Raw genomic sequence first — 57,671 nt, forward strand, 5'->3', positions numbered from 1 at the left:
GATAGGCGTCCGTGTGGCTCGCCATGGCCTTGTAAGCGGCCGGCATGGTCTTGTTGGCCGTGAGCAGGGAAAAATTCTTGAGACCGAGTTTTGCCGCGCGTTTGACGGCGAGACACGAAATCGGCGTGGTCGTCTCAAAACCCACGGCGAGGAAGACGACTTCTTCCTCGGGATGCTCCGCCGCATATGTCACGGCATCGAGCGGCGTGTAGACGATTTGGACTTTGCCGCCTTGGCTGCGTGCATCGTAGAGATTGCCCTTCGTGCCCGGCACGCGCATGAGGTCGCCAAATGTGCAGATGACGGCTTTTTTCTCCAAAGCGAGAAAAATCGCCTCATCGATATAGGAAACCGGCGTCACGCAGACGGGGCAGCCCGGCCCTGAAATCAGCTCGATATTTTGGGGCAGCAGGCTGCGGATGCCGAGCCGGAATATTTCATGCGTATGCGTGCCGCAGACTTCCATGATGCGGATTTTCGGCCCCTGATAATTTTTTATGATGGCAAGCGCCCGCTGGGCAGCGTCTTTTTTCATCCGTCTATTTCCTCCTGCTCATCAAGACCCTGCAGCAGAGTATTCGTTTCTTCTTCATCATCGGCCGTGATTTTGGCGATGGCAAGACCGGCGTGGACCATGACGTAGTCGCCGGGGTCGATATCCGTGAGGAGTTCTGCCGAGACCTCGCGGCGCGCGCCCGAGGCATCGACGAGGGCCATGCCGTCTTTGAGACTCACGACTTTAGCTGGCAATCCGACACACATGATAAGACTTCCTTCCTAAAATATATAAAACAAAGTGATTTTACGATTTGGCCTGCTTCTGCAGCGCGTACATGGCATAGGCTGCCTGTCCGACACAGATGCCGCCGTCATTGGGCGGCAGCAGGCTGTGCTGCAGGACCGTAAAGCCCGCCTGCTGCAGACGCTCTTTGACAAGGCGCAGCAAGAGGAGATTCTGGAAGACGCCGCCGCTTAGGGCCGCCGCATGGCAGCCGGAAATTGCGCGCGCACGCTCGCAGCCAGAGAGAATCTCTTCAGCAAGAGCTGCATGAAAGAGATAGGCAAGCATTTTGGGGGCTTCTCCCTGCCGACGCAGCCGGTAGAGCTCCGCAAAAAGGGCGTCGTTCGGCAGCAGGAAGCGGCCGTCGGCGGCTTTTTTGAGCTTTTTAGCAGGGCTTTCCTCCGCATTTATGGGCTTTGCAAAATCCGCGAGACCATGAAGTTCTTCAAAAAGTTCTTCAATAGGAGATTTTCCGGCGTCAAACTGCTCTTTTTCCCAGCTTTCCGCGGCAAACTGCAGGGCCATCGAGGCTTCGCCCTCAAATGTCGACCGGCGGCGAAGGCCTAAAAGCGCGCTGACGCCGTCAAACAGGCGGCCGGCACTCGTCGATTCGATGCAGTTGACATTTTTTTCGAGCATGAAGGACTGGGCCTTAAATTCCTGCTCGCTGCAGAGGCCAAGTTCCTGCACAATTTTCTGCCATTCTGCATGGCTGCGGCCGTTTTTGAGCAGGGAGACGGCGATGCGCCAGCCCTCGCGCGAGGATTTGTCGCCGCCCGCCTGCATGAACGGCATGATGGAGCCGAGTCTTTTGAAGCCCTCGTAACCGGCAAGCAGAAATTCGCCTCCCCAGATTGTGCCCTCCGTGCCGTAGCCCGTGCCGTCAAACGAAACGCCGATGACGGGCTCCTGCCAGTCGTTTTCGGCCATACACGAGAGAATATGCGCGTAGTGATGCTGGATTTTGAGGAGCGGCACATTTGTTTTTTCGGCAAGTTCTGCGGCTACCGTCGTTGTATTGTAGCGCGGGTGCAGGTCGCAGGCGATGACTTCGGGCTGATTCTCGAGCAGCGACTCCATGAGCCCGACAGAATCTTTGAGAGCCAGCACCGTGCGCAGGTCGCTCATATCGCCGATGTAGGGCGAGGGATAAAATAGGTGATTGCTCGCGAGGCAGAACGTGTTCTTGAGTTCGCCGCCGATGCCAAGCACCTGACCTTTTAAGGGTGCACTGAGCAAAAAAGGCAGCGGGGCAAAGCCGCGGCTGCGGCGGATCATGTAAGGTTTCCCTTCGAACCAGTCCATGACGGAATCATCGGCGCGCAGCCGGATCCGGCGGTTGTGCGAGAGGATGCAGTCGCACATGGGCAGGAGCGTTTCTGCGGCCTCGCGGTCGTTATGGCAGATTGGCGCGCCCGAGGGATTGCCGCTCGTCATGACAAGCATGGCGGGCATCTCAACATCGTCCTGACCCGGAAAATCGAATAACAGCATTTGGACAGGGGCATAGGGCAGCATGACGCCGACTTTTGGATTATCGGGGGCGACACTGGGGGCCAGAGGACTGTCCTCTTTTCTTCGCAGCAGCAGAATGGGCTTCTGGTGGCCCGTCATCATTTCTTCTTCGCCGTCTTCCACCTCGCAGGCTGCACGCACGGCGTCCATATCGTGCATCATGACGGCAAAGGGCTTCTGCGGGCGGTGTTTGAGCGCGCGCAGGCGGCTGACGGCCTCTTCGTTCGTGGCGTCGCAGCAGAGATGGAAGCCGCCGATGCCCTTAATGGCCGCGATGCCGCCTCCCGCAATCGTGCGGCGCGTCTCCGTGATGGCCTCTTTGCCGCGCACGTCCTCACGTCCCAAAAGATAAACTTCAGGCCCGCAGCTGTTGCAGCAGACGGGCTGGGCATCGTAGCGGCGGCTCTCCGGCGTCACATATTCCTCATGACATTTTTCGCACATCGGGAATTCGCGCATACTCGTGCGTTCGCGGTCATACGGCATGGCCTCGAGGATGGTCAGGCGCGGACCGCAGGCCGTACAGTTGATGAAAGGATGCAGATAGCGGCGGTCGTGCGGGTCATAGAGCTCTTTGCGGCATTTATCGCAGGTCGCGATGTCGGGCGAGACAAAGATATCGCCGCGTTCCTTGGCACTTTCGATGATTTCAAAGGAAGAAAATGGCTCCGCAGCAGGAATTTTTTTCGCATCGATTTTCAAGATGGCCGCGCGTTCCGGTGCTTCTGTGCGCAGTCCCTGCTGAAAGGCCCGCAGATTTTCCTCTGTGCCCTCGGCAAAGACTTCGACATAAGGCCCCTTGTTGCAGACGCTGCCCAAAATTTCATGAGCGGCGGCCAGTCTGCTGACAAACGGCCGGAAGCCGACGCCCTGAACGATGCCGTAAATCTTGATTTGTAAGCGTGATAGACGTGACATAAGAATTTCCTCATATATATTTATGCTTTTAGGCTGATTTATTCGTAATGGCCCGAAAGGGCAAAATGCGGCAGTTTGATGAATGTTCCTGTAAATTCAGGCGGCAGCGCGCGCCGCAGAATTTTGTCGCCGAGCACGATAGCCTCGGGACGCGCCTGAAGATAAGCAAAAAAGTCGCGCTCCCCCTTAAAATGGCAGTCGCCATTTTCCTGCAGCTGTTTGTCCATGGCAAAGAAACTGCCGACATGGACGCAGGTGTCATCGTATCCCAGTTCCGCAAGTATCGCCCTGCGAAGATTATTGGCCAAAATCTGCTGCTGGACAATCAGGATGGAAATAGACTTTTGGGGCTGCGCTTTCACGGCATCCCTGACTTTCTGCAGGATATCATGGCAAAAATCCTGCAGAAAACGGCGGGGAAGTTCGGTTTCGATGGGAATATCGCATCTTCGCTGCAGGAAGCGGGCGGCTTTGAGGCCGCTCGGCGAAACAACCATGACTTTCTGCAGGCTGCCTGCCTGACAAAAATCAGCGAGCCGGTCGAAAAAGACGGCCTTGCTGCCTGTTTTTTCGGCTGCGGCCGTCACCGCAGCGCGCAGGGATTTTTCGGCAGCGGGCGAAAAGTCAAGCGGCGTCAGGCCGAGCACGCCGACTTTGTCCGGCTGACTTTTTTCATCATGCTGCTCTTCGCCGCCCTGCCTTTTGCCGGACTGCAGCGTATTTACTCTATTTACTTTGTCAGCAGACGGCGTGGCAAATTTTTTGAGCAGGGACAAATAGGCCTTGCCCGCGCCTTCATCGTAAAGATGTGTGCCGTCGGTCTCGGCCGCGATGGCCGGCAGCCCTGTTTTGTTCTCAATCATGCGGCAGAGCGCGCGAAAGTCCGTGGCGATGACGGCCGGCACCGGCGTACTGACAAGGCCGACGAATTTCGCAGGGATTTTTTCAGCGGCATCTGCGATTTTCTCAACAAGTTTATCGTCGCGGCCCATGATGGCATCCATATCGCGCAGGCCGGCACTGAAGACAGCAGGGACATTTTGCCGGTGCGGATATTTTGCTGCTGGATAACGCTTTTCTAAATCTTCCCTTTGCCAGCGTGGCTCATCAAAGCCGCAGATATTGCCGGCGCAGCCGCCCGCGTCGACGATGACGGTAAGGCCGCCGAGCGGGAAAAGCACCGAAGCGGCACCGGCAGTATCGGGAGCAAAGGGAGGCAGGGCAAGGGAAAGGCCGGCAGGCAGTTTCTCATTTTTTTCCGCTGCCTCTGTTTCTTTGGCGAGAATTTTTGCGAGAAACACGGCCTGTGAATATGAGGCAGTTTCAGCCGCTGCATCCTGTTTCTCTCGGCAGCCGTCCGTAACCGGACGCTTTGCGTCAGTCAGGCTGTCTTTGATTAGCAGCGGGACTGCAGCGTCATGGTCCATGGCTTTGGTCATGGCGTGGAAAAGACTTTCCACGGCCTGATAGCCAAAGGGCTGCACGAGCTCATTCCAAGGCAGTTTTTGGGCCTGCGGATGATATGTGCAGGCATCGGCGCCGAGTGCGAGCGTCACGGACGTATCTTCCTCATAATAAAGAATCGTGGGCTCGAGATTCGAGTAGATGCGCGTAGCGGGCGAGAGCTCTGCCAGTCTCTTGATATAGAAAGAATCGGCCGCGGACGGCAGGGCAAAGATTTCGCGGACCGTCAGACCACAGCGGACAAAAGCCAGCGCGAGTTCAAAGGGATTGGCATTTACGCGGCTGCCGATGGCGATAACGGCATCATCATGCTGCTGGCAAAAATCATGAACGGCAGCTTCTGCCCTTTGCCGGCAGTCAGCCAGAGCCGTCAGGGCAGGAGAAGCCCCGATAATCTTACTGAGGGCCTGATACTGCCGGCTAATCTTGTCGATTTCATAAAGGCGCTGCAGGCGGATGGAGGGGATACCGAGACGCTTTTCAAGCTGCAGGGCAGCAGAAGACGCTTCTTCTGACAGCACAAGGTTGAAATTGGCCGCGGCGAGCTCCTGAAAGTCTGCGTAAGCATGGCAGCTGGCAAGTTCCCCGATTTTCCGGATGCCGGCCTGCCGCAGGAAGGCGCGGAGCTCCGAGTTTTCCGCGACAGGCGAGAAAAAGCCCATGAGATTGGCCTGAGCAGGCCTTTTTTTGCGTGGCTCCAGGAGACCGTAAATCGTCTCGCGCACGGCAATCATCGGCGGCCGGATGCTCTCGCGCGTCAGGGCGTACATATAGCAGGGCCGCACGGGCAGCCCCGCAGTTTTTTCCGCCTTACGGCAGACGCGCTCCATATCCGTACCGAGAAGGGCATCGACGCAGGTCAGGCATATCAGGACGACGGAAGGCACTTCTTCGCGGCTTTCCGCAAAAGCCCTGACGGCTGCAGGAATTTTCGCGAGATGGCGGCCCGTGACGATGTCGTTTTCGTCGAGCTCGAGATAGGCGAAGCGTTCGCCGTAATGTCCTTCGCCCTGAAGAGCCGCCGTATTGCGGCCGCAGCAGGCAGGGGAGACGAGCAGCATGATGCTGCCGGGGATGGTGAGGCCCGCGCGCTTGACGCCAAAGCCCTGCGCGCCGGGCGAGTTGAAGTCAATCGCGGCCGGCGTGTTGCAGATGAGGTGCCTATCTGTGCGCAGCTCGTCCGGCAGGCCGGCACTGCCTTTTGCCGCCATGCGGGCGGCGAGTTCTTTTATGGGGATACTGTAGGCTTCTGGCATAAGCGCTCCTTTCTTCCCTTTCTGTCCTGTCTTTCTTGTCTTTCTTGTCTTTCCTGCTTGTCCTGCTCTGGCTGGCAGAATTTAAAACGTGATGCAGCGCCGTCTAAAATTTCAGCTGTTTTCGGGATCTGCAAGAATTTTTTTAGCCAGCGCGAAAAATTCCTGACTGACCGCGTCCTCAGGGTTATCTTCCACGACGGTTTTGCCGCGTTCCTCGGCGTTGCTGATGGCGTCGCTGCGCGGGATGTCCGCGAGGATGGGAATGCGGTGCTTTTCGGCAAAAGCCTGTACTTTTTCTTCTTCATGCGGGACATTGCGTCGGTTCAGGAGGATGCCGCGGACTTTGGCGTAGCCGCGGTCGGCAAAATTCTCAACGGCCGTGGCGATGTTATTGGCCGCGTAAAGCGCCATTTTTTCGCCGGACGTCACGATCAGGACATCTTCGGCATAGCCCTCGCGGATCGGCGCGGCAAAACCGCCGCAGACGACATCGCCGAGAACGTCGTAGAGCACGACATCGGGCTGTTCCTGCTCAAAGAGCTCGAGGTCTTCAAGCAGATTGAACGTCGCAATAATGCCGCGCCCCGCGCAGCCAAGCCCCGGCGTCGGTCCGCCCGTCTCAAGGCAGAGCACGCCGCCAAAACCGCGCGCCGAAATAGCCGCGAGGTCTGAAGGCTCTTCATCAAATTCGCGCATATAGCCCATGACCGACTGCAAGGATTTGCCGCCAAGCAGATTGATCGTTGAATCTGCCTTCGGGTCACAGCCAATCTGGATGACTTTTTTCCCCATGACAGCCAGCGCCGCCGCCAGATTGCTCGTCAGCGTCGACTTGCCGATGCCGCCCTTTCCATACACCGCAATTTTCCGCATAAAATCCCTCCTAAAAATACACTACCTTCTATTATAAAGGGGAAGGGAAGTTCTTTCAAACATGTGTACAGATTTTTAGTTTGCGGGATGAGGTGAGTGGAAGCGAGGCGCCAGCGGGGCCTGCCTGACGCTGCGCGTGGCCGGTGGCTAAATTTATTTTTTGTCTTTTATGGTATCCTTACGAAAGAGCTAAACGCTCTTCGTTTGGACGACGCTCTTTCGCAAGGGTTCTGGCGGACAAAAAATAAATTCTTCACGCCAGCGGTCAAAGCTCCGCTTACAGGCAGGCCCCACTGGCTTACGTCGTGTTGCTTCATTGTTCAGCCGTATCTTGACAGGTATTTTCGAGGAACGAGCTCTGCCCTCGCTGCGAAGCAGCTTAGGGCAGGGAGCGAAGTTCTACTCTGTTTTGGCAAAGAGCAATGATGTCAACAGATCAAAACAAAGAAGCGCACAGGGGAGAAAGTCCGCCTGCCCGCGAGCAAAAAGAAACTGGGGGCGGGGGAATGTTTTTCGCCTGCAGGCGCGCAGTGACTGCCCGCAGGGCTGAGCCCCAAGAAAATCCTGCTAAAACCCGCGATGTCAGAACGCCGCGGCAGGCGGCGAACTTTCTTCAAAGTCAATCTCCAAAGTGGGGCTCATTTAACGGAGCGGCGAAGCCGAAAAACATTTCCCCGCCCCACGCTACGATGTGCGTAAAAATGCATGTAACCCTGTAACATCTTTTTTGCTCACAAAAAAGGCTTTTCCCATATCATGACGAAATAAAAAATAGAAACAAGAATTTTACAGGAAGGGAGCCTTCTCTTATGAATATTGCTGTCGTCAATTCCTTTATGAATGATGCCCACCGCGAAAAAATCCGGCAGGCCGCGGCCGAGCATCAGATAAATGTGGCCTTCTACACCTCAAATGAAGAAGCCCTGCCGCATATGGCCGATGTCGACATCATCTACGCTGCCGCGACGGGCGGCGGCCATAAACTCGCTTTGGCCGCGCCTCATCTCAAATGGTTCTGCAGCGTTTCTGCGGGCGTCGACCCCGTGCTCAAGCCCGGCGTGCTGCCCGAAGGATGTCTCTTGTCGAATTCCTCGGGTGCCTACGGCGTGACGATTGCCGAGCATCTCGTCATGGTGACGCTGATGCTTCTGCGCCGTTATCCGGAATACGATGAAATGATTCGCCGCCATGAGTGGCGCAATGACCTGCCGCTGCGTTCCATCAAGGGCAGCCGCATCACGATTGTCGGCACAGGGGATCTCGGCACGCGCTACGCGGAGCGCATTCAGTCATTCCAGCCTGCCGCCATCATCGGCGTGAGCCGCACGGGCCGCAAGCGCAGCCCTGTTTACGATGAAGTCGTCAAACAGGATGAGCTTGAAACGTATCTGCCGAAGACCGACATCCTCGTGCTCTGCCTGCCGGGCACGAAGGAGACGAACAATATGATTTCGCGTGAACGTCTGGCCCTGCTGCCGAAGGATGCCTTTGTCATCAACGTGGGCCGCGGCAATTCGCTTGACCAGAACGCCCTTGTTGAAGCCCTTAATGCTGACAAACTTGCCGGCGCCGCCCTCGATGTTATGGTCAAGGAGCCAATTCCGGAAGGGGACCCGCTTTGGACAGCCAAAAACGTCATTCTGACGCCGCACTGCTCGGGCAAGATGACGCTTGCCTACACGCGCGACAAGACGGTGGCGATGTTCTGCGAGGACCTCGAGCATTTTGTCAAGCAGGAGCCGCTTGCCCACGAAGTCAAGCGCAGTCTCGGCTATTAATATGACGATATTGAGGCTCTTGGTTGTTTTCCTTCTATATTATTACCGCGTATTTTTTTAAAAGGACCGCGTCAGAAAAGGGGATGCGGTCCTTTTTCTTTGCATCCCCCTGATGAAAATGATATAATTGATATCGTATATCCAAATATCCAAATCCATTCTATAAATTTGGCCGTGCTTTTTCACGGCATCAAAGGGGTTGGCTTCATTGACGCAAACGCAGTTTGACAAACGCAACATCACGATGATGATGGACTTTTACGAATTGACCATGGCCAATGGTTATTTCGCGGATCATGATAAGGATGTTCAGGTAGCTTTTGATGTGTTCTACCGTCAGAATCCGGATGAAGGCGGTTTTGCCATTTTCGCCGGGCTCGAGCAGGTCATTGAATACGTTGAGAATATGGAATTCACGGATGAAGACGTGGAATATTTCCGCCAGCAGCATATGTTCTCGGAAGAATTCCTCACATATCTCCGGAACTTCCACTTCAAGGGCGATATCTACGCACTGCCGGAGGGCACGGTCATGTATCCGAATGAGCCAATCCTGACGGTTGTGGCGCCGCTCATCGATGCCCAGCTCGTCGAAACGGCCATTCTCGCGCAGATCAATCATCAGTCGCTGATTGCCACGAAGGCACGCCGCATCTGCAAGGCAGCGGCAGGCCGCGCAGTTTCGGACTTCGGCGCCCGCCGTGCGCACAACATGGATGCCGCGACGTACGGTGCCCGCGCTGCCTACATCGGCGGCGTCGTCGGCACGGCTACGTGCTCCGCTGGCCAGATGTTCGGCATTCCGATTTCGGGCACGATGGCACACAGCTGGGTCATGTTCTACGGCGATGAGTATGAAGCCTTCAAAAAATACGCCGTGACGTATCCGGATGCGACGATTCTGCTCGTCGACACATACGATGTCATCCATTCGGGTATCCCGAATGCCATCCGCGTGGCTCATGAAGTCCTCGAGCCGATGGGCAAACGCCTCCTTGGCATCCGCATCGACTCGGGCGACCTCGCGTACCTCTCGAAGCGCGTGCGCAAGATGCTTGATGATGCCGGCCTGCCGGACTGCAAGATTGTCGTTTCGAACAGCCTTGACGAATTCACGGTCAGCTCGCTCTTCAATCAGGGTGCCTGCATCGATTCGTTCGGCATCGGCGAACGCCTGATCACGGCGAAGTCGGAGCCGGTCTTCGGCGCCGTCTACAAGCTCGCAGCCGTCGGCGTGGACGACCACTTTGAGCCGCGCATCAAGGTTTCGGAGAACGTCGAGAAAATCACGAATCCGGGCCTCAAGGACCTCTACCGCGTTTACGATGAGAACGGCCATGCCGTGGCCGACCTCATCGCCAACTGCGGCGAGAGCATCGACGGCACGGAGCCGTTCCGTTACGTCGACCCACAGAAACCGTGGAAGAACCGCTCGTTTGAGAACTGCACATTCAAGAACCTGCGCAAATGCTATGTCCGTCAGGGCAAACGCACGGAAGAGCTGCCGAAGCTCGCCGACATCCGCGACTACGTCAAACAGCAGCTCGACCATGAGATTTGGGAAGAGGAACAGCGCTTTGAGAATCCGCACCGCCATTATCTCGATATGACGCCGGATTACTATGAGCTCAAGATGGACCTTCTGACAAAGACGCGCCGCGCTCACGGCTGATGAGCTGAGAGGAACACGTCATGATCAAAGGAACGACTAAAAATCTCGGCGTCATGGGCTGGCCCATCGCGCATTCCCTGTCGCCGGTGCTGCAGAATGCGGCCATCGAAAAGGCAGGGCTTGATTACGTCTACATCTCGCTTCCCGTGCCGCCGGAAAAACTCAAAGAGGCTGTAGCTGGCCTCAGGGCCATGAACTTTACGGGATGGAATGTTACAATTCCGCATAAGCAGGCCATCATGGCTGAACTCGACGAAGTGGCTGAGGATGCCCGCATCATCGGCGCCGTCAATACCGTCGTGAACCGCGAGGGCCATTTGATGGGCTGTAATACGGATTATATCGGTTTTATGCAGCCGCTTGAGGAGCAGGGCTTTGACCCGAAAGGCAAAGAAGTCACGCTTTTAGGCGCGGGCGGCGCGGCGCGTGCCGTAATCTTTGGCCTGCTGCGCGCCAAGGCCGGACGCATCACGCTCGGCGTGCGCAATCCGCAGAAGGCTGAAAAACTTGCCAAGGAATTTTCGGCGTACGGTGATATCCGCGTGCTGCATTGGGAAGATACAGCATTCCGGGAGCATTTAGCCGCAACGGATTTGCTCGTCAATACCACGCCGCTCGGCATGTACCCGAAGGTCGAGGGCATGGCACCGGTCGACTGGGAGAAACTCAAAAAGACGGCCCTTGTCTACGACATCATCTACACGCCGGCCGTGACGCGTTTTCTGCGCGAAGCAAAGGAGCATGGCCATATCGTCATCAATGGCGAAGGCATGCTCGCAGGGCAGGGGGCCGCGTCTTTCAAGCTCTGGACCGGCGTACAGCCTGACCTCGCGCTGATGAAACAGGCCCTGCGTGCGGAACTTGCCGAGCGCCAAAAATAAAAATAAAGATAAGAAAGTTGAGGATTTTATTTGACTGCAATCACCTATGAACTCGTGAAAAAAGACGAGCGCACGGGGGCGCGTGCCGGCATCATCCATACGCCGCACGGCAGCTTCCCCACGCCAATCTTCATGCCAGTCGGCACGCAGGCATCTGTCAAGGGTGTCTCGCCCGATGAGCTCAAGGACCTCGGGGCAGGCATCATCCTGTCGAATACGTATCACCTTTTCCTGCGTCCGGGCATGGACCTCATCCGCGAGGCCGGCGGCCTGCATAAATTCATGCACTGGGACCGCGCCATACTCACGGACAGCGGCGGCTTTCAGGTCTTCAGTCTCGGCGATTTGCGCAAAATCACCGAAGAGGGCGTGACCTTCCGCTCGCATATCGACGGCTCGAAGAAATTCCTTTCGCCGGAAGTCTCGATGGAAGTGCAGATGGCCCTGGGCTCGGACATCGTCATGGCCTTTGACGAATGCGTGCCGTATCCGGCCGATTACGACTATGCAAAAAAATCGACGGAGCGCACGATCCGCTGGCTGGAGCGCTGCAAGAAGACCATGACGGCCCCCAATCAGGGCCTGTTTGGCATCGTGCAGGGCGGCATGCACAAGAACCTGCGCGAGTGGAGCGCCAGGGAAACCGTCGCCATGGACCTGCCGGGCTATGCCGTCGGCGGCCTGTCGGTCGGTGAACCGAAGGAGCTCATGTATGAGATGCTCGAATATTCGACTTCGCTTCTGCCGGAAAACAAGCCGCGCTACCTCATGGGCGTGGGCACGCCGGACTGCCTTGTCGAAGGCGTGCAGCGCGGCATCGACATGTTCGACTGCGTCTACCCGACGCGCGTCGCGCGCAACGGCATGGCCATGACTTGGACGGGAAGACTCGTCATGAAGAACGCCCAGTTCACGCACGACCATCATGTGCTCGAAGAGGGCTGCGGCTGCTACGCCTGCCGCAACGGCTACACGCGCGCCTACATCCGCCATCTCGTCCGGGCTGGTGAGATTTTCGGCCTGCGCCTGCTGTCACTGCACAATCTTTACTTCCTGCAGGAATTCATGCGCCGCATGCGTCAGGCGATTCTCGAAGACCGCTTCACGGAGTTCCGTGCGGATTTCTTCAATAATTACCAGATGCACGGCAAGCAGTAAATTCGTTCATCGTTCATTCGTTTCCATATATTATGTAGATTTTAAATTTTAGAAGGAGTGTTTTTATGAGTCCGGAAGTACTCGGGACCTGGGGTCCTATCGTCGTCATGATCGCGATTTTCTATTTTCTGCTGTACCGTCCGCAGAAAAACCAGCAGAAACGCCGCAAGAGCATGCTGGACAGCCTCAAAAAAGGCGATCAGGTCATCACGATTGGCGGCATCTACGGCACGATTGAAGAGCTCGGTGAAAAATCGCTGAAACTCAAGATTGCCGATGGCGTCGTCATCGAAGTCGTGCGCTCGAGCGTCAACGCCAACGTCACAAAGCAGGAGGCTGCCTGATGGGCCAGGCTTCATACGAAGAGCAGGTTCATAAGGAAAAACTCGCTGCTAAAAAAGAACTGCGCAAAAAAATGGTGGCTTTCCGCCGCAGCCTGACAAAGGAGCAGCGCGCAGAAAAGAGCAGGGCCATTCTCCAGAGGCTTTACGAAGAGCCGGCTTTCCAAAAAGCGAAAACCATCTTTGCCTATGCCTCGATGCCGGATGAAGTTCAGCTTTACGACCTCCTGCGCGAAGCCCTGAAACAGGGCAAGCGCGTCGGCCTGCCGCTGATTACGGGCAGGGGTCTGATGGAAGTCGTCAATCTGCCCTCTTTAGATGCTCTCGTTGCAGGCGAGTTCGGCATCCTGACGGTAAAAAAGGAGCTGCAGGAAATCATCCCTGGCTCCGATATTGACCTCATCATTGTGCCGGGCGCGGCTTTTTCCGAGAGGGGAGACCGCCTGGGCCTTGGCGGCGGCTACTACGACCGCTACCTCAGTGATAAAGCACCGCAGGCTTTTCGTGCAGCCCTGACCTTTGACGGCCAGATCACGGCGCAGGTGCCCACGGAGGCACATGATGCCAAAGTCAATCTGATCCTGACGGAAACGCGTCGGATTGAACCATAAATAGACCACGTAGAAAGGGTTGTGAAACGTTGAGAAAGAATAGTCTCATCAAACTCATTGTCTGCATCGTGGCGATCGTCGCTATTTTCCTTGCTTTTGTCAAGCCGCTGGCCAATTCCATCCGCCAGGGCCTTGACCTGCAGGGCGGCACGCATGTCGTGCTCGAAGCCGTCGATACGGATGCAGCAAAAGTCAACGATGATGCGATGAACCGTGTCGTCACGATCATGGAGAAGCGTGTCAACGCACTCGGCCTCACCGAGCCGATCATCCAGCGTGAGGGCGAACGCCGCGTCATCATCGAGCTGCCGGGCGTCAAGGACCCGGATGCCGCCATCAAGACCATCGGCAAGACGGCCATGCTCGAATTCAAGGACGAGGATGGCAATACGGTGCTCACGGGTACCGACCTCAAGGACGCTCAGGCTGCGACGAATCAGCAGAACGGCCAGAACGTCGTCAACCTCGAATTCACCGATGAAGGCGCGAAGAAATTCGCCGACCTCACGACAAAGAATGTTGGCCGTACGATTGCCATCCTGCTCGATGGCGAAGTGCTGACGGCTCCGAACGTCCGCGAGCCGATTCTCGGCGGCAAGGCTGAAATTTCCGGCCAGAAGACGCTCGAAGAGGCCCAGAACCTCGCTGTCGTCCTCCGGAGCGGTGCATTGCCAGTAAAAGTCAACATCATCGAGACGCGCACGGTCGGCCCGACGCTCGGCCAGGATTCTAAGGATAAATCGGAATTCGCCTTTGCTGTCGGCCTCGGCGCCGTCCTGCTGTTCATGATTCTCTTTTACCGCATGTCGGGCTTCATCGCCGATATCGCGCTGATGGCTTACACCATTATGCTGCTTGGCCTGCTGTACCTCCTCGATGCTACGCTGACGCTGCCTGGCGTCGCCGGTATCATCCTGTCCATTGGTATGGCCGTCGATGCGAACGTCCTGATTTTCGAGCACTTCAAGGAAGAATATCAAATTCAGGGCAAGACACTGCGCCTTTCGATGGAATCGGGCTTCAAGCGTGCGTTCACGACAATTTTTGACTCGAACATCACGACCATCATCGCCGCCGCCGTCCTGTTCTTCCTCGGCACCGGCACGATCCGCGGTTTCGCCATCACGCTGGGCCTTGGTACTGTGCTCTCGATGTTCACGGCTATCACGCTGACGCATTACATGCTCAAGCTCATGGTTGACTCGAAGATCTTCGAGAATCCAAAAGCTTATGGTGTCACGGGCTTCATGCTCTGGAAAAAGGAGGATCTGAAGAAGAATGCCTAAATTTGATATTGCAGGCCATCGGAAAATCTGGTTCCTCATTTCCGCGCTGATCATCATCCCAGGAATCATCTGCATGTTCGTCCGCGGTTTTAACTTCGGCATCGATTTCACCGGCGGCACGATCATCGACCTCAAATTCGATCAGCCGGTCGCCATTTCGCAGGTTCGCACAAGCCTTGCCAAATACGACCTCGATGACGCGACGATTCAGCTTTCCGGCGCGCAGTCGGATGTCAAGGAATCCGAAGACGTTATGATCCGCACGAAGGACCTCGAAGAGGACCAGCGCAAGGAAGTCATGGCCACACTCAAGAGCGACCTCGGCGATTACAAAGTGCTGCGTGAAGAAAAAGTCGGCGCCACAATCGGCGGCGAGCTCATCACGAACGCGCTTCTTGCCCTTGTCGTTTCGTGGGCCCTCATCATCCTCTACGTTGCGTACCGCTTTGAGCTCCGCTTCGGCATCGCGGCCGTGCTCGCGCTGATTCACGATATCCTCATCGTGCTCGCGGTGTTCTCGCTGACGCAGCGCCAGATTGATTCCTCATTCATTGCGGCCCTTTTGACCATCGTCGGTTATTCCATCAACGATACCATCGTCATTTTCGACCGCATCCGCGAGAACCTCAAGCTGCATTTCCGTCGCGGCGGCGACGTCAACCAGCTCGTCAACCGCAGTATTTATCAGACGCTGACGCGTTCTCTCTACACGGTCTTCACGGTTCTCTTCACGACCGCTTCGCTTTATTTCTTCGGCGGCGACACGACAAAGGACTTTGCCTTTGCCCTGCTCGTCGGTTTCTCCGTCGGCTGCTATTCGTCTATTTTCATCGCCAGCCCGCTCTGGATCATCTTCCGCAACTGGGGTGAAAAGAAAAAACATCAGCCGAAGCCGGAAGCTGCGGCCTGAGACTGCCTGTTCACAAGATTTTTAAAAGCTGCTGCCCTATGGCGGCGGCTTTTTTGCTCTCTTTTTCATTTTGCCGTCCTGAAAAAGAGGAGAAGTCTGTCCTGCGAAAGAATCTTATTGCATCGAACGTCTATTTCTTGTATGATGGAAATAGGTATACAATAAAGAAGGAAAAACGATATTGATGTATAAAAAGTGGAATTTATATGAGCCCGTGCCGAAGCTTGGGACTTTTGCCGAAAGCATCGGCCGGGACAAGACGCTCGCGGCCCTGCTCTGGCACCGCGGCATCCGCACGCGCGAAGAAGCTGACGTGTTTCTGCATCCGGAAAAGCAGCCATACGTTGACCCGTTCCTGATGCGTGATATGGATAAAGCGGCGTCACGCATTGAAAAAGCGCTGCGTGACGGCGAAAAAATCACGGTCTACGGCGATTACGATGTCGACGGCATGACGGCGACGTCTCTTCTCGTGCGTGCCTTAAGGCGCTGGGGCGCGAGTGCTGACTTTTACATCCCGGACCGCATGACGGAAGGCTATGGCCTGAACCGCAAAGCCCTTGAAGAGCTCGCAGGGAAGACCGACCTTTTAATCACGGTCGACTGCGGCATTGCCTCGGTCGACGATGTCGCGGCCGTTACAGAGAACGGAAGTCTCGATATCATCATTACGGACCACCATCTGCCAGGGAAGACATTGCCGCCGGCTCTTGCCGTGCTGAACCCGCACCGCGCAGACTGTCCGTATCCCTTCAAGGACCTCTGCGGCGTCGGCGTGGCCTTCAAGCTCTGTCAGGCCGTCGGGAAAAAGCTGCATCCGAAGGCGGAGCTTTTTCATGAGGATTTGGAGCTTGTGGCCCTTGGCACGGTCGCGGACCTCGTGCCGCTGCGCGGCGAAAACCGCCGCATCGTCAAGGAAGGCATGGCGCGCATGGAGTCGTCTAACCTTGCCGGCGTGGCCGCTCTTATCGAAGTCGCAGGCCTTACGAACAAGAAAATCAATGCCGGCCATCTGGGCTTTCTGCTCGCGCCGAGGCTCAACGCGGCCGGACGCATCGAGTCGGCCCGTACGGGCGTGGCCCTCTTGACATCTACGGACCGCGAAAAGGCCGCGAAGCTTGCCGAAGAACTCGACATGCTGAACAGCGAACGCCGCGAAATCGAGCATGCCATCTGCGAGCAGGCAGAAAAAGAGCTCGAACCCCTCGACATGGCGGAAGAAAAGGCCATCGTCATCGCGGGCAGGGGCTGGAACCCCGGCGTCATCGGCATCGCGGCATCAAGGCTTGTCGATAAATTCTACAAGCCGACCATCGTGCTGTCGATTGGGGAAGACGGCAGCTGCCGCGGTTCGTGCCGCAGCATCGAGGGGCTCAATATGTACGAGGCTCTGACCGCCTGCCAAGACCACCTTACGCAGTTCGGCGGCCACGCGATGGCAGCAGGCCTATCGCTTCGCGAGAAGGATATTCCCGCATTCCGCGAGGCCTTTGCCGCTTATGCAGGGGCACACCTCACCGAAGAGGACTACGAGCCAAAAGTTTCTGTGGAATTTGAGATGATGCCTGAGGAACTGACCTTGGACCTTGTCGAAGAGCTTTCGCTCTTAGAGCCATACGGCATGGGCAACCCGAAGCCGTATCTCGGCTGCCGCAATGTGCGGGGCAGGGAAGCCGCCGCCATTGGCCGTGACCATAATCATCTGCGCTTCAAGCTCGGCACGCAGGAAAATCCGGTGACGGGGCTCATGTGGAATCACGCAGAGCTCTTGCCTTCTGTGAACAGCGAAGCCCTCGACATCGTCTACGCACCGGCCGTCAACGAGTGGAACGGGCAGAAGAGCCTGCAGTGCATGGTGGAAAGCCTGAGCCCCGCAAGCTCCGAGCGCATTTTCCCCGAAAGGGAGCTTCTGCGCGATGTCTACCGCTTCCTCTTTGCCTGCCAGAAGCAGCAGGGGAAAATTCCCTTCGATACAATGACGCTTGCAGATGGTTTCAGCAGGGCCTTTCATCATATTTCAGCGTATACGATGGGTGCAGCCTTGCGCATTTTTCAGGAATTGGGTATTCTAAGAGAGAATATTAGCGAAAGCAGCTATTATCTGCCGCCCGCGCACGGCAAAATGGAGCTGGAAGCTTCACCAACGTTCAGGCGGCATAAGGTCATCTGACTGCTGTATAAAAAGAGAGAAAGAAGCACAGGTGGCCGGCAGCTCTGCCATTGGCCGTGCTGCCGCATAAAGGAGTGGGTTGTATGAATGACAAAGACAAAGAACCGGTGACGATTGACACCATCATCGACGCCGTCAAAGAATATTCGCCGAAGGCCGACCTCGACCTCATCCGGCGTGCCTATGAACTGGCGAAAAAGGCACATGAAGGCCAGACACGCGTATCGGGGGAAGCGTACATCATCCATCCGCTGCACGTGGCCCAGATCCTCACGCAGCTGCATCTTGACGATGTGACCATCAGCGCGGCTCTTCTGCACGATGTCGTCGAGGATACGATTTACACGAATGAGCAGATGAAGGAAATGTTCGGCGATGAAGTCGCCATGCTCATCGACGGCGTGACCAAACTCGGCCGCCTGCAGTATAAATCGAAGGAAGAAGCCCAGCTCGAGAGCTACCGCAAGATGTTTTTGGCCATGGCCAAGGACATCCGCGTCATCATGATCAAACTCGCGGACCGACTGCACAATATGCGCACACTCAAATATATGCGCGAGGATAAGCAGAAACGCATTGCGCGCGAGACCATTGAAATCTATGCGCCGCTTGCCAACCGCCTCGGCATTTCGAGCATCAAGTGGGAGCTTGAAGACCTCTGCCTGCGCTATCTCGAGCCTGAAATCTACTACGACCTCGTCGAGAACGTCAAGCAGAAGCGCCGCGAGCGCCAGTCCTTCATCGATACGGCCATCAAGCAGATTCAGGAAAAACTCAAAGAGGCCAATATCAAAGCCGATATCAGCGGCCGCGCCAAGCACTTCTACAGCATTTATAAGAAGATGAAGCGCGACAACAAGGACCTCAGCGAAATCTACGACCTTTCCGCCGTGCGCGTGCTCGTCGATTCCGTCAAGGACTGCTACGGCGTCCTCGGTGTCATCCACGCCATGTGGAAGCCGATTCCGGGCCGTTTCAAGGATTACATCGCCATGCCGAAGTCGAACGGCTATCAGTCGCTGCACACGACCGTCATGACGCGCGGCTACCCGCTCGAAATCCAGATCCGTACGTTTGCGATGCATCAGGTCTCAGAATACGGTGTCGCGGCGCACTGGAAATATAAAGAGGCCGGCAAGGGCGCGAAGGCCACGGGTGCAGTCGACCAGAAAATGAGCTGGCTGCGCCAGATGGTCAGCCTGCAGCAGGAACTCAGCGACCCGAAGGAATACTTCGAAGCCCTCAAGGTCGATATCTTCTCCGACGAGGTCTTTGTCTTCACGCCGAAAGGCGACGTCATCGACCTGCCGAAGGGCTCCATCCCGATTGACTTTGCGTACCGCATCCATACGGAAGTCGGCCATCACTGCGTCGGCGCGAAGGTCAACGGCAAGCTCGTGCCGCTTGAATACAAGCTCAAGAACGGCGATATCGTCTCCGTCATCACGAATAAGGCCAACAACGGCCCGAGCCGCGACTGGCTCAACATCGTCGCATCGTCTGAGACGCGCAGCAAAATCCGTTCGTGGTTCAAGAAAGAAAAACGCGAAGAAAACATCGAACGCGGTCTGGAACTCATCAAGGATGAGGCCAAGCATCTCGGCTATGCGCCAAAATCGCTGCTGAAAGAGGGCAGACTGCAGCAGGTCGCGGAAAAACTCAATATCCAAAGTGAAAATGACTTGCTCGCAGCTCTTGGCTACGGCGGCCTGACCGTGCGCAGCGTCATGACGAAGCTCATCGAACTCTACAAGAAAGACCTCAAGGAAGCAACGCCACCCGACGTCTCGAAGATGCTTTCGGAGCTCAAGACGCCGCAGCACAGCGGCAAGCGCAGCCGTTCGAGCCACGGCGTGCTCGTCGAGGGCGAAAGCGGCCTTCTTGTGCGCCTGGCCCGCTGCTGCAACCCGATTCCGGGCGACCCGATCACGGGCTTTGTCACGAAGGGACGCGGCGTTTCCGTGCACCGTGCCGACTGCCCGAATGTCATGCGCGACACGGATTTTTCGCGCATGATCGAAGTCAGCTGGGATATCGGCCTCGACAAGGACTACACGGTCGAAATCGAGATTGTCTGCAATGATAAGAGCGGCGTGCTCGCCGAACTTCTCGCCGTGCCGTCGGAGATGAAGATCAACATCCGCAGCGTCAACGCGAACCCGAACCGCAGCAACAAGACCTCGACGGTCGTCATGGGCCTCGATGTCAAGAACGCCACGCAGGTCGCGCAGATCATGACAAAGATGCGCCGCCTCAAGAACGTCTACAGCGTCTCGCGTGCCCTCGGCAGCCATCCGGGCAAAGAATGAGGCTTCGTTTTTAAATTTTTCTTTAAGTTTTATAAAACCCTGTTATAGTGAATTGTATTTTTGTGACATTTCTGTTATAATGTATGCATTTAAATCGCATAGAAGCCTGTTGTTCAAATAAATCAAGTAAATTATGATAGAAAAGCAGGTATGGATAAAAGAAAAGGGGATTTTACTTATGTCACAGACGTTTACGATGGATGACCTCAAAAAAATGCTGCAGGAAAGACAGCATAAAATGACGCCGCAGCGCCAGATTGTCCTGCAGATTTTCCTTGACCATCCGGGCGAACACCTTTCCGCCGAGGATGTCCACGGCATCCTGCGCGACAATAAATCTGAAATCGGCCTTGCGACGGTCTACCGCAGTCTCGAACTGCTCTCTGAGCTCGGCATCCTGCAGAAAATGGAATTTGGCGACGGCTGCAGCCGCTACGAAGTCAACCGCACGGACCCGGCAAAGCACCACCATCATCATCTGATCTGCACGAACTGCGGCAAAGTTATCGAATTCCAGGATGACCTGTTGGAGCCTCTTGAGCAGGATATCGAAAACAAGATTGGCTTCAAGGTCAGCGACCATCAGGTCAAATTCTTCGGTCTCTGCAAGGAGTGCCAGGAGGCACAGGAACATGGCGCTCAGGATTAAGACCTTTACGCTCAATAATAAAAAGGAAATCATCTCGAAAATCGTGCGCGAGGTGCTCGTGCTCTTTAAGGTCGAAATCGTCGGCCGGCGCGGCGAGGCGGACTATCTGCAGCTGTCCGTCATCAATCACCGCCTGAAGGATACAAAAGACGGCCGCGTGGTCATCGAGTCAAAGCTCATGCTTTTTGACAGGGAAGGCCATGCACGCCTCTTTACGCAGCGCCGCACGGGGGCCCTTGACGAACGCGAGGGGGCGTCTGTCAACCGTCTCATCAAGCTCAATCTCTACCATATATTCCGCGAGGAACTCGGAATGCCCCAGGCGCCCTGGGGCATTCTGCATGGCGTGCGCCCGACGAAAATCGTGCACCGCTGGATTCGCGGCGGCATGGATGAGGCGGGCATTATCGAGCGCCTGCAGGAGGATTATGCCTGCAGCGAGGAAAAGGCCCGCGAAATCGTGCCGATGGCGTTTCGCCAGCTGCCGTTTCTGAAAACTTCCGACGAAAAGACTGTCAGCGTCTACATCGGCATCCCGTTCTGCCTGACGCGCTGCCTTTACTGCTCATTCCCATCGAACATTCTGCCGGGCGACAAGAAGCTGCATCAGTTTATGGATGTGCTCAAAAAGGACATGACGGCCGCAAAGGATGCCATCTCTCATTACGGCTTCCACGTGCAGAATATTTACGTGGGCGGGGGCACGCCGACGAGCCTGCCTGACGATTTTTTTGCCGAAATGCTCGAGATGGTATATAATGATTTTCATGAGCCTTCTACGGTGGAGTTTACCGTCGAGGCCGGACGGCCCGACAGCATCACGCAGGGCAAAATCGAGACGATGAAACGCCTTCATGTCACGCGCGTCAGCGTCAATCCGCAGACGATGCAGGCCAAGACGCTTCACCGCATCGGCCGGCAGCATACGCCGGAGGATGTCGTGAAGATGTTTCACGCACTGCGCGAGGCCGGCATCCCGCATATCAACATGGACCTCATCCTCGGACTTCCGGGCGAGACGGCCGAGGATGTGCGCGATACGATGGAGAAGGTCACGGCGCTCGGCCCTGACGACATTACGCTGCATGCCCTTGCCTTAAAGCGCGGCTCGCGCCTGAAGCTTTTGATGGAGGAGCAGCATGTAGAGCTGCCGTCGGACGAGGAGACGCGCCGCATGTCGGAAGTCGCGATGGCCTATGTCAGAAAGCTCGGCATGCGCCCGTACTATCTCTACCGTCAGGGTTATATGAGCGGCGACCTTGAGAATGTAGGCTGCTGCCGCGATGGTGCCGAAGGCATGTACAACATCCAGATTATGGAGGAACATCAGACCATCATCGGCATCGGCGGCGCGGCCTCCACGAAGGTCGTCGACTTCCGCCAGAAACGCATGAAGTCTTCGTTTAACGCCAAAGACCTCGTGACGTATCTGCGCGACATCGATATGTATATCGAAAAACGCCGCAGTCTTCTCGATGAAGTTTACGGCAAATCATGATAACAGGGGGAACGATTCATGCTCACCAATGCCCCTCGGGGAACAAAAGACATTCTGCCAGATACCGTTGGCGAATGGAATTACGTTGAAGGAAAGATCCGCGACATCTGCGGCCGCTACGGCTTTGAAGAAATCCGCACGCCGCTCTTTGAGCACACGGAGCTCTTCCATCGCGGCATCGGCGAAGGTACGGATGTCGTCGACAAGGAAATGTACACGTTCGAGGACCGCGGCGGACGCAGCATCACGCTGCGCCCGGAAAACACGGCCTCTGTCGTGCGCGCTTATCTGCAGAACAAGCTCTACGGCGATTCGTCGCTCGTCAAGCTCTTCTACATCGGCTCGATGTTCCGCTATGACCGTCCGCAGGCCGGCCGTATGCGCGAATTCCATCAGTTCGGCGTCGAATCGCTCGGTGAAGAGAATCCGATGGCCGATGCTGAAATCATCATGCTGGCCGTCGATTTCCTGCAGTCGCTTGGTCTTAAAGACCTCGAGCTCAGCCTGAACTCCGTCGGCTGCCCGAAGTGCCGTCCTGTTTACCGCAAGGTCCTGCAGGACTACTTCCGCGATAAACTCGATGACCTCTGCGATGACTGCAAGGACCGCTTTGAGAGAAGTCCTCTGCGCATCCTCGACTGCAAGGTCGATGCGGATAAGCCGTTCATGGCCGATGCCCCGAAAATCACGGACTGCCTTTGTGACGAATGCCGTGAGCATTTTGAGAAGGTCCAGAGCTATCTGACGGATGCCGGCGTTTCGTTTAAACTCGACCCGCGTCTCGTGCGCGGCCTCGATTACTACACGAAGACGGCCTTTGAGATCAAATACGCGCCGCTCGGCGCCCAGAGCGCGGTAGCCGGCGGCGGCCGCTACGACGGCCTCATCGAGGAAATCGGCGGCAAGCCGACTCCGGCTGTCGGCTTTGCGACGGGCCTCGAGCGCGTGCTGCTGGCCCTTGAGAAACAGAATCTCATCCCGGAGCAGCCAAAGAAGACGGATGCCTTTGTCGTCGCCCTTGGCGACGCGGCAAAAGCACCGGCGTTTACGCTTTTGACAAAGCTGCGCCGTGCCGGGCTCAAGGCTTCGATGGATTATGCGGGCCGCAGTATGAAGGCCCAGATGAAACAGGCAAACAAGGCTCATGCCCGCTTTGCGCTGATCATCGGTGAAGATGAAGTCAAAGAATCCTGCGTCATGCTCAAAGATATGGAAAAGAGCGAGCAGCAGAAGGTTTCTTTTGATGCAATTATAGAAAAGCTATGTGCTGAGGTGAAAGGTTAATGGAAACATTACAAGGTATGAAGCGCACCCATCATTGCGGCGTGCTTCGCAAGACGGATGTTGGCCAGGAAGTCGTACTCTGCGGCTGGGTCTCCCGTCGTCGTGACCATGGCGGACTGATTTTCGTCGACATGCGCGACCGTTCCGGTTTCGTGCAGATTGTCTTCGATGAAGCTGCCATGAACGAAGGAACGTTCCACAAGGCAGAGTCCCTGCGCAACGAGTTCTGCATTGCCGTACGCGGCAAGATCCGTGCGCGCAGCGAAGAGACGATCAACCCGAACATCGATACGGGCGAAGTTGAGGTCGTCTGCGCAGAGCTGCGCATCCTCAATACGTCGAAGACGCCGCCGTTCTACATTCAGGATGGCATTGATGTGGACGAGATGGTCCGCCTCAAGTACCGTTATCTCGACCTGCGCCGCCCGGAGATGCAGAAGAACATCATCCTGCGTCACCGCGTGACGAAGATCATGCGTGACTTCTTCGACCGCAACGGCTTCCTCGAAATCGAGACGCCGATGCTCTGCAAGAGCACGCCGGAAGGCGCCCGCGACTTCCTCGTCCCGAGCCGCGTCAATCCGGGCGAGTTCTACGCCCTGCCGCAGTCCCCGCAGATCTTCAAGCAGATTCTGCAGGTTGCCGGCTTTGAGAAGTACTTCCAGATTGTCCGCTGCTTCCGCGATGAAGACCTGCGCGCTGACCGCCAGCCGGAATTCACGCAGCTCGATATCGAGATGAGCTTCATGAGCCAGGACGATATCCTGACGCTCATGGAAGCCATGATTAAAGAGCTCTTCAAGAAAGCCATCGGCAAGGACATCCCGACGCCGTTCGAGCGCATGGAGTGGGATACGGCCATGGACAAGTACGGCTCCGATAAACCGGACCTGCGCTTTGACATGCCGCTCATGGACATCTCCGAGTACGTCAAGGGTTCGAGCTTCAAGGTCTTCAACTCCGTCATCGAAAATGGCGGCATGGTCAAGTGCATCAAGGTCGACGGCTACGCCGACATCCCGCGCCGCCGCCTCGACGACCTCGTCAAGTTCGTTCAAGTCTACGGTGCCAAAGGCCTTGCCTGGATTCAGTACACGGCAGACGGCATCAAGAGCCCGTTCAAGAAGTTCTACGATGATGAAACGTTTGCCAAGATCGCCGAAGCTACGGGCGCCAAGACGGGCGACCTGCTGCTCGTCGTCGCTGACAAGCGTCTCGTCGTCGATACGGCTCTCGGCCAGCTGCGCCTCGAGATGGGCAAAGAGCGCAATCTCATTGATCCGGATGCACTCCGTTTCCTCTGGGTCGTCGACTTCCCGATGTACGAGTGGAGCGAGGAAGAGCACCGCTTTAAGGCCATGCATCATCCGTTCACGGCTCCGCGCGATGAAGATATTCCTCTTCTCAACACGGACCGCATGGACGAAGTCAAGGCCAATGCTTACGATATGGTTCTCAACGGCGTTGAAATCGGCGGCGGCTCGCTGCGTATCTATAACGCAGAGCTGCAGGAAAAGGTCTTCGAGTCCCTCGGCCTCACGCCAGAACAGGCTCATACGAAGTTCGGCTTCATGATGGATGCGTTCCAGTACGGCACGCCGCCGCATGGCGGCCTCGCTTTCGGTCTCGACCGTCTTGTCATGCTCATGGCAAAACGCCCGTCGATCCGCGACGTCATCGCCTTCCCGAAGACGCAGAGTGCACGCGACGTTATGTCGAATGCTCCGTCGCCGGTTGACGAGAAGCAGCTCCGCGAGCTGTCGATCCGCACGGCCGTCAAGAAAAAAGAGAAGAAAGAAAACTAAGCCTTAAGTTTAAGAGGGTTAGTATGGAAAAGCCCCGAGCATCTAATGGTGCTCGGGGCTTTTTGTGTCAATAGGAGAGAAAAACTAAGGGAGGCAGCCGGCCCTGTCCATAAGCGAAGCTTCAGCCTGCTGCGCGGAGCGTTGGACAGGGCCGGCTGCCTCCCGCCTTATTATGATACGATGCGGCAGGGAAGACGGAAGGGGATGTCCAACGCTCCGCGGTGACAGCTGGCTAAACTTATTTTTTGCCTTTTATGGCATCCTTACGAAAGAGCTAAACGCACTTCGTTTGGACGGACGCTCTTTCGCAAGGGTTTTGGTTGGCAAAAAATAAGTTCTTTACGCCATCTGTCAAAGCTCCGCTTATGGACATCCCCTTCCTTACTTCCAGCAGTGTTGTTACTGGGGGGTTACATCTTGGCTGCTTAGGCGGAGTTTGCTTCGCTCCTCCTTATTTTTTCTTCCTTTATTTATTACCATCATGGAGAAGTTTGGTGAGTTTTGGCAGGGTGTTTTTCTCGTAGCAGCAGTAGTAGTGGATATTGACGGCTTCGTCTTCAATCGGGATGACGACACGGCCTTCGGGTGCGCCGATTCGCTGCAGGCTTAAATCGGTCACAAAAGTGGGCAGGACGGAGAAGCGGACGAGTTCATCGAAGGCATTTTCATCCTGTATCAAAAAGTTCGTATCCGGCATGGCCTTTTTGACAAGGTCAAACCAGAAGCCGAGATTTGGACGCAGCAGCATGGTCTCGCCGTTGAGGTCGGCAAGATGCAGGGATGTTTTATGCGCCAGCGGATGGGCCGGCGGCAGGGTAAAGCATAAGTGTTCTTCGCCGATTTCCTGACAGGAAAAGCCTGCTTCTTCTATAGGATAAGGAAGAACGATAAGCTGATAGGTCTTATCGAGCAGTTTTTCTTTTAATGTATCGAGGCCGCGGATTTCTGAGGTAATCGTCATATCGGGGTAAAGCGCCGAGAGATGGGGAAGGAGTGTCCATAAAGGCGCGGGGGCGCAGCTGCCGACAAAAATCGTATGGCGGGCTCTTTCCGCAGCGAGCAGATTCGTCTTCATTTCGCACGCTTCGCGGACAATCTGCTCGGCGTATTTGACGGCGAGTTCGCCGTTTTCATTGAAGGCAATCTTATTTTTGGCATGGGTGAAGAGCGGCACGGAGAGGTCTTCTTCAAGACGGCGCATGGAGCGGCTCAGGGCCGGCTGCGACAAATGGAGATGCTCGGCTGCGGCCGAAAGTGTGCCGTATCTCGCGAAGGCCAAGAGCTGCTCTAACTGACTGAGTTCAAACATATTTATCACCTCGCCATCAGTGTAGCACAGATATTCCTGTTTGAAAACAGGCCAGCATGCATGGTACGCATAGCAGCTTGCAAAAGCGGAACTGTACTTATTCGCGAAATCCTCGTATGATAAGAATCAAAGAAAGACACTAAGGAAATAACAAAAGAAATACTAAAATCTTGATGTATAACGAAAGGATGATTTTCATGGAATTTACAACGTTAAGCAATGGCGTAAAGGCACCTCTTCTCGGTGTCGGTACCTATCTTTTGAGCCTTGAAGATACGGAAAAATCCGTCTATGAGGCGATTCGCTGCGGTTATCGCCTGATTGACACGGCCAACGGCTATCTCAACGAAGCAGCTGTCGGCAGGGCCGTGGCCCGTGCAATTAATGAAGGTCTTGTCAAGCGCGAAGAGCTCTTCATTTCGACAAAGCTCTGGCCGACGGTGTACGAAAAGGAAACGGCCGTTGACGAAACGTTAAAACGCCTTGGCCTTGATTATGTGGATTTGCTATTCATCCATCAGCCGGCCGGCAATTTTATCGCGGGTTATGAGCAGCTTGAGAAAGCTTATAAAGAAGGCAAGGCAAAATCCATCGGCATTTCGAACTTCCACGGCAAAAAGCTGGAAAAGCTTCTCGCTGCTGCCGACATCAAGCCGCATGTCATCCAGCTTGAGACGCATCCTTATTTTGCCCATCATGAGCAGATGGACCGCCTGAAGGAATACGGCACAAAGCTCATGGGCTGGTATCCGCTCGGCCATGGCGATGCGGGACTGCTGCACGAAAAGATTTTTGAGGAACTCGCCGCGAAATATCATAAGAACACGGTGCAGATTCTTCTGCGCTGGGCCGTCCAGTACGGCGTCATGACGATTCCGGGTTCGAAGAATCCTGAGCATATCCGCTCTAATTTCGACATCTTCGATTTCTCACTGACCGATGAAGAGATGAAGGAAATCGCCAAACTCGACGGCACAAAGCGTTATTATCATCCCGATGACAAGGTGGAAGAAAGCTATGCCACGATGCATCTTTGCTTTGAAAAATAAGATTTGACCAGTTGCTTTTCAGTTTTGGAAGGAGATTTTTATCATGGAATATGTAACACTCAACAATGGCGTCAAAATGCCGCAGCTCGGCTACGGCGTGTTTCAGACAAAACCGGCTGAGACGGAAAAAGCCGTCAGCACGGCGCTTGAGGTCGGCTACCGCCTGATTGATACGGCAGCTTCCTATGGCAATGAAGAAGGTGTCGGCGCGGCCATCAAAAGCAGCGGCCTGCCGCGTGAGGAGCTCTTTGTAACGACGAAGCTCTGGGTGCAGGACCATGGCTATGACAATACGCTGCGCGCCTTTGATACTTCAATGAAAAAACTCGGTCTCGATTATCTCGACCTTTACCTCATCCATAAACCGTACAGCGATTATTATGGTTCATGGCGTGCGATGGAGCGTCTTTATAAGGAAGGACGCATCCGCGCCATCGGTGTGACGAGCTTCTGGAATGAACGCCTTGCAGACCTTTTCAACTGCAATGAAATAAAGCCGGCCGTCAATCAGATTGAGACGAATGTCTGGAATCAGAAATGGGCCGAAGAAGCCTTCATGAAAGAGCAGGGCATCCAGCAGGAGGCATGGGCACCGTTTGCTGAAGGCGCAAATCATGTATTCCAGAATCCGCTTCTGCAGGAGATTGCGAAGAAGCACGGCAAAACGACGGGGCAGGTCATGCTCCGCTGGCTGCTGCAGCGCGGCATCGTCGTCATCCCGAAATCCGTACACAAGGAACGCATGGAAGAAAATCTCAATGTCTTTGATTTTAAGCTCGATGAAAAAGACATGGCGGCAATTCGCACGCTCGATACGAAAAAGAGTCCGATTTACGATGAAATGGACCCACAGAGGGCTCTGTTCATCGGCAAAATGAAGATTCACGACTAAGCATTTCCGGAAAGATTTGTCATAAGGAGGACAGATAATTCATATGAATGAAAATGCAGATAATTTCTTAGAAGGACCTCTGGCCGGCAAGATCTTTCGTTTCGCACTGCCCGTAGCATTTACCATCATCTGTGAGCAGCTCGTCAGCGGCACGGACGTGCTCATTCTGGGCCGTTTTGTCGGCCCGTCCGCGATGGCGGCCGTCGGCAATGACACGCCTGTGCTGACTTTGCTGATTTCCCTGCTCGTCGGCCTGTCTTTGGGCGCCAATGTACTGCTGGCACAGGCCATCGGCGGCCGCAAGGAAAAAGAAGCAAACAAGATTCTCCATACTTCCGTGCTCTTTGCCCTGCTTTTGGGCCTTGCCTTTGCCGTCATCGGTGAAATCGTGACGACGCCGCTTCTGGCGCTTTTGAACGTGCCGCCCGAAGTGCAGAATGAGGCCGAAGTTTATCTGCGAATTTTCTTCTGCTCGATGCCGTTTCTTTCCCTTTACAATTTTGAGGCTGCGCTGTTCCGCGCCATGGGCGACAGCCGGACGCCGCTTTACGCCTTGATTTTAGCGGCTGTGCTCAATGCCGTGCTCGACCTTTTGACGGCCTCGCTCGGCTTTGGCCTTGCCGGCATTGTCTGGGTCACGGTGCTTGCCTATGTGCTCGATGCCGTCGTGCTCTTTATCCTGCTCGTGCGTCATCCAGGACTGCATCTCTCGCTGCGTCATATGACGTTTGCGTCCAGTGAACTGAAGGAAATTGTCCGCATCGGCCTGCCGGCCGGTGTGCAGGGCATGGTATTTTCGGTCTCCAACCTCGTCATCCAGTCGGCTATCAATAGCCTTGGTCCTGAGGCCATGGCGGCATCTTCGGCGGCCTTTGCCATCGAAATCAACATCTATGCCTTTGTCAATGGCTTTGGTCAGGCCGCTACGACCTTCGTCGGCCAGAATTTCGGCGCACTGAAGATCCGCCGCTGCTTCGATGTGACAAAAAAGACGCTGCAGGTCGAGACCATCTTTGTCTTTGCCGTGTCCATGGCGACCGTGCTGGCCGCGCATCCGCTCATAGCGCTGTTTGCTAAGGATCCTCTCGTCATTTCGTACGGTGTCATGCGCATCTACATGGTCACGGGCGTGCAGATCATCAATGGCGTCATCGAGATTTTGTCCGGCTCCCTGCGCGGCTACGGCTATTCCCTGCCGCCTGCTCTTGTCGTGCTCTTCACGGTCTGCGGCGTGCGCATCATCTGGGTGCTGACCATCTTTGCAGCGGCGCCGAGCTTTACGATGCTGCTGACCTGCTATCCGCTGAGCTGGCTCGCCACGGCCCTGCTGCTCGCCATCGTCTACCGCAGACTGCGTCAAAACATCATCAAGAATTACGCCACCCGCCTGCGTGAGGAAATGGACTTAGCACGTGCATAAAAAATAAAATATAAGATAAATCCCCTGCCTTTTGCAAAGGCAGCAGGTGAGAAGCGGACAGAGCCCATGAAGGCTTTGTCCGCTTCGTTTATTTTTTGATCTTTTCTGCCCGTCATTTTCGCATGGAATTCGCACTTGTAAAATACACAGGCCCTATGATAAAATTAACTTTATATCATAAGGGCTTGCAGGGACTTGCAGAATTTCCAGCTTAAGCCTAAGCCTAAGGGGGTAATGATTTGCCGAAGAAGATTGATATTCTGGGTGTCAAGGTGGATCCTGTCACGATGGAGGAAGCCGTCGCTCAGGTTGAACAATATATGGATGAGATGAGCGGCGTACTCATCGCGACGGCCAATGCCGAGATGATCATGCGGGCTACGCACGACCGCGAGCTTATGAAGATTTTAAATGACGCCGCGCTCGTCGTGCCGGACGGTGCCGGCACGGTCTGGGCCGCACATCATCTCGGCCATGATATGCCGGAACGCGTCGCAGGCTACGACCTCGCGCAGGAACTCATGAAACGCGCGCCAGAGAAAAAGCGCCGCATCTATTTCTTCGGCTCGGCACCGGGCGTCGCAGAGCTTGCCAAAAAGAAGGCTGAGAAGCTCTATCCGGGCATCGAGATTGTCGGCACGCGCAACGGCTTCTTCTCGGAGAAGGATGAACCGGAAATCATCGAGAATATCCGCAAAGCCAAACCGGACCTTTTGCTCGCGGCTCTTGGCGTGCCGAAACAGGAAAAATGGCTCTATAAGCATCGGAAGGAACTCGGCGTGCCGGTATCGATTGGCGTCGGCGGTACTTTAGATGTCATGGCGGGCGTCATGAAGCGCGCCCCGCGCTGGATGCAGAAAGCCAAGCTCGAGTGGCTGTTCCGCGGCATGCTGCAGCCGAAGCGCGCCGGCCGCCTCATGGCGCTGCCGAAGTTTGTCCTTAAGGTCCACAACGAGAAAAGCAGACAATAAATAATAAGAAGGTAAAACGCAAAAGTGATATTTTGCCTTGACTTTTAAAGAGAGGGGCTCTGAAGTGCCCTCTGCTTATGGACAAAGGCAGGGCAATCCGTTATAATGATAAATTAGCAGGGAGGCCAGTTTGAAGCTGGCCTTCTCAGTGTGCAGATGATTTTTGCCTGCACGTTCGGAATAAAGGGATCAGGAGGTGGAGTTTTGACTCCGATTATTTCAGAGGGCTATCCATTTATCGGGGGCTGTTTTTTGCTGACACTGCTTTTCGGCTGGTCGCTTCATCCTTTGGCAGCTGTCATCCCGGGAATCCTCATGCTCTATTTCTGTTATTTCTTCCGCAATCCGAAGCGTACGATCAAAAAAGATGCTTCGGTCATCCTGTCACCGGCGGACGGAACAGTAACGGATATCGTCGAGCTTGAGAAGGATGAAGATGCCTTTGTCAAGGGGCCGTGCACGAAAGTCGTCATCTTTATGTCGGTTTTCAATGTACATGTCAACCGCAGCCCGATGGCGGGGGAAATCAAGCTCCAGAAGTACTACTGCGGCCGTTTCCGTCCGGCTTATAAGGATACGGTCGGCTTCGAGAATGAGCATCATCTGCTCGGCATCGAAAATGGCAATCTGCGCATTACGGTCAAGCAGATTGCCGGCATTTTAGCCCGCCGCATCGTTTCTTATGTCACACTCGACGACAAGCTCGAGCAGGGCGAACTCTACGGCATGATCAAGTTCGGTTCGTGCCTTGAGGTCGTCGTGCCGAAAAATGTCGCCGTCAACGTCAAAAAAGGCGAAAAAGTCACCGGTGGCATGACCATTATTGGGAGGATTAAAGACTGATGGATTATCGCAGGTTAATACCGAATATGTGTACTTCGTCGAACCTCGTCTTCGGCATGTGTTCGATTCTTGCTACGTACAGCGGCAATCTCACGTGGGGCTCGATTTTCATCCTGCTCGCTCTTGTCGCAGATGGCCTCGATGGCCGCACGGCGCGTTTCTTTGGCGTGGCCAGTGAAATGGGCAAGGAGATGGATTCCCTTTGTGACCTTGGCTCGTTTGGCATCGCGCCGGCTTTTCTCGCATGGTCGTTCGTCCTGCACAATTACGATTTGCTGGGCGTCGTTGTCGTGATTTTCTTTGCCATCTGCGGCATGTGGAGACTCGCGCGCTTCAATGTCAATGCTGCGGTCGTGCACGGCTATTTCATGGGCCTTGCCATTCCGGCCGGCGGCAATATCGTTGCCATGACGACGCTGCTCTTTGTGAATCTCGGGGTTGACCCGATGAGCTTTGGCATCGCTTATCCCATCATCATGGCTTTTGTCGGCTGGCTCATGGTCAGTCACGTCCATTATCCGAACTTCAAGGGTGACGGCGGCGAGCCCATCTATATGATTTCGAAGGTTGTCGCGCTCGTCATGTTTATCGCGATCCTCTGGCTCGGCCACGCATCGCTTCCTGCAGCCCTCGCTGTGGCTGTCTTCTCGACGTATGCGGTGCTGGGCATCGTCAATTCTCTGCTGGCAAGTTTTGCAAAGAAAGGCTGATTGTTTTTGTTCACACATCCTTTTGACATCATCATGGTGCCAATGCAGATCCTGATTTTCCTCTTCACGCTGTACTTCTTCGTCATCGGCTTCTGTGGCATGTGGCGCAGGAAGGAAGTCAAGATCAAGACGCCGCGCAAGACCTTTGCGCTGATTGTCGCGGCGCATAACGAGCACGCCGTCATCGGACAGCTCGTCGAGAACCTCAAGCAGCTCAATTATCCGAAAGACATGTACGATATCTACGTCATCGCGGATAACTGCTCGGATAATACGGCTGAAATTGCAGAAAAGGCCGGTGCCATCGTCGAAGTGCGCACGCATCCGACGAAGAAGAGCAAGGGCTATGCCCTGCAGTGGATGTTTGACCGCCTGTTCAAGATGGATAAGCAGTACGATGCGGTCTGCGTCTTCGATGCCGACAACCTCGTGCATCCGCAGTTCCTCATGGAGATGAACAACCGCCTCTGCAAGGGCGACAAGGTCATTCAGGGCTATATGGACGCGAAGAACCCGTACGATACGTGGGTTTCGGGCACATTCGCCATCGCGTTCTGGGTCATCTGCTACATCTCGCATCTCGCCAAGTCGAACATCGGCCTCTCGGCCTGCCTCGGCGGCACGGGCATGTGCTTCGACTCGGAAATCCTCAAAAAACACGGCTGGCAGGCAACCTGCCTCACAGAGGATATGGAGTTCACGATGAAGTGCATGGCCGAAGGCATCAAGACGAGCTGGGCACATGACGCCATCATCTACGACGAGAAGCCGCTGACGTTCAAACAGTCGTGGAATCAGCGCCGCCGCTGGGCGCAGGGCCAGTTCGATGTCGGCAACCGCTTCATCCCGAAGATGCTCAAGGCCGGCTGGAAGCACAAGGACATCCGCATGTGGGATGAGTGCATCTACCTCATGCAGCCGCACTTCCTGATGATTTCGACCATCTTCATCATCATCAGCTACATCCAGCTCGCTTTCCCGCCGTTCTACACGAATATCTATAATTTCATGCCGTCGCAGCTCATGACGGCTATCATGCTCGGCCAGTATATCCTGCCGATGATCATCCTCATCAAGATCCGCGCCAAATGGAAATCCTGGCTCTACATGCTCTTGTATCCGGTCTTCATCTACTCATGGATTCCAATCATCTTCCTCGGTTTCATTCACCGCAATGAACACGAGTGGAGCCATACGCAGCACACGCGTGCCATGAGCATGAACGACATCGTCGGCAACGTCAAGAATACGAAGTCGATAAAAAAGACGGAACAGGACTGATTTTTTGCCTCCCTCATTTAATGCAGGGAGGTTTCGTTTTAGAAAATGTTAGATAAAAAATAGGAGAATATCATGTATACCTTAAAAGTAGAGGGTGCCTTTGAGGCTGCCCACCGCGTCGTCAATTACCCCGGCAAATGCGACCGCCTGCACGGTCACAACTGGAAGGTCGAGGCCCTCGTCAAGGGCACGGAGCTCGATGAACTCGGCATGCTCGTCGACTTCAAGGTCATTAAGAATGCCCTGAAAGATACACTCGACCGCTTTGACCACCGCTTCCTCAATGAACTCAAGCCGTTCAGCGAGGGCGTAAATCCAACGGCCGAGAATCTCGCGCGCATCATTTTTGAGGAACTTGCTTCGAGCAAAGCCTTTGTGCGTGACAGCCATCTCCATGCCATCACGGTCTACGAGACGCCGAACTCCTCCGTCACGTATACAAAGGACTGAGAGGGGGTTATTATGCAGGAGAACCTTATCGAGATTTTTTCCTCGATTCAGGGCGAGGGCAAGTATGTCGGCTGCCGTCAGGTCTTTGTGCGCCTTGAGGGCTGCAACCTTGACTGCAGCTACTGCGATACGGAAAACACGCCAAATACGCATCCTTGCTGCAATGTCGAGACGGCGGCCGGTTCGCGTCAGTTTGATAAAGTCGCCAATCCCCTGACCGCTGAAAAGACGGCAGCGTACATTCTGAAACTCTTAAAGGAAGTGCCGCATCAGGCCGTGAGCTTTACAGGCGGCGAGCCTCTACTGCACGCGGACTTTATCCGCGAGGTTGTAAAATATCTTCGGGAGCGGGGCAGCAAGGTCAAAATCTTCCTTGAGACCAACGGCACGCTCTATAAAAAGCTCGAGTCCATTCTCGATATTGCCGATATCATCAGCATGGACATCAAGCTGCCGAGCATCGTCACAAAGCCGCAGTGGGAAGCCCATGCCAAGTTCCTTGAGCTCGCGCGCCAAAAAGACCTCTACGTCAAGCTCGTCGTTTCGGATGAAACGACAAAAGAGGAATTTGAAAAGAGCGTAGCCCTGCTGAAAGAGTACGCTCCAAATGCGCTTTTTATTATTCAGCCCGTCACGCCGTACGGCGGCTGCAAGGCTGCGAGCCCTGAAAAAATCCTCGCGTGCCATGCGTATGCCCTCAGGAATCTCAGGGATGTCCGCGTCATCCCGCAGACGCATAAGATGATCGGCCAGCTCTAAAAAGCTGGCCTGCGGTCAGACTGAGATTTTGAGATAAATCCGCGTTACTTTTTCTGTTTTATTTGCTAAGGGAGAGTCAAAAGAATCATGAAACTGTTGGAAGAGAGAATCAAGCAGGATGGCATCGTACTGCCGGGCAATGTACTCAAGGTGGATTCGTTCCTCAATCATCAGATTGACCCGGAACTTTCGCAGGCCATGGGCGAGGAATTTGCACGCCTTTTTCAGGATGCACAGATTGACCGCGTGCTGACGGTCGAAGCCTCGGGCATTGCCATCGGCGTCATGACGGCTTTAGAGCTCCATGTGCCGCTCGTCTTTGCGCGCAAGAAAAAGTCGGCCCTGATTAACGAGCCTGTTTACACGCACCGCGTCTTTTCCTACACGAAGAAAGAGTACTCCGACATTCTCGTGCTGCAGAAATTCCTGCCGGCAGGAGAGCGCGTGCTGATTATCGATGATTTCCTCGCCAATGGCGAAGCCGCCCTCGGCCTTGCCAAGCTCGTCGAGGATGCGGGCTCTGAGGTTGCCGGCATCGGCATCGCGATTGAAAAAGCCTTCCAGCCGGGCCATCAGCGCCTGCTTGACAAGGGCTACCGCCTTGAGGCTCTCGCCAGTGTCGCATCGCTTGCAAACGGCCAGATCCGCTTCACGAATGATGCGGATAAAGACTGAGGGGGGCGGCTGACGTTGACCACTACTGCTGCTGTCCATCCCGTTGACCAGAAGCTGCCTTGGGGCAGGACGCTCGTCTATGCCTTTCAGCACGTGCTGGCCATGTATGCCGGTGCCGTCGCCGTACCTCTCGTGCTCGCCGGCGCCGTCCACCTGAGCACGGAACAGCTCATATACCTCATTAACGCAGACCTCTTCACCTGCGGCATCGCCACGCTCGTGCAGTCTTTGAGCATCAAGGGCTATATCGGTTCGAAGCTGCCAATCGTCCAGGGCTGTACGTTCACGGCTGTCACGCCGATGATTATCATCGCCAATACGCATGGCGGCGGGGCAGAAGGCCTGCAGGTCGTCTACGGCGCGGCCATTTTTGCCGGCATTGCCTGCTTTGTCATCAGTAATTTCTTCAGCAAGATGCTGCGGTTCTTCCCGCCGGTCGTCACGGGCTCTGTCATCACGGTCATCGGCCTTTCGCTGATGCCTGTGGCGGTCAACTGGATTGCCGGAGCCAATCCGACGGCCCCGGACTACTGCGACCCTTCGCATATCCTTATGGCTGCCGTTGTCCTCGCCATCATCCTCGTCATTTACCGCGTCTGCCGCGGCTTCCTGCGCCAGATTTCGGTCCTTTTAGGCCTCGTCATCGGCACGATCATCGCGGATTTCTGCGGTATGGCGGATTTTCACGCCGTAGGGGAGGCTGCTTCCCTTGGCATCACGACGCCGTTTGCCTTTGGCTATCCGATTTTTGAGCCGGTCTCGTGCCTTGCGATGACACTCGTCATGCTCGTTACGATGGCCGAGACGACGGGCGACATCGTCGCCATCAGTGAGATTGTCGATAAACCGATGACCGAGGACATGCTGACAAAGGCCCTGCGCGCCGATGGTTTCTCGACGGCACTCGGCGGCATCTTCAACACGTTCCCGTACACGGCCTTTGCGCAGAACATCGGCCTCATCGGCATGACGGGCGTGCGCAGCCGCTACATCGTCGCAACCTGCGGCGTCATGCTCATGATTCTCGGCCTCTTCCCGAAAATGGCGGCCGTCGTCGCCAGCGTGCCGACTATGGTCCTCGGCGGTGCGGGCCTTGCGATGTTCGGCATGGTCGCTGCCAGCGGCTTTCAGGCCCTTTCGAAGGCTGACCTGCACAAAAAGGGCAATATCATGGTTGTTGCCATCAGCGTTGCCGTCGCCCTGATCCCGATTGGTGTGCCGAGTTTTTACAGCAAATTCCCGACCTGGGTGCAGATTATCTGCAACAGCGGCATCACGATTGGCAGTATCACAGCCATCATCCTGAACCTCCTGCTGCGCGACGCACCGGAGCCGGACGAGGGCAAACTGCCGTTTAAGGAATAAGTAAGAAAGAAAAAAAGGGGGGCTTGCCCATGTTCCTGAAAAAATATCTCGACAGTCTGGAAAAGGAAAAGCGAGAAGTCCTGCTCGGCAGAGAGACGCAGGACCCGCTGCATGAAGCCTTTCACGCGAAACGCGTCGTCCACGCGGGCCTTCTCGGCGAGCCCGTCCCAAAGGGGCAGGAGCAGGAGACTTGGGCAAACGCCATGGATGAGCCCGCCGACGCCGGCCGCCAGCATGCCGTCTACATCCATATTCCGTTCTGCCAGACAAAATGCCTCTACTGCGGCTTTTTCCAGAATGCGAGCCGTCAGTCGGCAGAAGACGAATACATCGATGATTTGCTGACAGAAATGCAACGCGATGCCCGGAAGAAACAGCTGCAGACCGCCAAAATTGACAGCGTCTACATTGGCGGCGGCACGCCGACATCGCTTTCGCCGGAAAATGTCACCCGCCTTTTGCAGGGGATTCACGAATCCTTCCATCTGGCTGCCGGCTGCGAACTGACCCTTGAGGGCCGCATTCACGACCTCGTGCCCGAAAAAATCAATGCATGGCTCAAAGGCGGCGTCAACCGCATTTCACTCGGCGTGCAGTCATTTGATACGGCGCTTCGGCGCCGCGTCGGCCGCCTCGATACACGCGAAGAAGTCCTGCGCCGCCTGAAACTCCTGAAAGAGCATGATGTGACGGTCATTGTCGACCTCATATACGGCCTGCCGGGCCAGACAAAAGAACTCTGGCTTGACGATATCAAACGCTGCTGACGACGGATGCCGACGGCATGGACCTCTATCAGCTCAATATTTTCCCTGGCGGCGACCTCGAGAAGGCCCTGCAGTCAGGAAAAATCCCGGCCTGCGCCGATATCGCAGGGCAGGCCGATTTGTACATAGCGGCACGTGATTTCTTAATGGGCGAGGGCATCGAACGTCTGAGCCTCTGCCACTGGCGCCGCCACAAAAGAGAGCACAGCCGCTATAATACGATGGCCAAGACAGGTGCTGTCGTTTATCCATTCGGCTGCGGTGCCGGCGGCAACTTCGGCGGCCTGACATTCATGCAGCAGCGCAGACTGCAGGCCTACAGCCAGGCTGTCCGCGCAGGCCGCAAGCCCATCATGATGATGGCCCATCAGGTCGAACGAAAACTGCAGCAGACAAGCGACACCGTCATTGCGAACCTGGAGACAGGCTTCCTTGATTTTCGCCAGCTCTGTCTCGCGGATTCCCGCCTTGAAGAACTTGAAATTGTGCTGGACCTCTGGAAAAAGCGCGGGCTGATGCAGGAAGACCTCGGCATCTGCCGCCTGACAAAAACCGGTGAATTCTGGTACATCAGCCTGACGCAGAGTCTCGTTGAATGCATGCAGGTCATCTGCCAGCCGGAAGAAACGGCTTCCGCGCCGACAGAAGAAGGGCAGAGCGAAGACGCCCTCGACGCCTGCCTCGCCGAGATGATGCCGGGCTCGACTTTTGAGGAACGCAGCGCCATGGTCCGCAAAATTCCGCTGCCCGTGCGCATGATGCTCAAGCGTTCCTCTAAAGACGCCTTAAAAAACATGCTGGCCGGCCTGCCGCCCGCCATGCTCAAGCGCATGCTAAACAAAGCTTCCGACTGACGGCAGCCCCCAGCAAAAGAGCAAAGCGAATTTTGCGCGCAACGAAGAAAACAAAGATAAAGATAAGGAAAACGAAGTAAGGAAAGGGCTGCCACTAAGCGGAGCTTTGGCCGTCTGCGTCAAGAACTTATTTTTTGCCAACAAGGCCCCTTGCAGGGGAGCGTCGTCCAAACGAAGTGCGTTCAGCTCCCTGCAAGGCTGAGTTAAAAGGCAAAAAATAAGTTTAGCAGCCGGCCATGCGGAGCTTAGGGGCAGCCCTTTCCGTCTTCTATTGTACGCTTTTTCTCGCCGCCCCTAGACGCACGCACAAATATTGATTATAATGATACATAGACTGATTCGTATAAAAACGGGAACACCCGCTTTCATATTTAGGAGGAAATCAAATATGACGAAAAGCACGAAACCAATCTATGTCATTGGTCATCGCAATCCGGATACGGATTCCATCTGCTCGGCCATCGGCTATGCGCATCTGAAGCAGGCCCTTGGCTTCAACGCTGTGCCGGCGCGCGCAGGCAAGGTCAATGCCGAGACGAAATACGCCCTCGAGCATTTCCATGTCGAGCAGCCGCTGCTGCTGTCGGATCTCTATCCGCGTGTCAAGGACGTTACGCTTGACTGCAAGATTGTCGTCAAACAGCACGATACGCTGCGCCATCTCGGCGAAGTCATGCGCGGCCATGACCTCAAGTCGGTGCCGGTCACGGACAGCAAGGGCATCCTCGTCGGCATCGTCACGGTTTCGGACCTCGCAAAGCGCTATTTCCAGGAACTCAGCATGCAGGACCTTTCGGAAATGCGCGTGCGCTACCGCGACATTATCGCTGCCACGGACAGCGAAGTCCTCGTTTCGGGCGATGAAAGCGATTTCATCAAAGGCAAAGTCCGCATCGCTGCCGGCTCCATCAAGACGATTCAGGATACGATTGAAGAAAATGACATCGTCCTCGTTGGCGACCGCCATGATGAAACCCTCATCGACATCGTCAATCAGGGCATTTCCTGCCTGATTGTCACGGGCAACGGCCGCGTTTCGGCCGATGTGCTCGAGGCTGCGGAAGCAAAGCACATGTTCGTGCTCGTTTCCCCGTACGATACGTACACGGTCGCACGCCTCATCAATCAGTGCGTGCCAATCCGCCGCATCATGCATCCGGACCCAGTCTGCTTCAAGCCGCTTGACCTGCTTTCCGATATCAAGGGCACGATGGAAGAGACGAATTACCGCAACTATCCGGTCCTCGAAAACGGCCGCCTCGTCGGCCTTGTCAGCCGCGACAACCTCATGGTGCCGGAGCGCGACCGCGTCATCCTCGTTGACCACAACGAGCGCGGCCAGGCTGTCGAGGGCATCGAAGAAGCCAAGATTCTCGAGATCATCGACCATCACCGTCTTGGCGGCATCCAGACGAGCGAGCCGATTTTCACGCATGCAGAGCCTGTCGGCTGCACGGCAACGATTGTGGCCAATATGCATTGGCAGCATGATGTCGATATCCCGGCTTCGATTGCCGGCCTGCTGCTTTCGGCCATCCTCTCGGATACGGTCCTCTTCAAGAGCCCGACGTGCACGCCGTACGACAAGAAGACGGCAGAGCGCCTCGCCGAAATCGCCGGCGTCGACATCAACGAATACGGCATGGCTATGCTCAAGGCTGGTTCCGGCATCGGCGATATGACGCCGGCTGAAATTGCCAAGAACGACCTCAAGGAGTTCCAGATTGGCGATTACCGCGTCATCGTCAGCCAGATTTCTGTCATGGACCCGAAGGAAGTCCTGGACCTCGAGCCGCAGCTCATCGAAGCCATGCAGAACATCTGCGACAAGGAAGGCTTCGACCTCAGCCTCGTCATGGTCACGGATATCCTGCAGGAAGCAACGTATCTGCTCTTCACGGGTTCGCCGAAGACGCTCATTGGCGAGGCCTTCAAGAAGGACGCCAGCGGCACGCATATCTATCTGCCGGGCGTCATGAGCCGCAAGAAACAGGTCATTCCGCCGCTTTCCGAAGCCGTTAAGCGCATCGGCAAAAACTGATTGACTTAAGTTAAATTTCGCAGCAAAAAACAAAGCCTTCCCCGTCATTTCTTTTGGTGATGGGGGAGGCTTTGCTATCGCTGAAATACGTAAAATAAATTACTTAAATGGATAAGATTGGAGGATACATTTGGATATTTTCAGTGGCTTGAATCCGGCACAGAAGAAGGCCGTTGCTCATATTGACGGACCGCTGCTCATCATGGCGGGCGCGGGCTCGGGCAAGACAAAGGTTTTGACCTGCCGCATTGCGAATCTGCTTGCACAGGGCGTGGCACCGTATAATATTCTGGCCATCACGTTCACGAACAAGGCCGCGACGGAGATGCGCGAACGCGTGGACCGCATGATTGGCGACGCGGCGAAGGATGTCTGGCTCAGCACGTTCCATTCGTTCTGCGCGCGTTTCCTGCGCCGCGAGATTGAGGCGACGGACATTTACAAGCGCAATTTCGTCATCTACGACTCGTCGGACAGCCAGACCGTCATCAAGGAATGCCTGAAGGAACTGAATCTCGACGATAAGCAATACACGCCGGCCAGCGTCCAGAATGCCATCTCGAACGCCAAGAATCAGCTCATGGGGCCGAAGGCCATGGAGCGGGATGCCGACAATTTCCATCAGAAGAAGATTGCGGAGGTCTACAAGCTCTACGCGGCAAAGCTGCGCAACAACAATGCACTGGACTTTGACGACCTGCTGATGATTTCCGTGCTGTTGCTCGAGGAAAATGAGGACATCCGCACGAAGTATCAGGGCCGTTTCCGCTACATTCTCGTCGATGAGTATCAGGACACAAACGGCGCCCAGTACCAGCTCACGAAGATTCTCGCGGCCCGTCATCACAATCTCTGCGTCGTCGGCGATGCCGACCAGTCGATTTACGGCTGGCGCGGCGCTGATATCCGCAACATCATGGACTTTGAGCAGGATTACCCCGAGGCCACGGTCATCAAACTCGAGCAGAATTACCGTTCGACGAAAAATATTCTCGCTGCGGCCAACGCCGTCATCGAGCACAATGTCAACCGCAAGCCCAAAAAGCTCTGGACCGAGAACGCGACGGGCGAGAAGCTCACATCGTATCAGGCCATGGATGAACGCGACGAAGCCCAGTTCGTCACGACGACCATCATGAAGCAGCGCACGATTTTCAATGCCTCGTACGGGGATATCGCCGTGCTTTACCGCACGAATGCCCAGTCGCGCGTCATCGAGGAAACGTTCATGCGTTCGGGCATTCCGTACACGATGGTCGGCGGCCTGAAATTCTACGACCGCAAGGAAATCAAGGACATCCTCGCGTATCTGCGCGTCATCTACAACCCGCTCGACACGGTCAGCCTCATGCGCATCATCAACGTGCCGAAGCGCGGCCTCGGCGCGACGAGTATGGCGCGCCTGACGGCCTACGCCGAAGAAAACGGCCTTTCGCTTTTCGACGTCATCTCGAATCCCGAGGTACTCGAATCCATTCCGGGCATCACGGCACGCGTCAGGAAGCCTCTTGAACTCTTTACGACGTTCATCTTCAACTTTATGAACATGCATATGAATATGAAGCTCGATGACCTCATCGATAAAGTGCTCAAAGAATCCGGCTACATCGACGAGCTCAAGTCCGAGAAGAAAGTCGAAAACGAATCGCGCCTCGAAAACCTCAAAGAATTCATCGGCGTGGCCCGCGACTTTGAAAAGTCGGAGGAAAATCCAAACCTCGAGACGTTCCTCTCGCAGCTCTCGCTCGTCTCCGACATCGACAATGCCGATATCGAGGACGACCGCGTGACGCTCATGACCCTGCATTCGGCCAAGGGCCTTGAGTTTCCAATCGTCTTCATGATTGGCATGGAAGAGGGGCTTTTCCCGCACTCGCGCACACTCATGAACCCCGATGAAATCGAGGAAGAACGCCGCACCTGCTACGTCGGCATCACGCGCGCCCAAAGAAAGCTCTACCTCACGAATGCCCGTCAGCGCACGATTTACGGCAAGACGAATGCCTTCCCGCCCTCGCGCTTCCTCGCGGAAATTCCGGACGAATACGTCGAACGCCTCGTGCCGCGCGCCAATGCCTATGGCTTCGCCAATGCCAATCATTACGGCGCCCAGCAGCGCAGCGGCTTCATGAGCTTCCGCCCGAGCCCAAATCAGATGGGCAGCGGCACGCACTTTGCCGGCAAGCCGCAGTCGGCGCTCGAAGCCCTCGCGGCCCTGCAGGACCGCCAAAAGCAGCGTCCTGCCGCACAGGGCGTCATCCGTCCCGACACGAGCATCAAGTGGAAAGTCGGGGACAAGGCCCGCCATGGCAAATGGGGCGTCGGCACCGTCGTTTCGGTCAAGGGCTCCGGCGAAGAAGTCGAGCTCAAGATTGCGTTCCCGGGGCAGGGCGTCAAGGGCCTGATGCAGAAATACGCGCCGATCACCAAGGCTTAAATATTTACATACCTATATAGGAAGCAAAATAGGAAGCAAAGAAAAAGGAAGGTGTCATTATGGCAGAAAATCAGCAGGAAACAGCATATGCCGAAGACATCAAGAGCATCAAAAAGGAGCTGCAGGAACTCCGCAAGGTCATCCGCTACCATAACAACCGCTATTATAATGAAGACAATCCGGAAATCTCCGATTACGAATACGACCAGCTCATGCTGCGCCTGAAGACGATTGAAGCCAAATATCCGGAGCTCATCACGAAAAATTCGCCGACGCAGGTTGTCGGCGGCAAGGCCCTGCGCACGGCCGGCGTACTCGTCAAACACGACGTGCCGATGCTCTCGCTGCAGGATGTCTTCAGCAAGGAAGAGATTTTTGCCTTTGTGCATGATCTGCAGCAGGAGCTCAAAGACCCGGAATTTGTCGTCGAAGAGAAGATTGACGGCCTCTCGATGGCCCTGCGCTACGAAAACGGCGAGCTCGTGCGCGCCATCACGCGCGGCGACGGCATCGTACAGGGCGAGGACGTCACGGAAAACGCCAAGGTCATCAAGGACGTTAAGAAAAAACTCAAGGACAAACTGCCGTACTTCGAGATTCGCGGCGAGGTCTACATGGAGAAGAAAGCGTTTGACGAAGTCAATGCCCGTCAGGGACTATTAGGCCTCAAGCCCTTTGCCAATCCGCGCAACTGCGCGGCCGGCACCCTGCGCCAGCTCGACAGCCGCATCACGAAGGAACGCCATTTGTCGCTCTTCATCTTCAACATGCAGACGGCAAGAGGCCGCGAATTTAAGACGCATACCGAAGCCTATGAATTCATGAAGAAACAGGGCATCAAGGTCATTCACGGCTATAAGGTCTGCCATACGGCCGAAGAAGTCTGGCAGGCCATTGAGGCCATCGGCGAGAACCGCGGCAATCTCGCCTACGACATCGACGGCGCGGTCGTCAAGCTCAACAGCCTTGCCGACCGCGAAAAACTCGGTGCAACGGCCAAAGTGCCGCGCTGGGCCATCGCCTATAAGTATCCGCCGGAAGAAAAAGAAACCATCATCCGCAAAATCGAGCTTTCCGTCGGCCGCACGGGCCGCATCACTCCGACGGCCGTCTTTGACCCGATCAGGCTCTGCGGCACGACGGTCGAGCGCGCGACGTTGCACAATCAGGATTTCATCGACAATCTCGACGTACGCATCGGCGATACCGTGCGCGTCTACAAATCGGGCGAGATCATCCCGAAAATCAAGGAAGTCGTCAAGGAAAAGCGGCCGGAGGGCACGAAGCCCTTCGTCATCGGCACGACCTGCCCCGTCTGCGGCGCACCTGCCGTGCGTGAGCCCGACACTTCGGACATCAAATGCCAGAACCCGAGCTGTCCCGCACAGCTTGAAAGCCATATCCTGAACTTCGTCGGCCGCGGCGCGATGGACATCAAGGGACTTGGCGAAGCCGCGATTCACACCCTGATTGAAGAAGGCTATATCGAAAACATCGCGGACCTTTATACACTGAAGGACAAGCGCGATGAACTCATCGAGAAAGGCATCATCGGCAAGGAAAAGAACACCGATAAAGTGCTAAAAGCCATCGAGGACAGCAAGAAAAATGAACCGCAGCGCCTGCTCACAGGCTTCGGCATCCCCGGCATCGGCCGCACAGCCGCCCGCGAACTCATGCTGCACTTCGGCTCCATCGACAAGCTCAGCGAGGCCACAGAAAAAGACATCCTCGCCGTGCGCGACATGGGTGAAATCAGCGCCAAGGCCATCATCAGCTACTTCCGCGACCCGAAAAGTCAGGAAATCCTCAAGGCCTTCCGTCAGGCAGGCGTCAACTTTGAGCTGGCAGACACGGGGCTCATCGATACAAAATTCGACGGACTGACTTTCGTCATCACCGGCACCCTGCCGACCATGAGCCGCAAAGACGCAGCGGCCCTTATCGAAAGTCACGGCGGCCGCGTCGCAGGCTCCGTGTCGAAAAAGACAAATTACCTCGTCGCAGGAGAAGCGGCCGGCAGCAAACTTCAAAAAGCACAGGATTTAGGCGTGCCCGTGCTCGATGAAGAGGGGCTGCAGGCACTCATTGCCAAATAAACTGCACACGAAAAATACCTGCAAGGGAGCATATCAGAAGCTCCCTTGCAGGTATTTTTGAAGTTTGCGCTTTATTCCCCGAACAAGGGAGAGCGAAGCGAATCTCGCACAGCCTTCACGAAAAGCTGCTTCGAAGCCGGAACCCGAACCAACAGCGAAAAGAAAGAGACATGGAAGCGAACGCCGTGAGGGCAGGGGGCTGAGAAAAAGCGGAGCGTTCGTCTCGCTGCGTGAAGAACTTATTTTTTGCCAGCAAAAAACCTTGCAAAGGAGCGTTCGTCCAAACGAAGTGCGTTTAGCTCCTTTGCAAGGCTTCATTAAAAGGCAAAAAATAAGTTTAGCAGCAGACGCCGCGGAGCGCTTCTCAGCCCCCTGCCCATCTCGCCTTGCTCAACCTATCCCTCGTATCGTCCTCAGCGGAATACCTTTACACGCTGGCTGATATCTTCCTTATCCTTCGGCTGCGGATCCGCTGCGATGCCGCCAAATGGCATCTGTGCGATGAGTTTCCACGAAGCCGGCACATTGAACATCTTCTTGACAGTCTCGTCAATGACCGGATTGTAATGCTGGAGATTCGCGCCGACATTGAGCTCGCGCAGGGCCGTCCAGATGCTGATCTGCAGCATGCCGTTTGCCTGCTGTGCCCAGATGGGGAAGTTCGGCGCATAAAGCGGGAATTTTTCCTGCAGGGCCTTGACGACATCTTCATCGTAGAAATACAGCAGCGTGCCGTAACCGGCCTTAAAGCTGTCAATCTTCTCGCGGGCAACTTTGCCGCCAAAAGCATCATAAATCGCATCCCAAAGCTCGCCCTGCTTAGCCTGCGTCACCACAATGACGCGCGCACTTTTCATATTGAAAGCATCCGGCACCAGCTCCGTCGTATTCTCGACAAGCTCAATGACCTTTGCCTCATCGACCGGCAGGTTCTTGTTGATATTGTAATACGTGCGGCGTTTTGCCAGCGATTCCTGAATACCCATAAAAATTTCCCCCTTTTTAAGATTCATTCTTAAAATAAAAATAATGTAACTTATTTTATTTCAATGATACCAGACAAAAAAATAAAAGTCAATAACAAATGTTCGCTTGTATGATTCCCCGGTTGAATCCCATCCCCGGGCCTGATATAATAAAAAGTTGTCAGTACGAAAAACGGAAAAAGGGCAGGTGAGTTTTTTGAAGGAAGAAACAATCGAGAAAGTCAAAAAGGAGCTTGAAGGCTGGCAATATCTTGAAGAACTTCCAGAAACATGGCATGGCTTTACGAAACATTTGCTAGGCAGGCCCATCGACGATTGCTATGATATTTTCGCTTACAAAAGTCAGGAGCTTCACAAGAGTGCAACAGCGTATTTTCACGAAGAGACACACGAATACAAGCTGCGCATCAAGATTGGCCTGATTGAGCTCTGCCGCATCGAATTCATCACGGCGGATTTTTCTGTCTTTGAAAAACTCCTGCGCACACAGCTCGAGCAGCTGCTCTGCGACCTTTCGGAATTCAACCCCAAAAGCGTCAGCAGCATCGTGCGCGACAAGGAAATCCTGACTTGGGAAGCAGGCCGTGACCTGCCGGAGGAGCTCGAGGGCTTTTCCCTGTTTATTCGGCCCGAATATCCGGTCAAAATCAACAATGGCTCATATATCCTCATCGATTACGTCGACTTTTCCCTCGAGAGCAATGTAACAGTCTACTATAATATATACCGCGATGAATTTTTCAGTGAGGCGCGCATCTGGAACATTCCGGACGTCAATTACGATTTTGACTCGAATACGCTTTCGGAGCTTGAAGAACGCCTGCAGCGGTATCTCGTGCCGCGCCTGCGCGAAGTCCGCACGCGGGCTGAAAAAGAAGCAAAAGAGCGCGCAGCCCATGAAGCCGCATTGGCTGCCAAGGCAGAAAAAGTCCATGAAGCTGCGAAGCGTGCGGAAGATGCCGCTGCTAAGGAGCCTGAACGGCCTGAGGAGGAAACGAAATGATCCTTATTGATAAAGCCATCCTGCATATTCTCGACTTTCATTCGGGGGTCACGGTTTACTCCGACGAGCCCTTGACCGTGGCTGACAGCATTGAGACGTATCTTTTGAAGCACATCGAAAAGGCATGGAACAGTCAGGAAGCAAAGCCAGGCACTTTTTTCGATGACAGCGCGTTCAAGCAAAAAGTCGAGGCCTACAAAAAGGGCGAACTCGATTTTGTCGAGTTCAGCAAACAGATTGGCAAAACACTCGAAGATGCCTTCACGCATGCCGAGGAAATGGCCTCGTCCGATGTCCTCGTTGCCGAAGTGCGCATCAACGAAGCCCCGCAGCTCGCCATCCTGCGCAGCAACAGCCATATTGGCTTTACGCATCAGGTCAATCAGACCGAACACGGCATCAAGAACGAAATCATCAACCATTATTCGATTATGCCGAATATGACGCAGAAAGTCGACGAATTTGCCTTCATTGACCTTGCGACCATGGCTATCAAGACGGCTGCCAAAAAATACACGCTCGATGGCACGCCTGTTTACGTTTTCCCCGAAATGCTGCTTGAATGCAGTCTGACGCCCTCGCCGAAGGAGGCCATGAAGAACCTCAGCAAGGCCGCGGCCAAAGTCGCGGAAACGTTCGGTCAGGACAAAGTCGCGACCGAAGCCGCCGTCAAGAACTACGTGGCCGAAACCATGCAGCAGGGCGACAAGCTCGACCTCAGCGAGGCCGGCAAAGAGATTTTTCAGGACAATCCTGCCATGCAGCAGGAACTCGACACGGCCATTCGCGATGCCGGCATCACCGAGCCCGTGCAGATGGACCCCGAAGTCACGCTCAAAAAAGTCAGCCGCCACAAGCTCAAGACCGACACCGGCATCGAACTGACCATCCCGACCGACTACTTCGACAATACGGAGTTTGTCGAGTTCAACAACAACGACGACGGGACTCTTTCCATCACCTTGAAACATATCTCGAATATCGTCAATCGGGGATGATAAAGGTTTCGGGGCCGTTGGCAGGGGTGTCTAACGTTCCGCGTGGTCATTTGCGCCTGCTGCGCCGTGCTGTCTCTCGATACATCAATATGCGAAATATCCCAGTTCACACGAAAGAAGGGACGGGCTGTCTATAAGCGGAGCTTTGGCGGTTTGCGTAAAGAATTTATTTTTTGCCGACAAGAACCCTTGCGAAAGAGCGTCCGTCCAAACGAAGTGCGTTTAGCTCTTTCGTAAGGCTGCCATAAAAGGCAAAAAATAAATTTAGCAAATCGTCACGCGCAGCGTTAGACAGTCCGGCCCGTCTTTCCCTATGATGCATTTTCAACATATGAGGAACATCTATGCAAATTAATGGAGATATCCAAAACATCAAACAGTATATCGTGAAGAGACTCGAGGCTCTTTATGGGCTTTCGGTGCCGATTGGCCAGCTCTCGACGCATGAGCTGAACTTTGAGATGCTCGAGGTCACGAGGCTTTTGGGCCGTGAAGTTGCGGTTTACCTGAATCGTCAGGGAAAGGTCCTGCAGGTGTCGGTCGGCGATACGGATACGGTGGATTTGCCGGAATTCAAGAGCCGGCGCTCTGAGGGGCGCCTTACGGGCATCCGCTGCATCCACACGCATCCGAGCGGCGACACGCGCCTCAGTGAGCCGGACCTTTCCTCGCTGCGCCGTCTGCGCTTTGACTGCATGGCGGCCATCGGCTTTCGCGATGATAAAGAGGATGAAATCGTAGGCTCGCTTGGCTTTTTTACAGGGGACTGCGCGGAGGACGGCACAGAAAAACTTGGACAGGTCGGACCTTTGCCGGAACGTGCCCTGCATGGCATCAATCTGACGTATCTCATCACGGTCGTCAACAAAAAGCTCGCTGCCCGCAGTACCAAAACGACAGGCGAGGAGGAAGAACGAGCATTTTTAGCCGGCCTTGACTGCGGCAAAACGCTCTGGCCCATCGAAGAATCCATGGCCGAGCTCGAACGCCTCGCGGATACGGCCGGTGCGGTCATTGTCGGCAAGTTCATCCAGCGCCGTGAAAAGCCCGATGCAGCTTTCTTCCTCGGCCGCGGCAAGGTCTCGGAGATTGGCATGGAAGTGCAGAACCGCGACGCAACGCTCCTAATTCTCGACGATGAACTCACGCCGTCGCAGCAGCACAATCTTGAGCAGATGCTCGGCATCAAGGTCATCGACCGCACGGCCCTGATTCTCGACATTTTTGCCCAGCGCGCCCATTCGCGTGAGGGCAAGCTGCAGGTCGAGCTCGCCCAGCTCCAGTACAATCTGCCGCGCCTCGGCGGGCAGGGACTCGTGCTCTCGCGCCTTGGCGGCGGCATCGGCACGCGCGGCCCCGGCGAGACAAAACTCGAAGTCGACCGACGCCGCATTTACGCGCGCATCCACGACCTCGAAGCCCAGATTGACTCCGTACAGAAAAACCGCCATCTGCACCGCCGCCGCCGCAAACTCTCCCGCATCCCGCTCGTCGCCCTTGTCGGCTACACGAACGCCGGCAAATCCACGCTTTTGAACAAGCTAACGGGCTCCGACGTCTTTGCCGAGGACAAGCTCTTTGCAACCCTCGACCCGACCACGCGCCACCTCGTACTGCCCGAGAAGCAGGAAATTCTGCTGACCGATACCGTCGGCTTCATCCAGAAACTCCCGCATACCCTCGTCAAAGCCTTTCGTGCCACCCTTGAGGAAGTGCAGGAAGCGGATCTGCTGCTGCATGTCGTCGACTGCAGCAACGAAAATTACGAGCAGCAGATTGAATCCGTTGTAGAGGTCCTCAAGGAACTCGATGCCGTCGACAAACCGACGCTTTACGTCTTCAACAAGTCCGACTGCCTGACTTCCAAAAATCAGCAGCTCGCCATGCTGCGCGGCCGCGAAGGCATCTGCGTTTCGGCAAAGACAGGGGAAAATCTTCTGGAGCTGCAGGAACTCATCGAACACTTCTTCAGCGAGCAACAGGTCAAGATGAACCTTCTGATTCCGTTTGCCGAAGGACGCATTTTGACCGAGCTTCATGAGCTCAATGCGGTCAGGGAGACCGAATACCGCGAGGATGGGACCTTCGTGAAAGTCAGCCTGCCGGCTTCGCAGAAGGAGAGGTTTGCCGTATACGAGGTGAAAGAGTCATAGTACGCGCTGTCGAGTTCGTGGAGACGAGGCGGGAACGGCGGGTGGCCTGACGCTGCGCGTGGCCGCTGGCTAAATTTATTTTTTGTCCTTCAATTCAGCCTTACGAAAGAGCTAAACGCACTTCGTTTGGACGGACGCTCTTTTGCAAGGATTTTCGTGGACAAAAAATAAATTCTTGACGCCAGCGGCCAAAGCTCCGCTTACAGGCCACCCGCCGTCCCCTTACAACACACGAACAAGGGGAGAGCGGAGCAATTCCCCGCACAGCTCTGCAGGTACTTCCTTCGAAGCAGCGAAAACGAATGCAACAGATTGGTCAAAAGTACCAAAGATGTTTCTTTCATTCAGCCTCGGCGGGATTCGCTGCGCTCTCCCTCATTTCACGCACTTTCATAAAAGCAGGAACGTGCAAGGGAGTGAGGGAAGGGCTGGGCAGAAGCGGAGCGTTCGGTGTGCGGCGTGAAGAACTTATTTTTTGCCAGCCAAAACCCTTGCAGAGGAGCGTCGTTCAAACGAAGTGTGTTTAGCTCCCTGCAAGGATGCGTTAAAAGACAAAAAATAAGTTTAGCCGCACACCGCCGCGGAGCTCTGCCCGGCCCTTCCCGCCTTCCCATCATCGACCGTTCCCAGTTTCATCGAACCCAACCCAACCCAATCCAATCTAATCTAATATATTGTGAGGTAATCATTTCATGTCCTTTTCGAAAAAAGTCATCGATCTCAAACGCGAGGTCCTCAAAGAATCCGAGCCGCTTTTTGCACATCTTGAGGATGTCGCCGAAGCCAATACGCTGAAAGTCCTCGACGCCATGCGCGAATGCCGCGTCTCAGACGCTCATTTCAACACGACGACGGGCTATGCCTATGACGATATCGGCCGCACGAAGCTCGAAGAACTCTACGCCAAGATTTTCGGTGCCGAACGCGCCCTCGTCCGCACGCAGTTCGTCTCCGGCACGCACGCTCTGGCCACGGTTCTTTTCGGCATCCTGCGCCCAGGCGATGAACTCGTCTCCCTTACGGGCAAGCCGTACGACACCATGCAGACCGTCATCGGCTACGACAACCCGAGCCCCGGCTCCTTAAAGGAATTCGGCGTGCTCTACAACGAGCTGCCCATGGTCGATGGCAAAGTCGATATGGAGCATATCAAAGATGTCATCACGGACAAGACGAAAATGGTCGAAATCCAGCGTTCGCGCGGCTACAGCATGCGCAATCCTCTCTCCATCGATGATATCCGCGCCATCACGAGCGAAGTGCACCGCATCAAGCCGGACTGCATCTGCTTTGTCGACAACTGCTACGGCGAATTCGTCGATTACGAGGAGCCGACGCAGGCCGGCGCCGACATCATGGCGGGCTCGCTTATCAAGAATCCGGGTGGCGGCCTTGCGCCGACCGGCGGCTACATCGTCGGCAAGGATAAACTCGTCGAACTCGCGTCCTACCGCCTGACGGCGCCGGGCATGGGCGATGAGCTCGGTGCGAGCCTCGCGAATAACCGCCTTCTCTTCCAGGGGCTCTTCCTCGCACCGCACGTTGTCATGCAGGCCATCAAAGGCGCGATTTTCGCTGCCGGCATGTTCGCAAAACTCGGCTACAAGACGCTGCCGCTGCCGACGGACGTGCGCGGAGATATCATTCAGGCCATCGAGCTCGGCAGTGATGACAAACTCATTGCTTTCTGCGGCGGCATTCAGAAATATTCGCCAGTCGACTCTTTCGCCGCGCCGGAGCCATGGGACATGCCGGGCTATGCCGACAAAATCATCATGGCAGCCGGCACATTCGTACAGGGTGCTTCCATCGAATTCAGCGCCGACGGTCCGCTGCGTGCACCCTACAACGTCTACCTGCAGGGTGGCCTGACGTTTGAACATGCCATGATTGGCATCATGGGCGCCGCTCAGGCCGTACTCGACGTCGACGAAAAATAACTATATAATATAAGCCTGTCATAACAGCAAAAGACTGCTCATCCAGAAAAGCTCAAACGGCGGACAAAGCCGTCAAGTCAATAAGCCCAAATGGAGAGCAGTCTTTTTTGTTTTTGAGGCAATATATTTCAGAGCCGGCGGTAAATCCCGATGACACGGCCAAGGATCACGCTGTCCACGGGACAGCGGCGCACCGTGATTCCGTCTCCGATTCTCGTGACCACAAGCTCGCCATCATCGGCAAATTCCTGCGGCGTGATGAAAAGCAGATCATCTTCCGAAATTCCTTCCTTTTCCATGCTGTCATCGGGCATGCTCATGGCAAACGTCTTTTTATGGGTGCCAAGCATCTCCTGCGGGAACGAAAACACGGCCCGGCTGTTCTGTTCGGAAAACAGCGCCGCCCCCTTATGACGCGGCGAAACCACCGGTACAGGTACATTCTGCCGCCAAGGACGCTCATCGAGAATATCGATGGCACGCGGCTTTGTCGGGTCGCGCTTGATCATGCCGTTTTCCTCAAGGCGCGTCAGATAGCCATGCACTGTCGAACTCGACTTCAGGCCAACGGCTTTGCCGATTTCCCGTACCGATGGAGGATATCCTTTCTCGAGCAGGAAAGCCTTGATGAATTGGAAAATCTCTTTTTGACGTTCGCTTGATTTTCTCGTCTTACGCATAATGCATCCCCCTCATATTCTTTTATTTATATTGTATTCTATCTTACTTCTTATTATATCATATGTATGTTCGCTTAGGAATGAAGTTTATGAAAATTGGCTGAAATCCTCTTAAGATTTTCTCATGTATATGAATCCAGCCGGGGATTTGACGAGTTCAGATGATAAAGTTATAATGCAGGGAGAGTCTCCTGCAAATGAGCACCGCATTTATACGTGCTAATAAAATAGGGGACAGATGGGGGATTGAAAAATTGAGATTCGGTAAAAAGTTTTATACCAGTCTGCTGAGCATGGTGCTGCTGCTTGTCTGGTCCGCGGTGGCCATGGCTGCGGCACCGGACATCACGGCTGATGCCGCGATTGTCATCGATGAGCGGACGGGGCAGGTCCTTTATGAGAAAAATGCGGACAAACGCGAATATCCGGCCAGCATGACAAAGATGATGACCTGCATCCTCGCCCTGGAAAAGGGCAGTCCGGACCAGATCATCACGGTCAGTGACAATGCTGCCAACGTCGAATGCACGCGCCTTTATCCGGGCTATGCCCTGCGCCTTGCCGACATCGAGCAGCAGATGATGATGATTTCCGACAACGGTGCGGCCACGGCCATCGGTGAAGCCATTGGCGGCAGTGAAGCAGGCTTTGCTGACATGATGAATGCCAAAGCTCAGGAAATCGGCGCAACAAACACGCATTTTGTCAATATGAACGGCATGCCGGACCCCGACCACTACTCGACGGCGCGTGACATGGCCAAGATTGCCGCTTATGGCATGAAGATGCCGGCGTTCCGCAAAATCGTGGGCACGAAGGAAAAACGACTCTATTATATCGCGCCGCAGGGGCACACAACTTACTGCGAAAACACGAACGAACTGCTTGACACATATGAAGGCTGCACGGGCATCAAGACGGGCTGGACCAGCGCCGCCCGTGGCTGCGTCAGTGCGGCAGCTTCGCGCGATGGACGCGAGCTCATCGCCGTGGTCATGCATTCCGATGACGATGAAACGCGCTTCAGTGAAGCAGCGGAGCTGTTGGATTATGGGTTTGCGCAGGAAGAGAATACAAACATAAAATAAGGCGGCAGTCGGACTAACTTTAACGTTCCGCGCAGCAGGCTGAAGCTTCACTTATAAAGTTAGTCCGACTGCCTTAGTTTCAGCAGGATCAGCAACAATGTGCATACACCTGCTATAATAGATGGAAGTTCGTGAGATATCAAAAAATGAGGAGGTTTTATGATGAATCCAATTAGCACTATCGATAAAGCTGTATATGAAAAGAAGCGCGATGAGGTGCTGCAGGCTGCAATTGCTTTTGATGCAGGCGATGCGAAACGCATCCAGCATCTCATCAAGGTTTACACGTATGCTGCCCTGATTGGCCGCGGGGAGCAGCTGCCGGAAGCCACGCAGCAGATGCTGGAACTTGCAGCGATTCTGCACGATATTGGCATTCACGCTGCCGAAGAAAAATACGGCAGTCCGGCTGGTATTTATCAGGAGAAGGAAGGGCCGGCACCGGCACGCGAACTGCTGCATAAGGTTTCCGGCATTCCGGAAGAAATGGTGGAGCGCATTGCGTACCTGATTGGCCATCATCATACATATAAAAACGTCGATGGTGCAGACTATCAGATTCTTTTGGAAGCCGATTTCCTTGTCAATGCTTATGAAGATAACCTCTCGGAAAAAGCACTGCTTTCCTTCCGCGAGAAGGTCTTCCGCACGCAGAGCGGCACGAAGCTGCTCAACACGATTTACGGCCTTAACTTACCGAGATGATACTGACAATACTACGGAAATGGAAATGATGGAATAAATGGAAGGAGGGGCAGGCATGATTCTGCAGGCACCTGTTACGAAGTACATCACGACAAACTGCTATATTTACGCGGACAATGACACGAAGCACGGTTTTCTCATCGACCCCGGAGCTCAGGCGAAGAAGCTCTTAGAACTCATTGAAGAAAAAGGGCTGACTATCGAAGCGATTCTGCTGACGCACGGCCATTTTGACCATATCGGCGCGGTAAGTGAGATTCAGGAACAGCTCAAAATTCCAGTTTACATGGGTGAGCAGGGCAGGCTCTATGCCGAGAATCCCGTCTGGAACCTCTCTGCGCAAACAGAGGAGCCCATCTTGCTGAAAGATGTCACGTACCTCAAAGACGGTTCGGTCATCCGTCTCAAGAATACGCCGTCTTTTCAGGTCAAGCTGATCAATCTTCCCGGTCATACAGCCGACGGTGTCATGTATTACGCCGAGGCCGATGGTGCGGCTTTTGTCGGCGATTCCATCTTTCAGGGCAGCTACGGCCGCACAGATTTATACGGCGGCGACGAGCAGGCACTTCTTGAAGGCATACGCACAAGGGTCCTGACGCTGCCCGACGATACACTGCTGCTGTCCGGCCATTCCGCGCCGACGACTGTGGCGGATGAAAAAGTCCGGCCATGGTATCAGGCTTGAACAGCAGCTGCCCTTCATAAAACCAGCATAGCAGGATAGATATATAATGATATAGATGTATAATGGAAAGGAACGATTTGCATGATTCAGGATATTGCCCCGAAAAAACTCGACAACCATTATAAACCGACGGCCGAGCCAAAAGATGACAGCGTCATCTTCTATTTCAAGGACCGCGACGTGCTCGTCCGCAGGGATGAAGGCAAGCTCTTCCCGACGTTTGCCCAGCTCGGCCGCCCGGAAGGCTGTGTCTATCTCTTTACCATCGGCAAGAAAGAATTTTTCCTGCTGCTCGGCGATACGGAGCCGCAGACTCCCGAAGGCTTCGATTTTGAGCCGATCCGGAGCATCCGCGAGAACAAAGAGGCCAAACTGCCGAGCTTCTACGCATTTTACACGGCGCTTCATCTGCGTGGCTGGTATCTGACCAACCGTTTCTGCGGTGTCTGCGGTCATGCGACGGTCCTCGATACAAAAGAACGCGCGCTGCGCTGCCCGAAATGCAACCATGTCATTTATCCGCGTATCAACCCGGCCATCATCGTCGGCGTCCTGCACAACGGCAGAATCCTTTTAACGCGCTATGCTGCCGGCCACAATGACACGACCGTCTACGCGCTGATTGCCGGCTTCACGGAAATCGGCGAAACCTTCGAAGAAACCGTAGCCCGCGAAGTCAAGGAAGAAGTCGGCCTCAAAGTCAAGAATATCCGCTACTACAAATCCCAGCCATGGGGCAGTGCCGCTGACATCCTCGCAGGCTTTTACTGCGACCTCGACGGTGACGATGCCATCGACATGGACAAAGACGAACTGAGCCGCGCATTCTGGGCCACACCGGAAGAAGTCATCCTGCAGCCGGACGACTGGAGCCTAACCAACGAAATGATGGCAAGATTCAAGAACGGCGAAAAATGCTGAAACAGCTGATACAGAGACGATAACAACAGTTCGATACATCACAGCAGCATATTTACAGATCCTGCAGCACATATCACGCAGGAGTATCATCAAATATGATATGTACTACTGTGCCATATAGAAGCACCATACAGAATATCTCATCAAATAACACAATACCTCATCAAATAACACAAAACTTATTCGGATGGGGTATTTTTATTGCTCAAATTACGTTACGGTAATATCGCGGCAGTATTGGTATTACTTGTATAATTCCTAAATTACCATGGTAATACCAATATTATTTGAGTAATACCTTGCTAAAGTTTCTTATCTGTTTTCTGCGAAATATTTACTTCCGATAATTTATACTTATCGGAAGTAATTTACTTAAAAAGACTTGAGAGGACTTTAGGCCGTTTTGAGATTTTGTGTATGAGCTGAGTTATTAGGAATATCAAGGCTTTGAGCGACTTTAGAAGTCGTATGAAGCTCTTGACTGCTAGAAAAATTTTGCGCCAAAAATGCGGCAAAGGCATCTCAAAGCTCTCCAATTTGAAATGGATTGCGGCAAAATTGCGGCAAGAAAAGCGGCAAAACTATTCGGAAGTAATACCATAAAAACATAATAAAAATAAGGCTTCGCGGTACATCATCTGTACGGAAAGCCTTATTTTTATGAGCAAACTAGCAGGCAAATCCTCGATTTGCCGCACAATGCCTTATTTTGCGTTCTTTTTAATATACATTCGGTACTGGCGGGAACCAGTTATCTTCTTCGTCTTCTTCGTTGTCGGATTCCAAGATGATGCCCCCAGTTGGTACCTCAGTCTTTTCTGGAGGCTCCCCTACGGCTCCCTCTGCGGTCTTCCCTTCCGATGTAGGGGCCGTAGTAGTGGTCGTCGCGTTCTTTCTCTTACCTAAGAACTCAAACTCATCGACACGGATTTCCATAACAAACTTTTTCTGGCCTTCTGGCGTATCCCAGGTGCGGCTCCGAATCGGACCACGCACACCGATACGGCTTCCTTTTTTGCAATACTTTGCCAAGCATTCAGCGGCCCCGTTCCAGGCTACGCAAGGGATGAAATCGGCCGTAACAGCAGGCTCTTTATCCAGATGGCGGCTGTAATGCCTCTGCGTTGCAAGGAAGAAATGAAGAACCTTTCGATTCTGCTTTGTCGTGCGGAGCACGGGGTCTGCTGTGAAACGACCAACTAATTCTGCCTGATTCATGAAAAACACTCCTTTGATTTAATTATGAAAAATGGCATAGCCCATTTGACTGGATATACGAGCGGATGAAGGCCAAAGGCGGTTCACCGTGAAAATAGAGATATTGACCAAGACTGGTATGATAAATCGCATTTCCTAGTTCATCTTGTATTAGGTTTTCTTTCGCGATAAACGCGAGAAATTCATCGTCCGTTTGAAATGGGAAATGCA

At 54.6% G+C, this 57,671-nt stretch carries 48 protein-coding genes (2 of these 48 cut by a window edge); 38 read left to right on the forward strand and 10 right to left on the reverse strand.

The window, feature by feature from the left end:
* The 5 genes from hypD to ACI4OH_RS04900 form a co-directional block, all read right to left on the reverse strand.
* Positions 1-535: the 5' end (the start) of a hydrogenase formation protein HypD gene (hypD, locus tag ACI4OH_RS04880; RefSeq protein ID WP_439784276.1), read on the reverse strand. Its footprint begins 620 nt before the window's first position; only the first 535 of its 1,155 coding nucleotides appear in the window; its start codon is at positions 533-535; its stop codon lies off the left edge, out of view.
* The gene (locus tag ACI4OH_RS04885) at positions 532-762 is read right to left on the reverse strand and encodes a HypC/HybG/HupF family hydrogenase formation chaperone (protein WP_432648521.1); all 231 of its coding nucleotides are present in this window, start codon (positions 760-762) and stop codon (positions 532-534) included. Before ACI4OH_RS04885 ends, hypD begins: the two co-directional genes overlap by 4 nt.
* Positions 763-802: 40 nt before the next feature.
* Positions 803-3,214 (reverse strand): carbamoyltransferase HypF, encoded by a 2,412-nt coding sequence (gene hypF / locus ACI4OH_RS04890; RefSeq protein WP_439784277.1) that lies wholly within the window; start codon positions 3,212-3,214, stop codon positions 803-805.
* A 38-nt stretch (positions 3,215-3,252) separates the two neighbouring features.
* Positions 3,253-5,934, reverse strand: a complete 2,682-nt coding sequence (locus tag ACI4OH_RS04895) for a nitrogenase component 1 (protein ID WP_435721077.1) — start codon at positions 5,932-5,934, stop codon at positions 3,253-3,255.
* Positions 5,935-6,045: 111 nt separating this feature from the next.
* Positions 6,046-6,807, reverse strand: a complete 762-nt coding sequence (locus tag ACI4OH_RS04900; RefSeq protein WP_435721076.1) for a nucleotide-binding protein — start codon at positions 6,805-6,807, stop codon at positions 6,046-6,048.
* An 809-nt stretch (positions 6,808-7,616) separates the two neighbouring features.
* Here ACI4OH_RS04900 and ACI4OH_RS04905 point away from each other — a divergent pair.
* From ACI4OH_RS04905 to aspS, 14 genes are all read left to right on the forward strand, one after another.
* The gene (locus tag ACI4OH_RS04905; RefSeq protein ID WP_432647453.1) at positions 7,617-8,585 is read left to right on the forward strand and encodes a D-2-hydroxyacid dehydrogenase; all 969 of its coding nucleotides are present in this window, start codon (positions 7,617-7,619) and stop codon (positions 8,583-8,585) included.
* A gap of 208 nt (positions 8,586-8,793) precedes the next feature.
* Positions 8,794-10,257 carry a nicotinate phosphoribosyltransferase gene (locus ACI4OH_RS04910; protein WP_432647452.1) on the forward strand — a complete coding sequence of 488 codons (1,464 nt, stop codon included), beginning with the start codon at positions 8,794-8,796 and terminating at the stop codon, positions 10,255-10,257.
* A gap of 20 nt (positions 10,258-10,277) precedes the next feature.
* Complete coding sequence (locus ACI4OH_RS04915; RefSeq protein ID WP_435721075.1) at positions 10,278-11,138, forward strand: shikimate dehydrogenase; 861 nt, start codon at positions 10,278-10,280, stop codon at positions 11,136-11,138.
* A 30-nt stretch (positions 11,139-11,168) separates the two neighbouring features.
* A complete protein-coding gene (tgt, locus tag ACI4OH_RS04920; protein ID WP_432647450.1) occupies positions 11,169-12,296 on the forward strand; it encodes a tRNA guanosine(34) transglycosylase Tgt in 1,128 nt (375 codons plus the stop codon).
* 65 nt (positions 12,297-12,361) lie between these two features.
* Positions 12,362-12,640 carry a preprotein translocase subunit YajC gene (gene yajC / locus ACI4OH_RS04925; protein ID WP_295631793.1) on the forward strand — a complete coding sequence of 93 codons (279 nt, stop codon included), beginning with the start codon at positions 12,362-12,364 and terminating at the stop codon, positions 12,638-12,640.
* Positions 12,640-13,248, forward strand: a complete 609-nt coding sequence (locus ACI4OH_RS04930) for a 5-formyltetrahydrofolate cyclo-ligase (protein ID WP_439784278.1) — start codon at positions 12,640-12,642, stop codon at positions 13,246-13,248. The genes yajC and ACI4OH_RS04930 overlap by 1 nt, the downstream gene beginning before the upstream one ends.
* A 47-nt stretch (positions 13,249-13,295) precedes the next feature.
* Positions 13,296-14,534 carry a protein translocase subunit SecD gene (gene secD / locus ACI4OH_RS04935; RefSeq protein WP_432647457.1) on the forward strand — a complete coding sequence of 413 codons (1,239 nt, stop codon included), beginning with the start codon at positions 13,296-13,298 and terminating at the stop codon, positions 14,532-14,534.
* Complete coding sequence (secF, locus tag ACI4OH_RS04940; RefSeq protein WP_439784279.1) at positions 14,527-15,444, forward strand: protein translocase subunit SecF; 918 nt, start codon at positions 14,527-14,529, stop codon at positions 15,442-15,444. The genes secD and secF overlap by 8 nt, the downstream gene beginning before the upstream one ends.
* Before the next feature lie 184 nt (positions 15,445-15,628).
* Positions 15,629-17,614: a single-stranded-DNA-specific exonuclease RecJ gene (recJ, locus tag ACI4OH_RS04945; RefSeq protein WP_439784328.1), complete on the forward strand. Its 1,986-nt coding sequence runs from the start codon at positions 15,629-15,631 to the stop codon at positions 17,612-17,614.
* Between the two features lie 83 nt (positions 17,615-17,697).
* The gene (locus ACI4OH_RS04950) at positions 17,698-19,923 is read left to right on the forward strand and encodes a RelA/SpoT family protein (protein WP_435721072.1); all 2,226 of its coding nucleotides are present in this window, start codon (positions 17,698-17,700) and stop codon (positions 19,921-19,923) included.
* Positions 19,924-20,101: 178 nt separating this feature from the next.
* On the forward strand, positions 20,102-20,572 hold the full coding sequence (locus ACI4OH_RS04955) for a Fur family transcriptional regulator (RefSeq protein WP_432648312.1): 471 nt from the start codon (positions 20,102-20,104) through the stop codon (positions 20,570-20,572).
* The gene (hemZ, locus tag ACI4OH_RS04960) at positions 20,556-22,070 is read left to right on the forward strand and encodes a coproporphyrinogen dehydrogenase HemZ (RefSeq protein ID WP_439784280.1); all 1,515 of its coding nucleotides are present in this window, start codon (positions 20,556-20,558) and stop codon (positions 22,068-22,070) included. The genes ACI4OH_RS04955 and hemZ overlap by 17 nt, the downstream gene beginning before the upstream one ends.
* Positions 22,071-22,088: 18 nt before the next feature.
* Entirely contained in the window at positions 22,089-23,354 is a 1,266-nt protein-coding gene (gene hisS, locus ACI4OH_RS04965; protein WP_435721070.1) for a histidine--tRNA ligase, read from the forward strand.
* Positions 23,354-25,159 (forward strand): aspartate--tRNA ligase, encoded by a 1,806-nt coding sequence (aspS, locus tag ACI4OH_RS04970; RefSeq protein ID WP_439784281.1) that lies wholly within the window; start codon positions 23,354-23,356, stop codon positions 25,157-25,159. The genes hisS and aspS overlap by 1 nt, the downstream gene beginning before the upstream one ends.
* A gap of 466 nt (positions 25,160-25,625) precedes the next feature.
* Here the strand turns inward: aspS and ACI4OH_RS04975 are convergent, their stop codons facing one another.
* A complete protein-coding gene (locus ACI4OH_RS04975) occupies positions 25,626-26,468 on the reverse strand; it encodes a LysR family transcriptional regulator (protein ID WP_432646965.1) in 843 nt (280 codons plus the stop codon).
* Between the two features lie 197 nt (positions 26,469-26,665).
* On the opposite strand from ACI4OH_RS04975, the gene ACI4OH_RS04980 reads away from it, so the two are divergent.
* From ACI4OH_RS04980 to ligA, 16 genes are all read left to right on the forward strand, one after another.
* Positions 26,666-27,517: an aldo/keto reductase gene (locus tag ACI4OH_RS04980; RefSeq protein WP_439784282.1), complete on the forward strand. Its 852-nt coding sequence runs from the start codon at positions 26,666-26,668 to the stop codon at positions 27,515-27,517.
* A 43-nt stretch (positions 27,518-27,560) separates the two neighbouring features.
* Positions 27,561-28,409 (forward strand): aldo/keto reductase, encoded by an 849-nt coding sequence (locus ACI4OH_RS04985; protein WP_439784283.1) that lies wholly within the window; start codon positions 27,561-27,563, stop codon positions 28,407-28,409.
* Between the two features lie 43 nt (positions 28,410-28,452).
* Positions 28,453-29,829: an MATE family efflux transporter gene (locus ACI4OH_RS04990; protein WP_439784284.1), complete on the forward strand. Its 1,377-nt coding sequence runs from the start codon at positions 28,453-28,455 to the stop codon at positions 29,827-29,829.
* A 239-nt stretch (positions 29,830-30,068) separates the two neighbouring features.
* On the forward strand, positions 30,069-30,800 hold the full coding sequence (locus ACI4OH_RS04995) for a WecB/TagA/CpsF family glycosyltransferase (RefSeq protein ID WP_503908218.1): 732 nt from the start codon (positions 30,069-30,071) through the stop codon (positions 30,798-30,800).
* A 156-nt stretch (positions 30,801-30,956) separates the two neighbouring features.
* A complete protein-coding gene (locus ACI4OH_RS05000; protein ID WP_432646968.1) occupies positions 30,957-31,643 on the forward strand; it encodes a phosphatidylserine decarboxylase family protein in 687 nt (228 codons plus the stop codon).
* Positions 31,643-32,353: a CDP-diacylglycerol--serine O-phosphatidyltransferase gene (gene pssA / locus ACI4OH_RS05005; RefSeq protein ID WP_432646960.1), complete on the forward strand. Its 711-nt coding sequence runs from the start codon at positions 31,643-31,645 to the stop codon at positions 32,351-32,353. Before ACI4OH_RS05000 ends, pssA begins: the two co-directional genes overlap by 1 nt.
* A 33-nt stretch (positions 32,354-32,386) precedes the next feature.
* Entirely contained in the window at positions 32,387-33,634 is a 1,248-nt protein-coding gene (locus ACI4OH_RS05010; protein WP_432646967.1) for a glycosyltransferase family 2 protein, read from the forward strand.
* Positions 33,635-33,706: 72 nt separating this feature from the next.
* Positions 33,707-34,084: a 6-carboxytetrahydropterin synthase QueD gene (queD, locus tag ACI4OH_RS05015; protein ID WP_432646959.1), complete on the forward strand. Its 378-nt coding sequence runs from the start codon at positions 33,707-33,709 to the stop codon at positions 34,082-34,084.
* 12 nt (positions 34,085-34,096) lie between these two features.
* A complete protein-coding gene (locus tag ACI4OH_RS05020) occupies positions 34,097-34,843 on the forward strand; it encodes a 7-carboxy-7-deazaguanine synthase QueE (RefSeq protein WP_432646958.1) in 747 nt (248 codons plus the stop codon).
* 87 nt (positions 34,844-34,930) lie between these two features.
* Positions 34,931-35,518 carry a xanthine phosphoribosyltransferase gene (locus ACI4OH_RS05025; protein ID WP_439784285.1) on the forward strand — a complete coding sequence of 196 codons (588 nt, stop codon included), beginning with the start codon at positions 34,931-34,933 and terminating at the stop codon, positions 35,516-35,518.
* A gap of 15 nt (positions 35,519-35,533) precedes the next feature.
* The gene (locus ACI4OH_RS05030; RefSeq protein WP_439784286.1) at positions 35,534-36,883 is read left to right on the forward strand and encodes a nucleobase:cation symporter-2 family protein; all 1,350 of its coding nucleotides are present in this window, start codon (positions 35,534-35,536) and stop codon (positions 36,881-36,883) included.
* 29 nt (positions 36,884-36,912) lie between these two features.
* Positions 36,913-37,650, forward strand: coding sequence for a radical SAM protein (locus ACI4OH_RS05035; RefSeq protein ID WP_439784287.1), 738 nt, complete (start codon positions 36,913-36,915; stop codon positions 37,648-37,650).
* Positions 37,651-37,667: 17 nt separating this feature from the next.
* Entirely contained in the window at positions 37,668-38,504 is an 837-nt protein-coding gene (locus ACI4OH_RS05040) for a hypothetical protein (protein ID WP_439784288.1), read from the forward strand.
* Positions 38,505-38,892: 388 nt separating this feature from the next.
* Entirely contained in the window at positions 38,893-40,545 is a 1,653-nt protein-coding gene (locus ACI4OH_RS05045; RefSeq protein ID WP_432646954.1) for a putative manganese-dependent inorganic diphosphatase, read from the forward strand.
* Between the two features lie 130 nt (positions 40,546-40,675).
* Entirely contained in the window at positions 40,676-42,982 is a 2,307-nt protein-coding gene (pcrA, locus tag ACI4OH_RS05050) for a DNA helicase PcrA (RefSeq protein WP_439784289.1), read from the forward strand.
* Between the two features lie 59 nt (positions 42,983-43,041).
* Entirely contained in the window at positions 43,042-45,081 is a 2,040-nt protein-coding gene (gene ligA, locus ACI4OH_RS05055) for an NAD-dependent DNA ligase LigA (protein WP_439784290.1), read from the forward strand.
* Between the two features lie 413 nt (positions 45,082-45,494).
* Here the strand turns inward: ligA and ACI4OH_RS05060 are convergent, their stop codons facing one another.
* Positions 45,495-46,067 carry a nitroreductase family protein gene (locus ACI4OH_RS05060; RefSeq protein WP_435721060.1) on the reverse strand — a complete coding sequence of 191 codons (573 nt, stop codon included), beginning with the start codon at positions 46,065-46,067 and terminating at the stop codon, positions 45,495-45,497.
* Positions 46,068-46,263: 196 nt separating this feature from the next.
* Between ACI4OH_RS05060 and ACI4OH_RS05065 the strand changes: the two genes are divergently transcribed.
* From ACI4OH_RS05065 to ACI4OH_RS05080, 4 genes are all read left to right on the forward strand, one after another.
* Positions 46,264-47,070 (forward strand): hypothetical protein, encoded by an 807-nt coding sequence (locus ACI4OH_RS05065; protein WP_439784291.1) that lies wholly within the window; start codon positions 46,264-46,266, stop codon positions 47,068-47,070.
* The gene (locus ACI4OH_RS05070) at positions 47,067-48,068 is read left to right on the forward strand and encodes a nucleoid-associated protein (protein WP_439784292.1); all 1,002 of its coding nucleotides are present in this window, start codon (positions 47,067-47,069) and stop codon (positions 48,066-48,068) included. The genes ACI4OH_RS05065 and ACI4OH_RS05070 overlap by 4 nt, the downstream gene beginning before the upstream one ends.
* Positions 48,069-48,412: 344 nt before the next feature.
* The gene (gene hflX / locus ACI4OH_RS05075) at positions 48,413-50,221 is read left to right on the forward strand and encodes a GTPase HflX (protein ID WP_439784293.1); all 1,809 of its coding nucleotides are present in this window, start codon (positions 48,413-48,415) and stop codon (positions 50,219-50,221) included.
* A gap of 692 nt (positions 50,222-50,913) precedes the next feature.
* The gene (locus ACI4OH_RS05080) at positions 50,914-52,161 is read left to right on the forward strand and encodes a methionine gamma-lyase family protein (RefSeq protein ID WP_432646672.1); all 1,248 of its coding nucleotides are present in this window, start codon (positions 50,914-50,916) and stop codon (positions 52,159-52,161) included.
* Positions 52,162-52,289: 128 nt separating this feature from the next.
* Here ACI4OH_RS05080 and lexA read toward each other — a convergent pair whose 3' ends face one another.
* Positions 52,290-52,841: a transcriptional repressor LexA gene (gene lexA / locus ACI4OH_RS05085; protein ID WP_432646671.1), complete on the reverse strand. Its 552-nt coding sequence runs from the start codon at positions 52,839-52,841 to the stop codon at positions 52,290-52,292.
* A 254-nt stretch (positions 52,842-53,095) separates the two neighbouring features.
* On the opposite strand from lexA, the gene ACI4OH_RS05090 reads away from it, so the two are divergent.
* The 4 genes from ACI4OH_RS05090 to nudC all read left to right on the forward strand — a co-directional run bounded on the left by ACI4OH_RS05090 (position 53,096) and on the right by nudC (position 56,243).
* Positions 53,096-53,929, forward strand: coding sequence for a D-alanyl-D-alanine carboxypeptidase family protein (locus ACI4OH_RS05090; RefSeq protein WP_432646670.1), 834 nt, complete (start codon positions 53,096-53,098; stop codon positions 53,927-53,929).
* A gap of 159 nt (positions 53,930-54,088) precedes the next feature.
* Entirely contained in the window at positions 54,089-54,634 is a 546-nt protein-coding gene (locus ACI4OH_RS05095; RefSeq protein ID WP_435721056.1) for an HD domain-containing protein, read from the forward strand.
* Positions 54,635-54,689: 55 nt separating this feature from the next.
* Entirely contained in the window at positions 54,690-55,322 is a 633-nt protein-coding gene (locus ACI4OH_RS05100; protein WP_432646668.1) for an MBL fold metallo-hydrolase, read from the forward strand.
* An 81-nt stretch (positions 55,323-55,403) separates the two neighbouring features.
* Positions 55,404-56,243, forward strand: a complete 840-nt coding sequence (gene nudC / locus ACI4OH_RS05105) for an NAD(+) diphosphatase (RefSeq protein WP_432646667.1) — start codon at positions 55,404-55,406, stop codon at positions 56,241-56,243.
* A gap of 720 nt (positions 56,244-56,963) precedes the next feature.
* On the opposite strand, the gene ACI4OH_RS05110 is transcribed toward nudC, so the two are convergent.
* Positions 56,964-57,461 (reverse strand): single-stranded DNA-binding protein, encoded by a 498-nt coding sequence (locus ACI4OH_RS05110; protein ID WP_439784294.1) that lies wholly within the window; start codon positions 57,459-57,461, stop codon positions 56,964-56,966.
* Positions 57,462-57,483: 22 nt separating this feature from the next.
* A protein-coding gene (locus ACI4OH_RS05115; RefSeq protein ID WP_439784295.1) for a hypothetical protein crosses the window boundary here: on the reverse strand, positions 57,484-57,671 show its 3' end. Its footprint extends 331 nt past the window's final position; the window shows 188 of its 519 coding nt (coding positions 332-519); its start codon lies off the right edge, out of view — the gene reads right to left on this strand; it ends in the stop codon at positions 57,484-57,486.

The organism is Mitsuokella apri, assembly GCF_051886055.1.
Classification (GTDB): Bacteria; Bacillota; Negativicutes; order Selenomonadales; family Selenomonadaceae; genus Mitsuokella.

Coding starts and splice junctions, on each gene's coding strand:
- ACI4OH_RS04985 (WP_439784283.1), top strand. CDS start 27,561: ATGGAATATGTAACACTCAACAATGGCGTCAAAATGCCGCAGCTCGGC.
- queD (WP_432646959.1), top strand. CDS start 33,707: ATGTATACCTTAAAAGTAGAGGGTGCCTTTGAGGCTGCCCACCGCGTC.
- ACI4OH_RS04915 (WP_435721075.1), top strand. CDS start 10,278: ATGATCAAAGGAACGACTAAAAATCTCGGCGTCATGGGCTGGCCCATC.
- aspS (WP_439784281.1), top strand. CDS start 23,354: ATGGAAACATTACAAGGTATGAAGCGCACCCATCATTGCGGCGTGCTT.
- hypF (WP_439784277.1), bottom strand. CDS start 3,214: ATGTCACGTCTATCACGCTTACAAATCAAGATTTACGGCATCGTTCAG.
- ACI4OH_RS04885 (WP_432648521.1), bottom strand. CDS start 762: ATGTGTGTCGGATTGCCAGCTAAAGTCGTGAGTCTCAAAGACGGCATG.
- ACI4OH_RS05025 (WP_439784285.1), top strand. CDS start 34,931: ATGAAACTGTTGGAAGAGAGAATCAAGCAGGATGGCATCGTACTGCCG.
- ACI4OH_RS05045 (WP_432646954.1), top strand. CDS start 38,893: ATGACGAAAAGCACGAAACCAATCTATGTCATTGGTCATCGCAATCCG.
- ACI4OH_RS05095 (WP_435721056.1), top strand. CDS start 54,089: ATGATGAATCCAATTAGCACTATCGATAAAGCTGTATATGAAAAGAAG.
- ACI4OH_RS05060 (WP_435721060.1), bottom strand. CDS start 46,067: ATGGGTATTCAGGAATCGCTGGCAAAACGCCGCACGTATTACAATATC.
- nudC (WP_432646667.1), top strand. CDS start 55,404: ATGATTCAGGATATTGCCCCGAAAAAACTCGACAACCATTATAAACCG.
- ACI4OH_RS05010 (WP_432646967.1), top strand. CDS start 32,387: ATGGTGCCAATGCAGATCCTGATTTTCCTCTTCACGCTGTACTTCTTC.
- lexA (WP_432646671.1), bottom strand. CDS start 52,841: ATGCGTAAGACGAGAAAATCAAGCGAACGTCAAAAAGAGATTTTCCAA.
- hisS (WP_435721070.1), top strand. CDS start 22,089: ATGCTCACCAATGCCCCTCGGGGAACAAAAGACATTCTGCCAGATACC.
- pssA (WP_432646960.1), top strand. CDS start 31,643: ATGGATTATCGCAGGTTAATACCGAATATGTGTACTTCGTCGAACCTC.
- ACI4OH_RS05035 (WP_439784287.1), top strand. CDS start 36,913: ATGTTCCTGAAAAAATATCTCGACAGTCTGGAAAAGGAAAAGCGAGAA.
- hflX (WP_439784293.1), top strand. CDS start 48,413: ATGCAAATTAATGGAGATATCCAAAACATCAAACAGTATATCGTGAAG.
- ACI4OH_RS04980 (WP_439784282.1), top strand. CDS start 26,666: ATGGAATTTACAACGTTAAGCAATGGCGTAAAGGCACCTCTTCTCGGT.
- ACI4OH_RS04955 (WP_432648312.1), top strand. CDS start 20,102: ATGTCACAGACGTTTACGATGGATGACCTCAAAAAAATGCTGCAGGAA.
- ACI4OH_RS05100 (WP_432646668.1), top strand. CDS start 54,690: ATGATTCTGCAGGCACCTGTTACGAAGTACATCACGACAAACTGCTAT.
- recJ (WP_439784328.1), top strand. CDS start 15,629: ATGTATAAAAAGTGGAATTTATATGAGCCCGTGCCGAAGCTTGGGACT.
- ACI4OH_RS04950 (WP_435721072.1), top strand. CDS start 17,698: ATGAATGACAAAGACAAAGAACCGGTGACGATTGACACCATCATCGAC.
- hemZ (WP_439784280.1), top strand. CDS start 20,556: ATGGCGCTCAGGATTAAGACCTTTACGCTCAATAATAAAAAGGAAATC.
- ACI4OH_RS04975 (WP_432646965.1), bottom strand. CDS start 26,468: ATGTTTGAACTCAGTCAGTTAGAGCAGCTCTTGGCCTTCGCGAGATAC.
- ACI4OH_RS05110 (WP_439784294.1), bottom strand. CDS start 57,461: ATGAATCAGGCAGAATTAGTTGGTCGTTTCACAGCAGACCCCGTGCTC.
- ACI4OH_RS04900 (WP_435721076.1), bottom strand. CDS start 6,807: ATGCGGAAAATTGCGGTGTATGGAAAGGGCGGCATCGGCAAGTCGACG.
- yajC (WP_295631793.1), top strand. CDS start 12,362: ATGAGTCCGGAAGTACTCGGGACCTGGGGTCCTATCGTCGTCATGATC.
- ACI4OH_RS04990 (WP_439784284.1), top strand. CDS start 28,453: ATGAATGAAAATGCAGATAATTTCTTAGAAGGACCTCTGGCCGGCAAG.
- ACI4OH_RS05000 (WP_432646968.1), top strand. CDS start 30,957: ATGATTTTTGCCTGCACGTTCGGAATAAAGGGATCAGGAGGTGGAGTT.
- ligA (WP_439784290.1), top strand. CDS start 43,042: ATGGCAGAAAATCAGCAGGAAACAGCATATGCCGAAGACATCAAGAGC.
- ACI4OH_RS05080 (WP_432646672.1), top strand. CDS start 50,914: ATGTCCTTTTCGAAAAAAGTCATCGATCTCAAACGCGAGGTCCTCAAA.
- ACI4OH_RS04895 (WP_435721077.1), bottom strand. CDS start 5,934: ATGCCAGAAGCCTACAGTATCCCCATAAAAGAACTCGCCGCCCGCATG.
- ACI4OH_RS05040 (WP_439784288.1), top strand. CDS start 37,668: ATGGACCTCTATCAGCTCAATATTTTCCCTGGCGGCGACCTCGAGAAG.
- secF (WP_439784279.1), top strand. CDS start 14,527: ATGCCTAAATTTGATATTGCAGGCCATCGGAAAATCTGGTTCCTCATT.
- ACI4OH_RS05020 (WP_432646958.1), top strand. CDS start 34,097: ATGCAGGAGAACCTTATCGAGATTTTTTCCTCGATTCAGGGCGAGGGC.
- ACI4OH_RS04905 (WP_432647453.1), top strand. CDS start 7,617: ATGAATATTGCTGTCGTCAATTCCTTTATGAATGATGCCCACCGCGAA.
- ACI4OH_RS05070 (WP_439784292.1), top strand. CDS start 47,067: ATGATCCTTATTGATAAAGCCATCCTGCATATTCTCGACTTTCATTCG.
- ACI4OH_RS04930 (WP_439784278.1), top strand. CDS start 12,640: ATGGGCCAGGCTTCATACGAAGAGCAGGTTCATAAGGAAAAACTCGCT.